This window comes from Shewanella inventionis (assembly GCF_014641855.1).
Lineage (GTDB): Bacteria > Pseudomonadota > Gammaproteobacteria > Enterobacterales > Shewanellaceae > Shewanella > Shewanella inventionis.
Genome location: NZ_BMII01000020.1, coordinates 57,672 through 107,741, shown reverse-complemented (window position 1 = coordinate 107,741; position 50,070 = coordinate 57,672). Strand labels below are relative to the sequence as shown.

Annotated in this window: 42 protein-coding genes, 3 tRNA genes and 1 pseudogene; 20 read left to right on the top strand and 26 right to left on the bottom strand. The window is 41.2% G+C overall.

Annotation, left to right across the window (positions count from 1 at the left end; all coding sequences use genetic code 11):
- Positions 1–44: 44 nt before the first annotated feature.
- Both IEW93_RS12990 and IEW93_RS12985 read right to left on the bottom strand, forming a co-directional pair.
- Positions 45–869 (bottom strand): DEAD/DEAH box helicase, encoded by an 825-nt coding sequence (locus IEW93_RS12990; RefSeq protein ID WP_188739750.1) that lies wholly within the window; start codon positions 867–869, stop codon positions 45–47.
- A gap of 3 nt (positions 870–872) precedes the next feature.
- On the bottom strand, positions 873–1,382 hold the full coding sequence (locus IEW93_RS12985; protein ID WP_487250667.1) for a VspR family transcription factor: 510 nt from the start codon (positions 1,380–1,382) through the stop codon (positions 873–875).
- 221 nt (positions 1,383–1,603) lie between these two features.
- On the opposite strand from IEW93_RS12985, the gene IEW93_RS12980 reads away from it, so the two are divergent.
- Complete coding sequence (locus IEW93_RS12980; protein WP_188739756.1) at positions 1,604–1,930, top strand: helix-turn-helix domain-containing protein; 327 nt, start codon at positions 1,604–1,606, stop codon at positions 1,928–1,930.
- Between the two features lie 40 nt (positions 1,931–1,970).
- Here the strand turns inward: IEW93_RS12980 and IEW93_RS12975 are convergent, their stop codons facing one another.
- Positions 1,971–2,315 carry a hypothetical protein gene (locus IEW93_RS12975; RefSeq protein WP_188739748.1) on the bottom strand — a complete coding sequence of 115 codons (345 nt, stop codon included), beginning with the start codon at positions 2,313–2,315 and terminating at the stop codon, positions 1,971–1,973.
- A gap of 187 nt (positions 2,316–2,502) precedes the next feature.
- Between IEW93_RS12975 and IEW93_RS12970 the strand changes: the two genes are divergently transcribed.
- Entirely contained in the window at positions 2,503–2,871 is a 369-nt protein-coding gene (locus tag IEW93_RS12970; protein WP_229706687.1) for a transposase, read from the top strand.
- Between the two features lie 279 nt (positions 2,872–3,150).
- Here the strand turns inward: IEW93_RS12970 and bcp (IEW93_RS12965) are convergent, their stop codons facing one another.
- The 7 genes and pseudogenes from bcp (IEW93_RS12965) to IEW93_RS12935 all read right to left on the bottom strand — a co-directional run bounded on the left by bcp (IEW93_RS12965) (position 3,151) and on the right by IEW93_RS12935 (position 11,254).
- Positions 3,151–3,615 (bottom strand): thioredoxin-dependent thiol peroxidase, encoded by a 465-nt coding sequence (gene bcp, locus IEW93_RS12965; RefSeq protein WP_188739747.1) that lies wholly within the window; start codon positions 3,613–3,615, stop codon positions 3,151–3,153.
- A 132-nt stretch (positions 3,616–3,747) separates the two neighbouring features.
- The gene (locus IEW93_RS12960) at positions 3,748–4,233 is read right to left on the bottom strand and encodes a bacterioferritin comigratory protein (protein ID WP_188739746.1); all 486 of its coding nucleotides are present in this window, start codon (positions 4,231–4,233) and stop codon (positions 3,748–3,750) included.
- Positions 4,230–6,434: a site-specific integrase gene (locus IEW93_RS12955; RefSeq protein ID WP_188739745.1), complete on the bottom strand. Its 2,205-nt coding sequence runs from the start codon at positions 6,432–6,434 to the stop codon at positions 4,230–4,232. Before IEW93_RS12955 ends, IEW93_RS12960 begins: the two co-directional genes overlap by 4 nt.
- A gap of 13 nt (positions 6,435–6,447) precedes the next feature.
- Positions 6,448–8,805: a hypothetical protein gene (locus IEW93_RS12950; protein ID WP_188739744.1), complete on the bottom strand. Its 2,358-nt coding sequence runs from the start codon at positions 8,803–8,805 to the stop codon at positions 6,448–6,450.
- Between the two features lies 1 nt (position 8,806).
- The gene (locus IEW93_RS12945) at positions 8,807–10,207 is read right to left on the bottom strand and encodes a tyrosine-type recombinase/integrase (protein WP_188739743.1); all 1,401 of its coding nucleotides are present in this window, start codon (positions 10,205–10,207) and stop codon (positions 8,807–8,809) included.
- A gap of 90 nt (positions 10,208–10,297) precedes the next feature.
- Positions 10,298–10,633, bottom strand: a pseudogene (gene bcp / locus IEW93_RS12940) (thioredoxin-dependent thiol peroxidase); the annotation flags it as partial.
- Between the two features lie 84 nt (positions 10,634–10,717).
- Positions 10,718–11,254 carry a glycine cleavage system transcriptional repressor gene (locus IEW93_RS12935; protein ID WP_188739741.1) on the bottom strand — a complete coding sequence of 179 codons (537 nt, stop codon included), beginning with the start codon at positions 11,252–11,254 and terminating at the stop codon, positions 10,718–10,720.
- A gap of 282 nt (positions 11,255–11,536) precedes the next feature.
- Between IEW93_RS12935 and dapA the strand changes: the two genes are divergently transcribed.
- The 4 genes from dapA to IEW93_RS12915 all read left to right on the top strand — a co-directional run bounded on the left by dapA (position 11,537) and on the right by IEW93_RS12915 (position 18,039).
- Positions 11,537–12,418 carry a 4-hydroxy-tetrahydrodipicolinate synthase gene (gene dapA / locus IEW93_RS12930; protein WP_188739740.1) on the top strand — a complete coding sequence of 294 codons (882 nt, stop codon included), beginning with the start codon at positions 11,537–11,539 and terminating at the stop codon, positions 12,416–12,418.
- A 7-nt stretch (positions 12,419–12,425) separates the two neighbouring features.
- A complete protein-coding gene (gene bamC / locus IEW93_RS12925) occupies positions 12,426–13,526 on the top strand; it encodes an NlpB/DapX family lipoprotein (RefSeq protein ID WP_188739739.1) in 1,101 nt (366 codons plus the stop codon).
- A 338-nt stretch (positions 13,527–13,864) separates the two neighbouring features.
- On the top strand, positions 13,865–14,947 hold the full coding sequence (locus IEW93_RS12920) for an efflux RND transporter periplasmic adaptor subunit (protein ID WP_188739738.1): 1,083 nt from the start codon (positions 13,865–13,867) through the stop codon (positions 14,945–14,947).
- On the top strand, positions 14,944–18,039 hold the full coding sequence (locus IEW93_RS12915) for an efflux RND transporter permease subunit (RefSeq protein ID WP_188739737.1): 3,096 nt from the start codon (positions 14,944–14,946) through the stop codon (positions 18,037–18,039). Before IEW93_RS12920 ends, IEW93_RS12915 begins: the two co-directional genes overlap by 4 nt.
- A gap of 65 nt (positions 18,040–18,104) precedes the next feature.
- Here the strand turns inward: IEW93_RS12915 and IEW93_RS12910 are convergent, their stop codons facing one another.
- Both IEW93_RS12910 and fadE read right to left on the bottom strand, forming a co-directional pair.
- A complete protein-coding gene (locus IEW93_RS12910; RefSeq protein ID WP_188739736.1) occupies positions 18,105–18,533 on the bottom strand; it encodes a PaaI family thioesterase in 429 nt (142 codons plus the stop codon).
- A gap of 89 nt (positions 18,534–18,622) precedes the next feature.
- Positions 18,623–21,070 carry an acyl-CoA dehydrogenase FadE gene (gene fadE, locus IEW93_RS12905; RefSeq protein ID WP_188739735.1) on the bottom strand — a complete coding sequence of 816 codons (2,448 nt, stop codon included), beginning with the start codon at positions 21,068–21,070 and terminating at the stop codon, positions 18,623–18,625.
- Between the two features lie 259 nt (positions 21,071–21,329).
- Here fadE and IEW93_RS12900 point away from each other — a divergent pair, with 259 nt between their 5' ends.
- Entirely contained in the window at positions 21,330–22,109 is a 780-nt protein-coding gene (locus tag IEW93_RS12900; protein WP_188739734.1) for a class II glutamine amidotransferase, read from the top strand.
- Here IEW93_RS12900 and IEW93_RS12895 read toward each other — a convergent pair.
- The 3 genes from IEW93_RS12895 to trhA form a co-directional block, all read right to left on the bottom strand.
- Positions 22,095–23,099, bottom strand: coding sequence for a DUF3108 domain-containing protein (locus IEW93_RS12895; RefSeq protein ID WP_229706686.1), 1,005 nt, complete (start codon positions 23,097–23,099; stop codon positions 22,095–22,097). The two genes, IEW93_RS12900 and IEW93_RS12895, sit on opposite strands and share 15 nt — an antisense overlap.
- A gap of 42 nt (positions 23,100–23,141) precedes the next feature.
- A complete protein-coding gene (locus IEW93_RS12890) occupies positions 23,142–23,486 on the bottom strand; it encodes an MGMT family protein (protein WP_188739733.1) in 345 nt (114 codons plus the stop codon).
- A gap of 112 nt (positions 23,487–23,598) precedes the next feature.
- Positions 23,599–24,282, bottom strand: coding sequence for a PAQR family membrane homeostasis protein TrhA (gene trhA / locus IEW93_RS12885; RefSeq protein WP_188739732.1), 684 nt, complete (start codon positions 24,280–24,282; stop codon positions 23,599–23,601).
- 317 nt (positions 24,283–24,599) lie between these two features.
- On the opposite strand from trhA, the gene IEW93_RS12880 reads away from it, so the two are divergent.
- Positions 24,600–25,142, top strand: coding sequence for a hypothetical protein (locus IEW93_RS12880; RefSeq protein WP_188739731.1), 543 nt, complete (start codon positions 24,600–24,602; stop codon positions 25,140–25,142).
- Positions 25,143–25,159: 17 nt separating this feature from the next.
- Here the strand turns inward: IEW93_RS12880 and rrtA are convergent, their stop codons facing one another.
- Both rrtA and queC read right to left on the bottom strand, forming a co-directional pair.
- Positions 25,160–25,786, bottom strand: a complete 627-nt coding sequence (gene rrtA, locus IEW93_RS12875) for a rhombosortase (protein ID WP_373284924.1) — start codon at positions 25,784–25,786, stop codon at positions 25,160–25,162.
- A 154-nt stretch (positions 25,787–25,940) separates the two neighbouring features.
- On the bottom strand, positions 25,941–26,648 hold the full coding sequence (gene queC / locus IEW93_RS12870; RefSeq protein WP_188739730.1) for a 7-cyano-7-deazaguanine synthase QueC: 708 nt from the start codon (positions 26,646–26,648) through the stop codon (positions 25,941–25,943).
- A gap of 198 nt (positions 26,649–26,846) precedes the next feature.
- Between queC and queE the strand changes: the two genes are divergently transcribed.
- Positions 26,847–27,515, top strand: a complete 669-nt coding sequence (gene queE / locus IEW93_RS12865) for a 7-carboxy-7-deazaguanine synthase QueE (RefSeq protein ID WP_188739753.1) — start codon at positions 26,847–26,849, stop codon at positions 27,513–27,515.
- 89 nt (positions 27,516–27,604) lie between these two features.
- On the opposite strand, the gene IEW93_RS12860 is transcribed toward queE, so the two are convergent.
- The 4 genes from IEW93_RS12860 to IEW93_RS12845 form a co-directional block, all read right to left on the bottom strand.
- Positions 27,605–28,663 carry a PLP-dependent cysteine synthase family protein gene (locus tag IEW93_RS12860; protein WP_188739729.1) on the bottom strand — a complete coding sequence of 353 codons (1,059 nt, stop codon included), beginning with the start codon at positions 28,661–28,663 and terminating at the stop codon, positions 27,605–27,607.
- Positions 28,664–28,841: 178 nt separating this feature from the next.
- A tRNA-Tyr gene (locus IEW93_RS12855) sits at positions 28,842–28,926 on the bottom strand.
- A 26-nt stretch (positions 28,927–28,952) separates the two neighbouring features.
- Positions 28,953–29,037: transfer RNA gene (locus tag IEW93_RS12850), tRNA-Tyr, on the bottom strand.
- A gap of 95 nt (positions 29,038–29,132) precedes the next feature.
- A tRNA-Tyr gene (locus IEW93_RS12845) sits at positions 29,133–29,217 on the bottom strand.
- 124 nt (positions 29,218–29,341) lie between these two features.
- On the opposite strand from IEW93_RS12845, the gene IEW93_RS12840 reads away from it, so the two are divergent.
- The 3 genes from IEW93_RS12840 (at position 29,342) to IEW93_RS12830 (ending at position 32,817) form a co-directional block, all read left to right on the top strand.
- The gene (locus tag IEW93_RS12840; RefSeq protein ID WP_188739728.1) at positions 29,342–29,827 is read left to right on the top strand and encodes a VC2046/SO_2500 family protein; all 486 of its coding nucleotides are present in this window, start codon (positions 29,342–29,344) and stop codon (positions 29,825–29,827) included.
- A gap of 100 nt (positions 29,828–29,927) precedes the next feature.
- Entirely contained in the window at positions 29,928–30,218 is a 291-nt protein-coding gene (locus tag IEW93_RS12835) for a DUF406 family protein (protein ID WP_188739727.1), read from the top strand.
- 370 nt (positions 30,219–30,588) lie between these two features.
- A complete protein-coding gene (locus tag IEW93_RS12830) occupies positions 30,589–32,817 on the top strand; it encodes a putative bifunctional diguanylate cyclase/phosphodiesterase (RefSeq protein ID WP_188739726.1) in 2,229 nt (742 codons plus the stop codon).
- Here the strand turns inward: IEW93_RS12830 and IEW93_RS12825 are convergent.
- A complete protein-coding gene (locus IEW93_RS12825; RefSeq protein ID WP_188739725.1) occupies positions 32,814–33,293 on the bottom strand; it encodes a YchJ family protein in 480 nt (159 codons plus the stop codon). The two genes, IEW93_RS12830 and IEW93_RS12825, sit on opposite strands and share 4 nt — an antisense overlap.
- The gene (locus IEW93_RS12820; RefSeq protein WP_229706685.1) at positions 33,293–33,895 is read right to left on the bottom strand and encodes a YybH family protein; all 603 of its coding nucleotides are present in this window, start codon (positions 33,893–33,895) and stop codon (positions 33,293–33,295) included. Before IEW93_RS12820 ends, IEW93_RS12825 begins: the two co-directional genes overlap by 1 nt.
- A 122-nt stretch (positions 33,896–34,017) precedes the next feature.
- Between IEW93_RS12820 and smrA the strand changes: the two genes are divergently transcribed.
- On the top strand, positions 34,018–34,620 hold the full coding sequence (gene smrA / locus IEW93_RS12815) for a DNA endonuclease SmrA (protein ID WP_188739724.1): 603 nt from the start codon (positions 34,018–34,020) through the stop codon (positions 34,618–34,620).
- Between the two features lie 56 nt (positions 34,621–34,676).
- On the opposite strand, the gene IEW93_RS12810 is transcribed toward smrA, so the two are convergent.
- Positions 34,677–36,527: a M2 family metallopeptidase gene (locus IEW93_RS12810; RefSeq protein WP_188739723.1), complete on the bottom strand. Its 1,851-nt coding sequence runs from the start codon at positions 36,525–36,527 to the stop codon at positions 34,677–34,679.
- Positions 36,528–36,723: 196 nt separating this feature from the next.
- On the opposite strand from IEW93_RS12810, the gene psrA reads away from it, so the two are divergent.
- Positions 36,724–37,365, top strand: coding sequence for a TetR family transcriptional repressor PsrA (psrA, locus tag IEW93_RS12805; RefSeq protein WP_188739722.1), 642 nt, complete (start codon positions 36,724–36,726; stop codon positions 37,363–37,365).
- An 11-nt stretch (positions 37,366–37,376) separates the two neighbouring features.
- On the top strand, positions 37,377–39,653 hold the full coding sequence (locus IEW93_RS12800; protein ID WP_188739721.1) for an acyl-CoA dehydrogenase: 2,277 nt from the start codon (positions 37,377–37,379) through the stop codon (positions 39,651–39,653).
- A 489-nt stretch (positions 39,654–40,142) separates the two neighbouring features.
- On the opposite strand, the gene pyk is transcribed toward IEW93_RS12800, so the two are convergent.
- Entirely contained in the window at positions 40,143–41,582 is a 1,440-nt protein-coding gene (gene pyk / locus IEW93_RS12795; RefSeq protein ID WP_188739720.1) for a pyruvate kinase, read from the bottom strand.
- Between the two features lie 317 nt (positions 41,583–41,899).
- Complete coding sequence (locus IEW93_RS12790) at positions 41,900–42,754, bottom strand: MurR/RpiR family transcriptional regulator (RefSeq protein WP_188739719.1); 855 nt, start codon at positions 42,752–42,754, stop codon at positions 41,900–41,902.
- A gap of 339 nt (positions 42,755–43,093) precedes the next feature.
- Here IEW93_RS12790 and zwf point away from each other — a divergent pair, with 339 nt between their 5' ends.
- The 5 genes from zwf (at position 43,094) to IEW93_RS12765 (ending at position 49,952) form a co-directional block, all read left to right on the top strand.
- Complete coding sequence (gene zwf, locus IEW93_RS12785; protein ID WP_188739718.1) at positions 43,094–44,563, top strand: glucose-6-phosphate dehydrogenase; 1,470 nt, start codon at positions 43,094–43,096, stop codon at positions 44,561–44,563.
- 9 nt (positions 44,564–44,572) lie between these two features.
- Positions 44,573–45,271: a 6-phosphogluconolactonase gene (gene pgl, locus IEW93_RS12780; protein ID WP_188739717.1), complete on the top strand. Its 699-nt coding sequence runs from the start codon at positions 44,573–44,575 to the stop codon at positions 45,269–45,271.
- 11 nt (positions 45,272–45,282) lie between these two features.
- Entirely contained in the window at positions 45,283–47,109 is a 1,827-nt protein-coding gene (gene edd / locus IEW93_RS12775; protein ID WP_188739716.1) for a phosphogluconate dehydratase, read from the top strand.
- 20 nt (positions 47,110–47,129) lie between these two features.
- Positions 47,130–47,774 carry a bifunctional 4-hydroxy-2-oxoglutarate aldolase/2-dehydro-3-deoxy-phosphogluconate aldolase gene (locus tag IEW93_RS12770; protein WP_188739715.1) on the top strand — a complete coding sequence of 215 codons (645 nt, stop codon included), beginning with the start codon at positions 47,130–47,132 and terminating at the stop codon, positions 47,772–47,774.
- Positions 47,775–49,604: 1,830 nt separating this feature from the next.
- Positions 49,605–49,952 (top strand): hypothetical protein, encoded by a 348-nt coding sequence (locus IEW93_RS12765; RefSeq protein ID WP_188739714.1) that lies wholly within the window; start codon positions 49,605–49,607, stop codon positions 49,950–49,952.
- The last annotated feature ends 118 nt before the right edge of the window (positions 49,953–50,070 follow it).

Genomic DNA, 50,070 nt, shown 5'->3' with positions numbered 1-50,070 from the left:
ATGCGAAAAAAACTAAATACCTTGACTGAAGCCGATCACTGAAGCTAGATTTTACGGAGGTCTACTGGCGAACAAAAAAGTGATCGGCTTGAATGGTATTGACCGATCGGCATCATGGTATTACGCAGCACGCATTGGTGCAAGATGTAATGAACTATCTGAGTGTTATTAATTAATGATTGGTAGCTAAACTTAGTTTGTGTCAACAGTTCAGCTATAGAGTTAAAAGCCTTCGAATCTTTTGTAGTGCCGAGTTCAATTTTGTCGTTATCAATCAATACAATGTTAGGTTTTTTGCAAACGCCATTGTCCACAGCTTCTTGCAGCCCATAAACGAAATCACAATGAATAGTATTATCTGGCCTTGTGAATCGAGATAGGACAATTGGTGCTTGATCTGAACGCCATGGAGTACCCGATAAAGCGAGGGTGTAGGCAGCTTGGTTTTGGATGTTGAGTAATACTTCCTCGCCCCAAGCATTTGCATTGCACAGATCTGTACCTTTCAAATGATGAACTTCATCCAAAATGACGAAAACTTTACTAGTTTTGAGAAGTTGCCAAAATTTTGAGCTAAATGAGGACATAGATTGATAAGTGTAAATTCCTCCCAGGGCACCTAGGAGTCCATCAAACCGGCGATTAAATATTTTTGTAAATGTAATTTCAATGCTCTCATTTACTTCAATCGACGGCGAGAAGCATAAAATAAAATCAACTTTTTTTAATTCCATTAACTTTGCAGCTAATGAAGCTGCCATTATGGTCTTCCCAGCCCCTGGCGTAGCTAAGCACATAAAGTGTTGCTGAAATTCGTAGCACCTGAGCGCTTCATTTACGCAACGTGTTTGCCAATTTCTTAGTTGCATCTCTTAACCTTTGACTACATTTAAACAAGCTTCTAGAGCTTTAATTTTGCCAATTATTGTAGAGCTTTGATTTCTAGCATCCATGTACTTAGTGTAAAGTTCCTGTTTGGCTTCTGGAAACTCACTAAAAATTCTTTTGAACTCCTCTGCTTCACCAATAAAACCCATTAAATCAACTTGATATTTATTCAGTGTTGCTTTTAATTGATGGATTTTATCTTTTGTTTCTTCGGTTTCAGCTTCAACAAGGTGAATTCTAGATTTACTTTTATAGAGTTTGCTGACATCAAAAAACGTCGTCTTTCGATATGATGCTTTTGTTACATTAATCGTTTTTTCTACAAAGCCGTGTTTACAGAGTTTGCTTAGAGTTCTGTTAATTAGTTGGCTTAGTTGTCGATTATCAACTCCCGGAACAACCGCGATGAACATTTTTTTTAGTTCATTAACAGAAAATGATTGCAGGTTTTTTTCCATTAAAATGTCCAAGAGAACTTCATTTATGCTAATCATATTTACACCAGAAAATAATTTAATAACAATTTCAATAGCTAACAATTTATCTATTTGTTTTTTTAAGTATGCTTAATGCTTTTTTTAAATTGTTCAGGTGACTTTTGAAAAATATGGTCATAGCTTGACAAAAAACAATAAAGCACTAAGGATTGCTTAGTATACCTGAAGAAAAAAAACTAAGACAATCTAAGTTACTTTGGAATAACAATAATGAACCAATGTCAGAAACAAAAATCAACCCACTTCCTCTTAGGCTCAAAATGGCAAGGTTGAAGAAAGGGATTAGCCAAATGAATCTTGGTATTCAGTTAGGTATGGAACCTGGAACTGCAAGTGCTAGAATGAACCATTATGAGAAAGGTAAGCACACCCCTGATTATTCAACTTTAAAAGCGATAGCTGATGAGTTAGGTGTGCCAGTTGCATACTTTTTTTGTGAATCTGAAAGCTCAGCCGAATTAATCTGCTTACTCGACAAAATGTCAGAGGAAAGCAAAGCCATGCTATTAAAGCAAATTAGAAGTGAAAACTTGGATTCAAAGTGAATGAATGCTGTCGAGGCTATTTCATTACAGAGTCAATCTGCTAGCTCAAGTTGTAGTGAAACTTGTAGGAGAATGTCCCAAAACCAAACTGTTTTATGAAATTTGCAGCGCTGGGTAAATGAGTTTGCAGTACATGTGCTGCTCTTAAGCTTTTATCATCAATGATCAGAGTTTCATTCATGCTCTCAAATTCAATCAATGCGCTTTTTATTTCTTCAAACGAGTAAAATCCTAACCCCGTAGAAAAATAAGGCCCAGCAAACTCGTTAATTTGAGCCTTTGTACCGGATGCTATTACGTACGTAACTCCTTCTCCTGTAGCAAAATACTCATTAATACCGACGTATTGAGCTTCCATAGCACCACCGTTTAAATCTGTCATCATGAAATTAAGCATCCTATCATTAATTGAAACATTGTTCGCTATCTCGAGTTGCTGAGTCATTAAATATTGAGCTAGATATGTGCTCATTTAACTTGGAAATGGACAGAAATCTTTTAGAGTTTAAAGACTAACTGCTAACCCCTCAGTTTGCATTACTATTAGTAATGTCGTGGCACTCGAATGCTCTATGTCTCCAGTTTCAGATACTTATCCAATGATTAAGTTAAGTGTATATTTAAGCAAAGCAAAGAGCGACAACTACCTTGAAAAACGCCGATATGAAGCATTCTCTCCGGCAGAAGCGAGAAGAATACTAAAAAAGATAGAGTTCCATTACACCCCTAAGCATGCCAGTTGGCTAAATATGGTAGAAATTGAGATTGGGACAATGAATAAGCAATGCTTAAAACGGCGTATACACAGCTTTGAATTATTGGAGGAAGAGCTTAGGGCTTGGGAAAAATCGAGAAACAACGCCAAGTCGACAATTAATTGGTTATTCAATGTCGACTTAGCGAGGGAAAAGCTAGAGAAGGCATACGGTGCCCTCAACTAGTCAAAACTTGTGTGAACGAGTACTAGATGATACAAATTGTATTTCGGCCCAATCTGGTGATGTCAGAAACGATGATGTTTTGCCTTGATGCAATTAGCCTTGATAGTTTTCGCTCACAGAATTCTGTAGTGGTGGTAGAGACATGTTCTTCAAATGACTAAGTGGTGCTCGAATCCATATGCATTGATTGCTTCACGCTGTGATTCAACATCAGTTTTTCGTGAGTCTGAAACATGAATATAGCGAATCATTGAATTCTGCCTCTACTTTGTTAATCGACTACTTACTATTCAAGTAATCTAAAACTACTTCATGGTGATCTTTAGTTTTGAACTTGTTGAATATATGCTCAATATTACCTTTTTCATCGACAAGGAAGGTTGTACGAACGACGCCCATACTCTCTTTGCCCATGAATTTCTTCAATTGCCATACATGGTATTTTTCACATACAGCTTTATCTTCATCAGCGAGTAGGGTGAAGTTCAATTCTTGTTTATTGATGAAGTTTGTAAGTTTCTTCGGAGTATCGGGACTCACACCCAAAACTACGACATTAAGTGCTGCCAGTTCTGCTTTAGAATCGCGTAATCCTTGAGCTTGAATTGTACACCCTGGAGTGCTTGCCCTAGGGTAAAAATAAACAAGTGTTTTTTTACCTTTAAATTCTGATAGGGTTATTGAGTTACTGTCCTGATCTAACAGTGTAAAATCAGGTGCAACCTGTCCAACTTCAATCGTCATATACCATATCCTTTATATGTTGTTAGCAGCGTAAATTATACAATGTCTATTTTGGCATTATATACACTAGAGTTTACAATGCTATGGGTGATAAGTGACAACTGCCTTGTGACTACTCTAAACAAGACTGTTTTATCTAAATTTTCCTTCGATAAGTTTATCTGGCCTTGCTTTTACTACTTTATCCATTGCCTTCTCTCGCTGACTTTCATGCAGCATTCCCATTAAGTCTTGAACTATTTTGATATGGATAGCTGCTTGTCTTGCTAGTGCTTTCTCATGGCTTCTGGAAAGGTCTAAGTATTCTTTTTTCTTATTATTTGCTTGAGTTTTTTCACTTTTAAGTTTTTTAACTTCAGCTTGTAAAACCTCAACTGGTGATTTACCAGAGCCATCCAGTGTTACACGAACTTCAAGTGACTTATTTTTCACCATTATTTGAACATCTTCATGCCTTCTTAGTGAACCCACAGAAAGCCCAGCTTCTTTTTCAACAGCACTATTGTTGATTTTCAGTTTTCCTTCTCGTGCTTTTTTTCTTAACTCACGATTCTCAGGCTCACCCTCTATTAATCGCTCTAGGGCTTTTACTAGTTTGTTTTTTGTTGATTGTGTCATTTTGAAGTCACTCCGAAAGGAAGAAGCAGGGCTTCTACTTCTTTTGGTATCACTACGGGCTCATAGCTGATACCTAAATCATTCATAATACGCTCTGCTGCTGTGATTTTTATGTACGCCTCTGACGCTGTTTGAGGAGTTAATTCATCATGCTCAATATCCCAAAGCATATGAATTTCGGCCTCTTTGCGCTTAGCTTCGGCAAAAACAGCATCGACAATATAGTCGTTCTTACAGTCCACACATTCTAATAGGTTGACTTGTGTACGTAGGCTACAACCAGTTGAAGTGCAGTAAACTCCAGGGGCGACGGCGTGAATGTGGCGTTTTTGATCTCGGATTTGCTTTTGCCAGTAGTTGAGCGTGAGCATGTCGTCATCGACCTTATCTCTAAACAGGTTACGCTCTGCCTTCATCATGTTTTTGGCAAACTCTTTCCCTTTACCGCCAGCAACACGCTCTTTATTGGCAAGTTTTTTGTAGATTTTTAGGTAGATTTGTGCTTTTTTATCAATCCTTTCTTCATCGATATCGTAGGCTAAGTTTTGTTTTTTTCGCCTTAATTTTTGGAATTTACTGGCGTTTTTAGCGTAGTGCCTAGACATTGCCATTGATACATGACTGAATTGTTGTTTTAGTTGTGGAAAATCACAAAGCTCATAACCAACAAGGTAGTAAGCAAACGAGCGTCGAAGTTGATGTCCTGAGAATCCATAATAATCACCAACATTAAACGAAAGGTTAGGGTCTGAAATTTTTAAATCGATGACATCGTCATCGGTTAGCGCTAGCTTCTCCCCCAGTACGCCTTCAAACCAAGCCTTTAGATGCTTTCCTATTTGGTTTGTATTAATTGCACCACAGTCCTCTATTATCTTATGGAAAAATGCTTGGCTATCGGGATGACGCTGTCTAAGTGGCGAATGCAGCGCTTGCAGGATCTCGTAAGCCTTTTTGCCGACTTCTGTGGTGACAAACTCATCCTGCTTTGACTGAGAGCCTTTAGCGGTTTTTGAGAGATCTGCATGAATAACATGAATGGTTTGCCCTGATATGGTTTCTGTTGTGCACCCATTTGCGGTATGTAGGTGAAAGGTTTCATCCGAGCGCATACCTGTGCGGGACATTAATGCCCAGAGGCAACCACCATTGAGATGTTTAAATAATGTTCGCGCCTCTTTAAGTCCGGTTACCTTCCAGTTGCCAACCGTCAATGTTCGTTCAGGGTGGAATTGGTCGATGTATTCTATCCTTAACTCAGGTTTGTGTTTGTTGAGTAGTTCAAGGGTCGATTCTTGTGTCGGGTTATTGAGCGCGAGAAAAGCCGATTGAAAGGCTATCTTCTTTTCCTTAGAACCATTATATGATGAAGGTAAATTCCACCGAAGCCCGCTATTTTTGAACTTTGCCTCATCGCTAACAATATAGTTTGCATATCCTATATAGGTTTTATCAGAGTAGGTGGCTATGTAATCAGATAGCTTGCTCAGTTCGTCACGAATGGGGTATAGCTCGTTCACTAATGCTTCTGATTGTTGAAGTCCCAAATAGTACAGCCGCTGTGGGATAACCCTGTGCTGCTCTTGCTCTTTAATGGCTAAACCAAAATCCGAGGCAGATAACGTTTTGTTAAGGCTAACATTAAACGGTAGTCGTGTTGCCTCTATGAACAGTTTGTTGAGTACTGTATAAATTGGTTCTCGTTCGAAGTCCAAATTGGTAACATCACCTAATACCCAAGCCTCTAACCGCTCAAAACTTAATAACTCAAAGCTATTGTGACCTTCATTCACTAGAGCAGTGGAGACTTTCTTTAACCCAACGATAGTTTGCACAATGCTCAAAAAAGAATAATCTTTGGGCGATAGCCACATCATACTCAATGCCAATGCCTTCAATTGGTTTGTCAGGTTGCGCTCCATCACCATTCCGTCTAGAAAGAAGTCTAGAGTATTCGTATCGGTAGCATTAGGTTCAAAGAACGGTTGGAGTTGACGCCAAGCGTTGTTGTCCCAAATTTTACCCAAGGACTCACCTGTGACGCTAAAACCAATATCTAGCGCTTCAAAATCATCCCACTCGCCCGATTTAATAGCAGGCTCTAACACATCCTTCAGGTAATTTGTGTAGCTTCCAACGTGATTTTGTACGCTTAACAGGGCATCTTGTTGGCCAATGTTGTACTTAGGTAGCTTTATCATGATTGGTTCCCAATTAACTGTGTAGGGTTAAAATAGCGTGATCAATAGTTACCCGAGGGTGACGCCCGTTTCGCTTAAATAAAGACATTGCATTGTCGTACACATCCTTGCTGGCACCATCGAGAGTAACCTCAAAAGCGGCGATTCTTTCATGGACTTCCTCTTGCGCGTTAGGGTACAGGTTTACGGCCTCCTTCAGCACATCAATAAAAGAGATAAGTTTATAGATAGATTGAGTCTCATTGACGGCTTTGGCTGATTGGCATTTATGGCACATGTCGTATTCAGCACAAGATAGTTGTAGCTTCATGGCGTTATTGGTTTCACGTTGGGTGTTTTTTCCACCTACAATGTTTTGTTGCCCATTGCAATGAATGCCATTGGGATTGGTTTTTGATCTCTCTTCCTCTTGCTTCTTTTTCCATTCATCATGCGTCAGCATTGTGATGCCAAGTTTGGCTGCAACTACCTCTTTTGCTTGCTCTAAACCCGTGTATTCATCCAATAGTTCCATCACTTGTAGAGCCTGTGAGATGATGATTCTGTTGAACCTTGGGTCGCCATTGGCATAGTGCTTATCAATGGTTTGAAGAAGGTTTTGCAGTAGGCTTTGAGCGCCGCCAGCACCACTCACGGAGTACACTTGGTTACTGGTCATTTCTCGCCAGCGGCTTGATTGAAGCGATATGAAGTATTCGTTGGTTGCAATTGACCATCTTGTCATTAGATTAGCGCTGATAGGGCTTATTCCGTCCCAGTCTTTAGGGGCTTCATTCTGACGACCTCGTTTGAGCAGCAACCGTTCATGGTTTTTAGAGCATTGTTTATCTGCTAAATCTGTGGCAAATTGTTCAATATCTTCGATTAACACCTTGTCAGCAGCAGGGACAGAGAAGTGGTGGCTCTCGCCATTGCGGTATTTGAACGACACGCTGATGTTGCCATCAGCGTCTTTATCCGAATAAGTCAGCGGCAGTAAGATGCCCTTTATGGATAAGTCTGTGTAACACGATAAAATGCAGTAGGCAGCATTCGTTGCGCCTCGGATAGCACTACTTTTTGAGCACGGGCGAGTGACTTTACTTACGACAGTTCGGCCAAGTGTATTAATCTCGTTTTTTAGCTCGATAACATGCTGGTTTCGATAGCTGTAAAACAGCTCTTTAAACCATGGCTGGCAGGATGCACGAGTGGGTGAGAGTAGGTTTAACTCGATCATCAGGTGCTTATTTAATTCAGTCAAATTGAGCGAGTTACTTTCCTCCCCTTGGTTATTCAACGTAAACAGTAACCCAGCGCCTTTTTCGCCACCGCCATATAATGCTGAAAGTGTTTCAAGGGTTTTGATAAACTTAACTCCATCACGTTTATCAACATCGAAACTCTGGTTGGTAAGTACAGCGTCTACCTCTTTGTTTGCGCGTGACTTAAAGCTCGATACCTTAGTCACTTGTAAGCTTTTATCCCGCTCATCAGTATGAATCGTGATTGGATGAGCGATGCTTTGTACGTCACTATCGTTTAATGAGGTGAAAAAGCACATTAGATGATAAGCCGCCCCCATCGCCATGTTAAACGCAGCGGAAGGCTTTACCGATGAGCCCGTTTTACTAAGCCCATGGGTTTGTGTTTTGAGAGACGTTTTAATTGAAATGATTTCTAGGTGGCCACCTAAGTCAATAACGACAGGCAGCTCGTCAGGCATGACAAGGTTTTCTTTTTTTTCCGAAATGAGCTGTGGGGCTAGGATGAAAAATAACTTACTCAACCGAGCAACAAGCACCTCTTCTTCAGCGTCAGAGTAACCCTTATATGGTGTTATTTCGCCAGAAAATCCTCGGTGATGGGTTGCCCATGTGTCAGCGGGTAATCCACTCCATAAAAGGGCGGTGCGAAGTGATGAAGCTATAATAACTGCTGAGGTTTCTTTAATACCAAGTTCATCACCGTGGTTCATTTCCCATAGTCTTTTGGATGGGCGGTACATTTTAATCCGGTGCCGAAGTTCGCCATCATTTCCGACATATTTTAAATAGCCCGCTTCGGAAAAGGGATCTACTCCGACGGCGTCACAAAAGGCAATGAAGGCTTTTAATACGTCGTATAACGTCGAGACGGTTTGTACCGACCTGCCATTATCAAAATACTGGCGGGCTTTTTTACAAAAGTTCCTTAAAAAAGGAATACGGCTGTCGATTTTGAGGTTATTTCTGTTCGTGGCCAGGTGTAACAGATGTGATATATCAAACTCGGTTGCCTTTTTGCTCATGGAGTACTTATAGGGGATGGTTAGGTGCAACGGAACCAAATTCTTACTGTTTCTAACGTGCTTAACCGTCTTTGAGTTCTTTGTGAGTGGACTTTTAGCCATTCTACCACCCCTTATTAATTTTGTTGTTTTTGCTCTGTGCAACCCGTAACTGCTCATCAAACTTATTCATGAACTGAATATATTTTTCAGTGGTCGAAGTGTCTTTGTGCCCCATAAGCTCAGCTAGTTCGTCCATCAAAAATTCATAACCCACATTTCGTGTTTGAGACTCATTCCAAAGCCAATAAGTGGCAAAGGTTGAACGTAAATCGTGTATTCGGTAATACCATGTCGGGTCTATGGTTCGGATGAGCCTTCTTAACACTCCGAAATGAACTTCCAAAGTGTTTTCTCTGTAAGGGGTACCTTTATTCGATAAAAAAAGGTAATCAGTGCAATCCAACTCACGTTTAGAATCTATCAACTCCTTGCGTATGATTAGGTTTTTATGCCTTTGCTTACTCTCTTTGTATTGCTCTAATTCTTCGTAAAGTGCTAGAGGGATCTCAACAGTACGAGGCTTATTACCTTTGGTGTGGGTAATGAAAATGGGTACAACTTCTAGTTCACCAAAATCGTTGTTACCGATATTATGTGCGGGGAGGTGAGTGACTTCATCGATTCTAAGTCCAGATTTTTCACACAATCGCAGCATGAGGGAAATAGGTTTTGGCAATGAATCTAAATGCTTATTGAACGCTTCTTTATGATCCAGCTCCATAGGCTTCAATTTTTTATAAATAGGTGTATTAGCATACCTTGGAAACATCTTCATGATGTTTGACATTTCATAAACACGTTTTGCATTAGATTTAGTATGAGCAAGCATATCGTGCTGATTAATGCCTTCATAAATCTCAACAGAAGTGAAATGAGTTAATACATGTTCATCATCATTTTTGAGATAACCATGTCTGTGCATCCATTTATACAAGCCAATAACGGCCCCCATATAGCTTCTTGCTGTGGCAAGTGAGTATGCTTCATCACCTTTTGAATTTTGTTTAGCACGACAGTTTGCTAAAAGATGTTCAGCAAAGCGCCATGGCGCACCTTCTTCTTCATATTTAGTTAGAGACTTATAAGTTAGATATTCAGGAGGAATCTCGTTACCATCGTCATCGAATTGTGGATAATGCGTAGAATCTAAGTAACGAGTATAAGCCAGTAACCCTTTTGCAATTGAGTCGGTGTCTTTAACGGCTCCCGCTCCACGTAATTTGGAGACTAGATAAAGTGATTGCGGGTAAACAACACTTCCATCAGGTGAAATGATAATGTTAGTTTTCTTCGAGCGTGATGTGAGGTTGGAAGGGGATAGGTCGGCTAAGAAAGTGACTTCTCCAGAGTTAGCATTAATGCTCTCTGAAATTTTAAGTTTCGCTAACGTATCTACTACTATTGATAGTAATCGGTAGTCATCATAAATATCAGATTGATTTTCTTCATGCGTTCTTGTCACAAAATATCCTCAGATATGTTAACCACACATCAAAGATAGCTTGTCATAAAAATTAATCAAGGTTTTTTGTCATGCAATTTTATCAAGGGTAAATTTCTTCTCTCCCCATACGCCAAACCCATCCGCCACAGCGTGGTCTTCATCACTTAATAGGTTGAAATTAAGGGCTTGCTTTTCAGCAAATTTGGCTAATTTAGCCACTGGATCTGGGCTGATCCCAAATACGGTAACGTTTAACCCGTCAAGCTGTGCTTTAATATCTCGCAGGCCTTGGGCTTGCACAGTGCAACCTGGTGTTGAAGCTTTTGGGTAAAAGTAAACTAAAACAGGCCCATGAGTGAGCGCTTGTTGTAACGATACGGTTTCGCCTGATTGATTTTGTAAACTAAAATTAGGTGCTGTATCACCAACGTTAAGTGTATTCATGATGGGTCCTTGTCAAAAGATGTGCGAGTAATACGAAAAATAGCCAACATAGGTTCAAACTCATACTCAATGTATATTTGGCTTTTAAGGGGTCGCAATGCCCTGCATACGCTTAATTGTGCATTCAAGAGACAAAGACTCTGCCAATTCATGAATACCTTGCTCAAGCTGTAATAAATCGACTTTATCAGGAATATTTATCGCTAATAAAATGGATTGCGTTTTAAGGTGGTCATTATCGTCTGCATGAGAGCGAACTGCGGCCAAATCTAACCCACGCTCTGCTAGAAACTGGGTAATACTTTTCATTGTTCCGCGTTGGTCTTCACCGTTAAATAGCACTTCAATACGCGAAATAAAGTTTTTAGGTGTGTGTTTTGACGTGCGTTTCATTACCGTCATTAATTCTAGCTCGACACTGAGACTGGGTAATAAACTTTCTATTTTGGTAATGGCTGCCCATGAGCCAGATATCATCATGATTAAGGTAAATTCATTACCAAATAGTGCCATACGACTGTCGACAATATCGCAATCACATTCACTTGCTAAACGCGCTAAACGACTGACTAAACCAGGGCGATCTGCGCCCATTGCCGTAACGACCAGGTAGTTGGCCATGGATTTTCCTCACTGTCGATATCTTTGAGCTAAAACGCTTATCATTGCATTGCGTTTTGTGCGGGTGCTAATGCTAACATTTATCAGCAAATTACCTCAAGATTCTATCCTATATCGGTCACATTAATGTGATTATTTTTTAGTTGCTCAAGGCGAAAAAATGCTAGCTTATGCCAATCACGCATGCCTAAATGACTTATTTCAACTAATGCTTGCCGTAGTGCTTGTCATTAGTGGTTGGCATCAGTAACATAGCGAATCCTGAAACCTTGGGGAAGATAGATGATAAACGGAAGCATCGTAGCCTTAATCACACCAATGAATAGTGATGGCACAATAGATTACGCAAGTTTAGAAAGGCTTGTCGAGTTTCATATCGAACAGGGCACAGATGCCATAGTTGCAGTGGGTACGACTGGTGAGTCGGCTACCTTACCAATGAAAGAGCATGCTGCTGTTGTGGCTCAAACCGTTAAGTTTGCCTCAGGTCGAATTCCTGTTATAGGTGGTAACGGTGCCAACGCGACCGCTGAAGCTGTCGAACTGACTCAATCACTGCAACATACTGGTGTTGCAGCAATGTTAGGTGTTACGCCTTACTATAATAAGCCTACGCCTAAGGGGTTAATCGCTCACTATAAAGCCGTGGCTGCCAGTACTGATATCCCACAAATTTTATATAACGTTCCTGGTAGAACGGCAGTAGACATGAAGCCAGAAACCGTTGCTGAGTTAGTTGGCGTAAGCAACATTATTGGGCTTAAAGAAGCGACGGGTGATGTTAGCCGTGTGGCACGTTTACGTGAATTGTGTGGTGAAGATTTTTTACTGTACAGTGGCGATGATGCTACCGCCCGTGAGTTTTTATTACTTGGTGGTAATGGCGTTATTTCGGTTGCCAACAATGTGGTGCCTCGCGCGTTTAAAGCCATGTGTGATGCTGCACTTGCAAAAGATGCACAATTAGCGCTATCGATAGATGAGCCATTAAAGGGCTTATACAGTTCTTTGTTTTGTGAAGCCAATCCTATCCCAGTGAAATGGGCTGTGCATAAGATGGGATTAATCAGCAATGGACATATTCGTCTGCCTTTAACTGAACTTTCTGAGCAGTTTCATGGTCTGTTAATAGAAACAATGAAACAAGCCCAGATAAAGGTGTAATAAATTCATGTTAAAGAAAGTCACTCCGTTACTTCTTGTTGCAGCTGTTTCAGCTTGCAGTACTCCTCTTGATCGTCGTCAAGCCAATGGCAATGACGACTTCATTAATGCTGAAACTACGCCGTTATTGACGATACCAGAAGGGCTAAACACCCCAACGTATAGTAAAGAATATGAAATTCCTGCTGTTGGCACTAAATCTGATAAATCGTTAATTGGTAAAAAACTTGATATTCGTGCACCGCTACAGGTTTTACCTATGGCTGAGGGAACCTATATTGAAGAAAGCACTGATAATATGCGCATTATTATCGACTCAATTGATAATTATGCAGATTTAAAACAAGAGATATTTGATGTTATTAAAGGCTATTTAGCTAAAAATGACATGAAGTTGATTGTTGAAGATTATGCTTCAGGCTTAATCGAAACCGATTGGATTGAGCACACCGAAGTGATCGAATCGAGTTGGTGGGGTGCCGATAAAGTGTATGTGTTGCGTCAGCGTTATGGTTATAACATCGACGTTAAACCTCACGGACGTTCTGGCAGTGTTGAAATAAAATTGCTCGATCACGAAGAGCTTTATAACGGCGAAGATCAACAAATTATTCTCAGTGGTGATGATAAACGTCGTTACACCACAGATATGCTCAACAATGCCATTGCTTATATGAGCGTTGAGCGGGACAGAGCTATTCGCGCAGCACAATTAGAAAAGAGCCTAGGTATTAGTGTTGGTTTAGTTAGCGCAAATGGCTCTGATGAGTCTTATTGGTTAGCTGAGGCAAAATACAGTTCAGTTTGGGACCGTTTACGAATAGTGCTACCTGAAATGGGCTTTGATGTTGTTGATATGGATACCAGTAAAGGTCTGTTTTATATTAACTTGGTTGAGAGTGGTGGTTTTTGGAGCTCGTTATGGGGCGAAGAAAAGTTATCGCTTAAAAAAGGCAACTACCGTTTACTGCTAGAAGAAACCGATAACGCAGATCAAACCAAGATTTTATTGCGTGATGTGGAAGATAATCCATTAGACAATGAATCGATTAATAAAGTGAATCAAATTTTGTCTGATTTGATGCAAGAAGACCGTAAATCACGTTAAAGATAAGCGGTAACATTATCTAATTTGAAAAGACGTTCAATTTGAACGTCTTTTTTTTGGGCTAATTGTCACAATTTGTGTCAAGTGTAAGCTGTTTTTAACAAATCAACTTGGTAATATTCGTTTTAAATCCATATTTACGCGCTTTTTATGCATTTAATTGCATTTATTTATGGTATTTGTGCATAACCGTGTGTTTTGAACCTTGGAATAAGTAAATTCGTAATCAATAGGGCAAAGTAAAACGCCTTGAAGCAGGCGAATTGCTGAGTACAATCACTTAATTAATTAGTCAGCTAAATAATGATTCATTTACCCTGGATGGTTACGGAAACACAATGAAAAAAATACTATTACTGATCGCTATAGTGTCAATTGCGCTGTTCGGTTACTTCTCTTTTGAGCCAGAAAAATCTCAATCTCAACGTCCACGAGCGATACCCAACGTGGTAGTGGCAAAAGTTGAAGTGATGCCTATTCGTGACGAAGTTGAAGCACTAGGTACAGGCCGAGCTTATGAGTCCATTATTGTGACCTCTAAAGTGTCTGAAATCGTCAGTGAAATTAATTTTGATGATGGTGATATCGTTGAAAAAGGGGCTGTACTTGTTCGCTTACGTAATGATGAACATAAAGCTAAAGTGGCTGTGGCGGAGGTTAAGCTAGCCGAAAACTTGCGTGAGCTTGAACGTATTCGCTCACTGATCAGCAGTAAAACCATTGCAGAATTGGAACGTGATCGCTTGCAAAGTCTAATAGACACGACTCGCGCAGAAGTGGAACAAGCTAAAGCGGCATTAAATGACCGTGTTATTTCAGCCCCATTTGCTGGGCGACTTGGCTTGCGACAAGTCAGTGTGGGGAGCTTAGTTACTCCGGGTGAACAGATCAGCACGCTCGATGATGTTAGTAAAATTAAATTAGATTTCTCTGTACCTGAGCGATTTATACAGGAGTTAATACCAGGAAAATTAGTTGAAGCACATGCCGTAGCCTATCCCGATAGGGTTTTTAAGGGCGTAGTAACGTCAATTGACAGCCGGGTTAATCCCGAAACTCGCGCAGTTGTTGTGCGCGCGGTAATGGCCAATGCTGATTTAAGCTTACTGCCAGGTATGCTGATGAAGGTCAAACTGATTAAACAAAGTCGCGAAGCGCTTTTATTACCAGAAGCTGCCATAATACCGATCCAAGATAAGCATTATGTATATCTGGTTGATCAAGATAACAAAGTGGTGCAACAACAAGTTACTTTAGGTATTCGTTCACGCGGATGGGCTGAAATTACAGATGGATTATCAGTTGGCCAGCAGGTCATGATCAGGGGGATATTAAAAGTTCGCCCAGGTGATGAAGTGAAAGTACAGCAGGCAGAAAACTTTAAGTTTGCTCAGGTCGAAGAGATAGAGAAATCGGCATGATATTAACAGACTTATCGGTTAAAAGACCGGTTTTCGCATCTGTTGTCAGTATTTTACTGATTGTATTAGGCTTAGTATCGTTTGGGAAATTACCGCTACGTGAATACCCCAATATTGATCCACCAATTGTGTCTGTTGAAACCAGTTATCGTGGTGCCAGTGCTTCTGTTGTAGAAAGCCGGATAACACAATTAGTTGAAGATCAAATTAGTGGTATTGAGGGAATACGTCACATTAGCTCATCGAGTAGTGACGGCCGCTCAAGTGTGACCATTGAATTTGATATTAACCGCGATATTGAAGCGGCAACAAACGATGTTCGTGATCGCATATCGGGTTTATTAGAACAATTACCAGAAGAAGCAGATTCACCTTCTATTTTTAAAGCTAACGGCAGTGATGAAGTGATAATGTGGTTAAATTTGGTTTCAGACCAAATGGACACGTTAGAGCTAACAGATTATGCCAATCGGTATTTAGTTGACAGATTCTCGGTGATAGACGGTGTGTCTACTTTGCGGCTAGGTGGCGGTAAAGTGTATGCACTGCGCATATGGATTGACCGCCAGGCATTAGCCTCTCGCAACTTGACTGTGTCTGATGTTGAAGACGCGCTTCGTTCTGAAAACGTTGAGTTACCGGCAGGTTCTATTGAATCTAAAGACCGCCATTTTACAGTCAGGCTAGATAGGGTCTTTAAAAACGCAGAAGACTTTTCTAACCTGGTGATTACTCAAGGTGATGATGGTTATTTAGTCAAGCTGTCTGATGTTGCCAAAGTTGAGATCGGCTCTGAAGAAGAGCGGATTATCTTCAGAGGCAATAAAGAGTCAATGATTGGTTTGGGGGTCAGTAAGCAGTCGACCGCCAACACATTGGAGGTGGCACGCGCTGCCAATGCCCTCGTTGATAAATTAAATCCAACCTTGCCAGCAGGTATGGAGATTAAACGCTCATACGACAGCTCTGTGTTTATTGAAGCCTCTATCGATGAAGTGTATCAAACCTTATTTATTGCCATGATATTGGTGATTGTGGTGATTTACTTGTTTTTAGGTTCAGTAAGGGCAATGTTAATCCCCGCGATTACCGTTCCGGTGTCCTTGTTAGCCACTTTTATTGTGCTATATGCCCTAGGCTATACCATCAATTTACTGACCTTACTGGCCATGATTTTGGCAATTGGTATGGTAGTTGATGATGCCATTGTGATGCTAGAAAACATTCATCGACGTATCGAAGAGGGTGACTCACCACTAAAAGCGGCATTTTTAGGTGCTCGTGAAGTCGCTTTTGCGGTTGTGGCAACCACGTTAGTGCTGGTAGCGGTATTTATGCCAATTACCTTTCTAGAAGGCGATTTAGGTAAGCTATTTAAAGAGTTTGCTGTGACGATGAGCGCTGCGGTGATTTTTTCAAGTATCGTAGCATTAACGTTAACGCCAATGATGTGTTCTAAATTACTTAAACCTGCTGATCAAGACCCATGGTTAGTTAAGCAGGTTGATAAAATGATGAATTCATTGTCTCAATGGTACTTAATCACCCTTCATGCGGGGATAAAACGTCCTGTTTTAGTCTCACTTGTTGTGCTCATTTCTTTTGCGCTAAGTGGATATTTACTTAACAAAGTGCCCCAAGAGTTTGCACCTCAAGAAGACCGTGGCGCCATGTTTTTAATGGTTAACGGGCCGCAAGGTGCCAGCTTTGAATACATTGAAAAATACATGGACGAAGTCGAAGGGCGCTTAATGCCATTGGTTGAAAGCGGCGATATCAAACGCTTACTTATTCGTGCTCCGCGTGGGTTTGGTAATGCGGCTGATTTTTCAAATGGTATGGCGATTATTGTTCTTGAGGATTGGGCTGAACGCAGAAGTGCCAATGAAATTATTGCAGATATCCGCAGCCGTTTAGATGATTTAGCGGGTATTAGAGCATTTCCGATAATGCGACAAGCATTTGGGCGGGGTGTTGGCAAACCTGTTCAGTTTGTGATTGGTGGTCCAAGCTATGAAGAGCTTGCTGATTGGCGTGACACCTTGCTTGAAAAAGCAAAAGAAAATCATAACATTATTGGTTTAGATCACGATTACCAAGAAACTAAACCGCAATTAAGAGTGATCATTGACCGTGAACGTGCGGCAGATCTTGGTGTGTCAATTTCTCATATTGGACGTACTCTCGAATCCATGTTGGGTTCACGTTTAGTGACAACTTTTATGAGAGATGGTGAAGAATACGATGTCATTGTCGAGGGTAATCGAGATAATCAAAGCACCGCAACCGATATGGAAAACATTTATGTACGCTCAGATCGTTCACAAGCGTTAATACCACTGTCAAATTTGGTGTCCATTGAAGAGTTTGCCGATGCTAGTTCGCTTAACCGTTACAATCGAATGCGTTCTATTACCCTTGAAGCTAACTTGGCACCCGATTATAGCCTAGGTGAAGCGCTAGATTATTTAAACAATCTTGCCGCCACCTATTTGCCTGCCGAAGTGGTCATAAGTTACAAAGGGCCATCTTTGGATTATCAAAGCTCTGGTAGTTCAATGAACTTTGTCTTTTTATTGGCGCTGGGGATCGTGTTTTTAGTACTGGCCGCTCAGTTTGAAAGTTATATTCATCCCATGGTCATTATGCTTACTGTGCCGTTGGCAACGCTAGGTGCGTTAGTAGGATTATGGTTAACGGGGCAGAGTATCAATATCTACAGTCAAATTGGCATTATTATGCTGGTCGGTTTGGCGGCAAAAAATGGGATTTTAATCGTTGAGTTTGCAAACCAGTTGCGAGATCGTGGCGTTGAGTTTCAACAGGCCATTTTACAAGCATCAACCCAACGTTTACGTCCTATTTTAATGACAGGTATTACCACTGCAGCAGGTTCAATCCCTTTAGTGATTGCCTCTGGCGCAGGCGCAGAAACGCGTTTTGTGATAGGTGTGGTGGTGTTGTCGGGGATTTTACTGGCAACGTTTTTCACCTTAATTGTCATTCCTGTTGCTTATAGCTTATTTGCGCGGAACAGCAGCTCACCAGAATCGGTCGCAAGACAATTAGAGATAGAGTTAAAACAAGACTAACTCAAATACAAAAAGCCAGTCACGTAAATGACTGGCTTTTTGTTATCCCACCTAAACGTTGTTCGTTACGGACGCAAAATAAGACAGCTGGCTGTGGCAGTGGCTAATAATTTTCCGTCTTCTGTTGTTAATCTCCCTTCAGAAATGCCTAATGACTTAGACAGGTTCATTAAGCTGCCGGTAGCAATCAACGTTTTATTTTGCGGCACAGGGCGTACCATTTTAATCGCTAAATCAATGGTTGAATAACTCACACCTGCGCCAAGTGCTGAGTGAACAGCACATGCGGTTACAGTGTCTAATACTGTTGCGGCAAATCCACCATGTACACCACCCATAGGATTAAGGTGACGCTCATTGGCCATGGCTTCGAATGTCACTTTACCGTCACTCACTTCAACGGCTTTCATCGGGATGGTTTCGCTAATAGAGGGAGGCGGAATATCGCCCTTTAGCATGGCTTGCATGAGCTCTAGGCCTGTAAGGTGTTTCATGATTGTCCTTAATGTTTTTGTTTTTGATTTTTTTTAGTGATAAAAAAAGGTAAAGCACAGGCTTTACCTTTTTTACATCAGCTTAATGGTTAAGCTGCTTTTTCTTGCTTAGCTTTAGGGGCAAGTTGAGCACGTAATTCATTAGTATCAAAATCATCAACGTTAATTGATTTTAGACGACCAATTTCAGCACGTTCAAGTAAAGCGATTTCGCTGTCGCTTAACACACCTAGCGCTTTACCTTCTGCTGCAACTTTATCTAACCACATAAATGGTAGACGTTTACCCGCAGCCTTACACACTTTGTCATACAAAGGTTCTGCGGCAAGAATATCCTTAAACGTTTGTTCTTGGATACCTACAGCGTTGAACTCAGATGGAGTCCAGAACTGACCTTTACCTAAACGATCACGGCTTGCACATGGTGTTTGCATGATTTTAGCCACTTTGTGATCTAATACATCACTAGGACGTTTAATTGGACGACCAAATGGGAAGATTACAGCACGTAATGCAATACCTAGCCCCATTGGGAAGTTATTCAATAAGTCATCTAATGAATCTTGTAGTTTGTACAATGAGTCTTCTACAGCCCATTGCACTAAAGGTAAATCTTCAGTTAAACGACCGTCATCTTCATAACGTTTTAGGGTTGCAGAGGTTAAATACAACTGACTTAATAAGTCACCTAAACGCGCAGAAATACGTTCTTTACGTTTTAAGTTTCCACCTAAGGTTGCCATAGCTAAATCAGATAACAATGCTAAGTTAGCACTGAAACGGTTCATTTGCTGATAGTAACGTTTGGTTTTATCTGAGTATGGGCTGTTGGTGAAGTAAGATGAGGTCACACCCATCCACAAGCTACGAATAAAGTTAGAAGTAGCAAAACCAATATGTCCAAAGATAGCCGCGTCAAAATTGTCTAAGCCACGATTTGCATCAGTGTCAAAAGCAGATTCCATCTCAGCTAATACATATGGATGACAACGAATAGCGCCTTGACCATAAATAATCATTGAGCGGGTTAAAATGTTTGCACCTTCTACCGTAATGGCAATTGGTGCCGCTTGATAACCGCGACCTAGATAGTTATTAGGCCCAAGACACACACCTTTACCACCGTGAATGTCCATTGCGTCGATGACACATTTTTGCATTCTGTCTGTTAAGTGGTATTTAACAATGGCTGAAATAACAGATGGTTTTTCACCTAAATCGATAGCAGTGGTCGTTAATGTAGCAACTGCATCCATAAGGTAAGCGTTACCACCAATACGTGCCATTGGCTCTTCGATACCTTCTAACTTACCGATAGGTAATTTAAATTGACGACGAATGCGAGCATATGCACCGGTTGCAACCGCTGCAGTTTTAACACCACCTGCTGAGTTTGAAGGTAGCGTAATACCACGACCTACAGATAAACACTCAACTAACATTCTCCAACCTTGGCCGGCCATTTCTGGGCCACCAATAATGAAGCTTAACGGTACAAACACTTCGTTGCCGCGTGTTGGACCATTTTGGAACATACAGTTTAACGGGAAGTGACGGCGGCCGGTTTCTACACCTGGAATGTCAGTAGGAATTAACGCGCAAGTGATGCCTAATTCTTCTTTATCGCCTAATAGGTGGTCAGGGTCGCGCAGTTTAAAGGCAAGGCCTAATACTGTTGCTACTGGTGCTAAGGTAATGTAACGCTTGTTCCACGTTAGTTTCATACCAAGCACTTCTTCGCCTTGGAATTCGCCTTTACACACTACACCAAAGTCAGGGATAGAACCTGCATCACTGCCTGCTTCTGGGCTGGTTAGTGCAAAACAAGGGACTTCTAATCCTTTTGCTAGGCGAGGTAAATAATGGTCTTGTTGATCTTTAGTACCATAATGTTGCAGTAATTCACCAGGACCAAGTGAGTTAGGTACACCCACAGTAGAAGCCAGTTCGCTGCTAACGCCAGCTAATTTTTGTAATACACAAGATTGAGCATAAGCAGAGTACTCTAAACCGCCATACTTTTTCTTAATGATCATGGCAAAGAAGCCGTTATCTTTTAAGTACTGCCACACATCTTGTGGTAAATCGCCAAGCTCATGCGAAACTTGGTGTTGATTGACCATTTTACACACTTCTTCAACAGGGCCATCTAAGAAAGCCTGTTCTTCAGCAGTTAAACGTGCTTTAGGGTAATTATGAAGTTTGCTCCAGTTAGGGTTACCGGCAAACAAATCAGCTTCCCACCATGTGGTACCCGCTTCAATGGCTTCTTTTTCAGTTGAAGACATCTCAGGCATAATACCGCGATAAACTTTTAGCAGTGGACGACTGATAAAGTTTTGTCTAAACGATTTGATGTTTAATGGCAGTGCAATAACAAGGAATACTATCCATGAAATAACACCAATAATGTCCATTGTGCTGCCAACAACGAGCACAACTGCCGCAGCAATTGTTGTCGATAATAGCGATACTCTTAAGTATGCCATTGCGCCGAGCACAAAGATCATCGCGATGATCCAAAGTAGGGTGGTCACTGTACTTCTCCTTAAAGCTATTTGTGTAGACAAAAATAGCTTATTTATTGTTGATCTCATTCACAGGAAAGATTGTGGTCAGACCTGTGTCACATAAAAGTTAACCTGATGTAGCCTCGAATACAAGTGTTTTTCAAACAATTGTTTAAATATTTGTGTGTTTGAAATATTCCACTCTATAAGCATAGTAGATACAATACGTTCGACTTATTAAAATCGCTCAATTTAGCGTAATTTAACAACTATAAAGGCAAGTTTAATGTGCGAATTACTGGCGATGAGTGCCAATGTACCCACAGATATTGTGTTTAGTTTTACCGGATTAGCTGAGCGTGGTGGGGTAACTGGCCCGCATGTTGATGGTTGGGGCATTACGTTTTACGAAGGTAAAGGTAATCGTACATTTAAAGATGCTTGCCCGAGCAGTAAATCACATATTGCGGAGCTGATTAAATCTTATCCCATCAAAAGTGAAATCGTTGTAAGCCACATACGCCAGGCCAATCGAGGTTGTGTGTCTTTAGTTAATACTCACCCATTTACTCGCGAGTTATGGGGCCGTTATTGGACCTATGCTCATAATGGCCAATTAACAGGTTACGCTGAAAAATTTGCTGGCGTTTCTCGTTTTCAACCTGTGGGCGATACCGACAGTGAATTGGCTTTTTGCTGGATTTTAGATGCTGTCGTTAACCAATTTGGTGAGCATGAACCTGACGATGTCGCGCCGGTATTTGATTATATTGCCCAGCTGGCAGATGAAATTCGTCAGTTAGGAGTATTTAATATGCTATTAAGCAACGGGATTGATTTAATGGCGTATTGCACAAACAATTTATGTCATATCACGCGCCGTGCCCCGTTTGGTAAAGCAACGTTAATTGATACTGATGTGGTGATTGATTTTAGTAAAGAAACCACGCCAAACGACGTGGTCACTGTCATTGCCACAAGACCATTAACCAATAATGAAAACTGGATTAAATTGGCTCCTGGCGAATGGAAAATATTTCGTCAAGGTGAATTAATCAGTCGCTAAACGTTTAATTTCATCTAATTCAGAATCACTGATGTCAGTATTGTTTTCAGCATCAGTGACTAAATCATCTATGGCGGTTGTGTCTGTCGACAAAGGGCCATCGATCATAATTGGTGTCATCGGTGGCAATGGTTTTTCAAAATGGTAGTCAGCTAACTGAATATCTAATTGTTTACTGCCTTTTGAAAAATGACTTAATCGTACTGGCAGGTAGGCAAGATTGGTGGCCATCCAGAAATAGGTTTGGCGTTTTTTAGCCTTTTTTGCCTCACGCACCACTTCGACTTTTACGGTATCGTAAGTGCCACTTTTTAGTACAAGCGTTTCTTTACCTAAGACACGAAATTGATAATCATCGACTTCCTTTTCTTTTACCATTTTATAGTCTAACGGCCTGATGTTAGCCGCTAAATCCATTCTAAATTGCAATTGAACGGCCAAAGGATCAAATATGTTGTCCTCATAGGGCAACTTGAGTGCTTCTTTTTTATAAATGGTATGAATAAATTGTTGTGCTTTAGCAAAAGCGGTTTGTTCCGCGTAGTCACTTCCGGTACCGCTTCGCTCGTGAACATATCGAAAAGGGACCAACTTACCGTTTTCTAAAGTGAACTCACTTTTAAGACTGCGTTGGTCAGACAACATCAATAAACTCACATCGCTGTTAAATTCGTAGCGATAAAAGCCGCTGTTAGTGGCAGGAAGTCGATAACGTGCAACGCCTAGTTCGATGTCGCCATAAAAGACGGTATAATTTGCTGTATGAGCAATTAAAGGGGATAAAATTGCCGCTTGCTCGTCAATGTTTGTCAGCCTTTGAGGCTGATGTTGTATTATTGTTTCAGCAATTGCGTTGACTTCAGATGCGTTCAACTGTTTAGTTGATTCTCCATCCGTAGCCGTTGATAAAGCATTATCTGCACCGTGAACAAACGCCACAGGGCTCATAAAGCACATTAATGTCAGTGAGCGAAAAAATATATTGATCAATGTGTTATTACCTTAACAGTTTATAACGTTAACAGCTTGACTTTAAAAGGGTAGCTCAAAAACTAACGTCGCGAGATCTGGTTTCCATTGATATTGAGACAACGAAATCTTGCCAGCGTTCACTGTAATACCTTCTGATCTGAGCAATTCTTTTTGTGTACGAAATGGTTCAGTGTCTTTTGCAAACGAAATTTTACCCAGACTATTGATTACTCTGTGCCATGGTAGAAAAAGTGGATCGGGTGCCAGCCTAAGAGCCCTTGAGACATACCTCGCTCGCCCAGGAAGCCCTGCTAAGTCAGCCACTACGCCGTAAGGTAACACAGAACCGTGGGGGATAAGATTAACAATAAACCATATTCGCTCCATAGGAGTCAGTTTATTCATGCTCTTGCAACCGAGAATGTATTAGCAATAGATGATAGAAAAATGGCAGTCAATGTACAACTGCATTTTATTTTTTGCTGATAAATGTTGATAACGAACTTTTAATCATTTTTTACAGTACGGTAAGATAAATACACAAAAAGTGATTAAACGCGCCGCCTAATACAAATAGATGCCAAATCGCATGGTTAAATGGGATGCGTTTGCCTACGTAAAATATCACACCAAGACTGTAAAATATCCCCCCAGCAAGTAACAGGCCTAAACCTAAATCACTCATTTGGCTTTTTAAATCGCCCATTACCGTGACGCATAACCAACCCATAATTAAATACAGTATCACGCTAAAGGCTTTAAATCGGCCAATAAAGAGGGTTTTAAACACAATGCCGCCTAATGCTAGCGTCCAAATAGACGCTAAGACTATTGTGGCTTGCGGGCTTTGAATGCTAATTAACATTAACGGAGTGTATGTACCCGCAATTAACGTATAAATAGCACAATGATCGGCCATTTTAAAACGTTTACGCCAGAGCTGGCTTTTACTGGAGTGATATAACGTTGAGGCCATAAAAAGCACAATGATGCTTATGCCATACACAGTAACGCCACTGATTTGCATAAAAGACAATTCTGGTGGTGCTTTTAATAACATTAAAATTAACCCCACTATACCCGCAAATACACCAAGCGCATGGGATATGGCATTGGCGAGTTCTTCTTTGTGCGAATAGTCAGATATTGAAACCGCTGCAGTGGATTGCTCGGTAATTAATGTATCGGTTAAAGAGTTCATACTATCCTGTTTGAAAACGTGGATTGATCTTAAGCTGTGCTGGCCTGTTAATCTTTTAGGGTTAAACGTAACAACCTTAAAACGACTATGAGCATTAGTCTATCAGCCCCAATTTCAAATAGCCACATTTAGGTGAACACGTGTAAGCTGAAAGTTGTGATTTTTGGTTTTTATCATTTTATTCAGTTGATTAAGTTCCCTTAAAATAGCTGGAGTTCACTTTTTTAATATGAATATAGATAAATACAATGCTAATAAAATGGTGATTCACGTTATACTTAAGCCAAATATCAAAGCATGTGATGTAGGTTGAGCATATGAACACAACAAGGTTGACACCTGAGGATGACGTTGAACACATTCAGTTTAACCTCGATGTGACCCCCTTCATTAGCGATGAAAATAACTTCGATGTTGACACTCTTGAGCAACATCAACAGCACATAGCCGATGATATTCAATTACAGTTTAAAGGTGTGATATCACCCATTAGTGAAACTAATGAGCCGTTATTGTCTGATGAATCCTTGCCACAAGAGGCTGGCTTAAGCGGAAAATTAACACGTTTAATGGCGAATAATAGTTGGTTTGTGGTGCTCATGATCCATGTCATTGTGATAGCCATTGCCCTTATATTCGGGCGAGTGGACATCAGTGGTTTGGCAGACATTCCATTGGAGCAAAAAGCTGCTAGCACTTTACCACCGCTAAAAAGCTATTTAATTACTGAATCTGAATACAATAAATTAGTTGAGCGAGCACAGGAGGCTGAAAAATTAACCTCTAAAGCACCGCTTGATAAACTTGGCAATGAAACTCAAAACAACGATACGGTAACTGAAAAATCTGACAAGCAATGACGAGTTTATTCTGCTGGTTAAGATAACTTATTATATTTAAATCGGTTAGCAACAAAAGACCAGCAAAGCGCACACAGTAAACCACAAATTAAGCCCACAAGATGAGACTCTGTTGCTACTCTTGCACCAATTAATGCCGTTACACTTTCTGTTGCACCAAAATATTGTTCATATGCCACTTTAGCGATAACACCAAGCAGTAGTAAGTACCCTGAATAATAACCTTTACGGATATCCATTAAGGCGCCAAAGGCAAATAAGCCATGCAAAATACCACTTAGGCCGACATAGGCTTTTAAGCTTGGGTAAAATAGGTATAACCCGATACCTTCAAGTAAGCATAAGCACACAAAGAGTAAAACCAGCTTCTCTGGGTGACGTTTATAGTGCACGTCATGTAAAAAAACAATCACCCAAAAGCCGGCTAAATTCATCAGCAGGTGCCATAGGTTTGTATGCAATAAGTTTCCAGTCACTAATCGCCACACCTGGCCATGTTGGATATCGTCGTAACGATAACTAAAATATTGATCTATTGGATAAAAAGGGGGGGAAGGGATGTCAGCAGCAAACAAGGCGATACAGAGTAAGCTGATCACGACTAAAAAATGATAGGGTCCAACTGAGCTTGATTGTTTAGCCACAATTACCTCTAATCGTTTTAGTTGAAGCTGTCAGGATAACAACCAATATGAAATCAAGTTATTACAATGGCAGGGGGCGTTGTTAGGCAACCCCCGGCAATCAATGATATTTTATTATTATAACATGTCGCAGTGTTAATGGCTGTGTTTGCTGTTATTGCATTTTACTGTTTAATGATGCCATAACTGCCTGTTGGTTTTGTAAATAATCATCAAGACCACGCTGGCGAAGCAAACAAGCAGGACAGTCGCCACAACCCGTGCCAATGATACCGTTATAACAGGTTAGGGTTTTATTTTGCACTAACGCTAATTGTTGATATTTATCAGCCAAAGCCCAGGTTTCAGCTTTATTGAGCCACATTAACGGCGTGACTATCTTCAATGGCTTGTCCATTCCTAAAGCTAACGATTGCTGCATTGACTGAATAAATTCATTTCGGCAATCTGGGTAGCCTGAAAAGTCTGTTTCGCACACGCCTGTGATAATGACATCACAGCCAAGTTGGTAGGCATAAATACCTGCCAATGTTAAAAATAATATATTACGCCCCGGCACAAATGTGTTAGGCAAGCCGTTATTCATAAGCTCGTGCGACACAGGAATTGCATCACGTGTTAATGCTGATATTGCTAGCTCGTTTAACAAGGTGGTGTCCATCACTTTATGGCTGGCTAAATTGAGCTCAAACGCTAATGATTTTGCCACTTCTATTTCTTGTCGGTGGCGCTGACCATAATCAAAAGTGATGCCATGGACTTCATCGTATTCTGACAATGCTTGAATCAGGCAAGTGGTTGAATCTTGTCCGCCGCTGAATACGACTAATGCTTTTGTTGAGTGTGATGCAGTGTTTGACATAAATACTCTTAACGCACCGATAAACAGTTGGCGCTATTACTCTTGTTGTTCAAAAATATCGAACAGATAGTTTACCTAAGGTCAGCACAAGTGCAAAGCACGTCGCGTAAATACTTGCAGCTGGCGGTAAAATCCTCTATAAATGCCGCCCTGTTATTTGTCTGGTGCTATTGCTAGGCGTTAAAAGTAAGGTAAATGATGAAATATCCAGTTAACGAAGTATTTCAAACAATACAAGGTGAGGGCTCTTTGACCGGAGTCGCGGCACTTTTCGTTCGCTTACAGGGTTGTCCTGTGGGGTGTGCTTGGTGTGATACTAAACAAACCTGGGATGTGTTGCCTGAAAATAAAGTCAGCGCAGAGCAAGTTATCCAAGTTGATGGCACTATTGGCCGTTGGGCCGATCATACCGGCAGCAGTTTAATCCAAGCTTTTAAAGATAAAGGCTTTACGGCAAAGCACATCGTGTTAACTGGTGGTGAGCCATGTTTATATGATTTAACTGAACTGACAAATGACTTTATTGCAGCAGGGTATCAGGTTCAAATTGAGACCAGTGGCACTTTTGAAGTTAAATGTCATGACTCGGTTTGGGTGACGGTGTCGCCTAAAGTGAATATGAAAGGCGGTTATAAAGTACTTGAGCAAGCGTTAGTGCGCGCCAATGAAATTAAACACCCCATCGCCACAGAAAAACATATTGATGAATTAGATGCACTACTGAATGACATCGACGTCACAGGCAAAACCATTTGTTTACAACCTATTAGTCAAAAGCCCCGCGCAACACAGCTTGCAATGCAAGTTTGTATTGCTCGTAACTGGCGCTTGTCTATTCAGACCCACAAATATTTAAATATCGATTAATAGAATGATCTTGGTATAAGTCCATATATTCAAATGATAAAATAATGCCGCAAATAATCTGCGGCATTGTTGTATTGAGGTGAGGTGACTTAAAGCAAACCACTATCATTAAAATTTTCAAGCTTTTGGCGATAATGTTCAAAGCAGCCAATATGGGTGTCGATCCATTGTGGATTGTAATAAGTGTCGAGGTAACGCTCACCCGCATCACAAATTAACGTCACGATTGAACCGCTTTCACCAGCTTGTCGCATTTTAGTCGCCAATAAGAGTGCGCCATATAAATTAGTACCTGTCGATGCCCCTGTTTTACGGCCAATCAATTGTTCTAACCATTGTATTGTTGCAATTGAGGCTGCATCGGGTATTTGCAACATACTGTCAACGACCCCAGCAATAAATGATGGCTCAACTCTAGGCCTGCCAATGCCTTCAATTTTACTGCTTTTATTACTCATTATTGAGGCATCACCACGTTGAAAATAATCATAAAAAACGGAGTTTTCAGGATCAACGACACATAACTGGGTTGCACGTTGTTGATATCGAATATAACGGCCTATGGTGGCACTTGTGCCGCCAGTACCTGGGCTCATCACAATCCAACTTGGAATGGGGTGAGGCTCTTTTTCCATTTGACTAAAAATAGAATCAGCGATGTTGTTATTACCACGCCAATCAGTTGCCCGCTCTGCATAAGTAAATTGATCCATGTAGTGGCCATTGAGTTCACGAGCTAACCGTTCTGACTCTGCATACATTAGGCTACCATTATCGACAAAGTGGCACTGACCACCGTAAAACTCAATTTGTTGAATTTTCTTTTTGGCCGTTGTTTTTGGCATAACAGCAATAAACGGCAAGCCCAGTAAGCGAGCAAAATAGGCCTCAGAGACGGCGGTGCTGCCTGATGATGATTCTATGATGGGCGTGCCTTGCTTTACCCAACCATTACATAATGCATATAAAAATAACGAGCGGGCTAAACGATGTTTTAAACTGCCGGTTGGGTGAGTGCTCTCGTCTTTTAAATAGATATCAACGCCGACTAATTGCGGTAAATCTAATTTGATTAAATGCGTGTCTGCAGAACGTTGGTAATCTGCTTCAATTTTTGCGATGGCCTGATTGACCCAAGTAGTTGGCATGACAAAACTCGTTATTACAAATGGAAATAAATCATAACCAAAATAAAAAATGAAAAGAAGAAATAAATGTTAACGGGATAAAAAATGAGATTTATAGAAGTAAATCAATAGATTATTGATGAGTGTACAGTGAGGATAACAACAAGCTGGAAATGTTAAGGCTTAACGAGATGTAAAATGGTGGAGGGAGAAGGATTCGAACCTTCGAAGGCGGAGCCGTCAGATTTACAGTCTGATCCCTTTGGCCACTCGGGAACCCCTCCACAGCGAAAGAAGATAATAAAGAAAATGGTGGAGGGAGAAGGATTCGAACCTTCGAAGGCGGAGCCGTCAGATTTACAGTCTGATCCCTTTGGCCACTCGGGAACCCCTCCAGATTTTTCTTTATTGCTTACTTTCTATTTACACTTTAACGCTTTTGTTTTAATCATATACATGACTAAAACGGGTACAAGATACAACAGGCAAATGGTGGAGGGAGAAGGATTCGAACCTTCGAAGGCGGAGCCGTCAGATTTACAGTCTGATCCCTTTGGCCACTCGGGAACCCCTCCTCAATTGCGGCCGCCATAGTATTCACAAACCCTTTGTATGTAAAGCCTAAAAATGAAAATTTTTTAAAGTTTTGATTTATTTGGTCGATAAAATATCACTGAGCAGTTGTAGTGATGTTTTTATATGCAAATTGAGTCAACATTAGTCAATGAGTTACAAATAGGCAGCCGATTAAACGGGGCGGTTGAACACAATCGTCGTGGAGAATTTGGTTTACTATTGGCTATGTTGTCAGCCGATGCACGCGACATGGCGCAATTTCAGTTTGACAAGGACCTGAGCGTTGAACAAAAACTTCGCAAAACATTTTCGCTCCCACCCGCGCAAGCGTTAATTGCTGATGTCTCCACTGACATTACCCTAACCGATAACGCAGCGACTTTTCAACGCGAGGGTGCTCGCCAATTTCAATTACAACAAGCATTAACGCCAGAAGCTTTAGTTATCAGAGGCTCACAACCTGACGCCATGGTTGAAGTCTTAAGCAACTGCGACGTGCTGACAAAACGTAAAGCCCTCAATTTATATCAACAACACAATATTATTGAAGAGATGCATTTTGTTGATCAAATCGCGACGCAGAGAAAAATAAGCCAAATCCTGGCGTAATAAAACGAAGTTGACTATTTGTGAGCTTGGCAAATATAAATTTCTGCTGTTTAGGTTAGCATGCTTGTCACACATTGACGTAGGCAGTTGAGGACACGATATGATCAAGCAAATTAAACAGCAGCAAGCCGATAATGTTAACGACAGTTGTGCCGATTGCGGAAGCTTCGTTGATATTGGCGCAGTAGTAGAAGCACAAGACACATTACTGGAGTTGAGTTTTATCGGTGATGATGCCTTAGCAAGAGCTAGCGCACTAAAATTAGCGGCAGAACAACGATTTCCGGGCACAAAAGCAAGCATTCATCACACAGCAGATCAATGCGCGTTAACCTTAGATTTTGCCTTTAGTGTTGAAAAAATGATTTTTCAGCTCGAAAACGCATTGTAAAGAAACAATTACAAAGCAAAGCAATATTGGAGCAGAGATGGATTTCGGTTCATTTTTGTTCCATTAAATGAATAACTTAAACTCGGTTCAGCGTATTGTCTCGCTTGTTTAAAAACCTAACTAAATGTTTGCTGTTAATAGGTAAAAAGTGTAATCTTCGCCATTATTAGTCAGTATAGTAGCTAACTCTTGTTTACTGAAAAGCCTTTGTATACATTAGCCTTGTATACATGAGTAAAGCGGACAATGTTCCCAAATTGCACTCAAATTTTTTGTAGCTGCCTTGTCATTAAATAAAAAATATAAAAAATCACATTGAAGTGATGCAAGTCAGAACAGTTGAGTCGTTCGATCACGTTTCGGAATTTAAATGAATCGAAAAGAGCAACAGCACTTATTGGAATTAATTGTAAATTCCAGTGCTAAACAACAAGGTGATTTTACCGCAACCTCTGAGTTGGTATGCCAACTTTTAAGAGAGCACTTTGACGCGTCTTTTGTGTCGGTGTGGTTGTTAAGCCAGGATGACTCTACTCCCAGTAAACTTGATGTATTTCATGTTTGCCAGCATAATTTAGTTGCTAGCCATGTTGCTAATATGCTTGAACATAATGCATCTTTACGCCAAACGTCGGCAATTGACCCGCTCTATTTCACTGAACTTCGATCCCATCGTTACCTTCTTTCTTCTGATGATCCGCAAAGCGCGCAAATTCCACAATTCATCGCTTATTATCAGCACCACAATATAAACACCCGCCTTGATGTCGCCATTCGTATCAATGGACATATAGAAGGGGTGCTTTCAATTGAGTTTGTTGAACAACATAAATGGCTAAAAGCAGACATTCAATTTGCTGTTCAATGTGCCGATCAATTAGCGCTCACTCTTGCCACTCGCTACACTTACGACAGCAATGAACAAATTTACTTACTGCGTAATGCTACTGAGCAATCAGAACATGTGGTGATGTTGGTTAATACTGAGACTAAAATTGTCGAGTATGTGAACGGCGCGCATGAAAAAATGACTGGTCTTGCCAGGACTTCTATCGAGCACCATAGTGCAATGAACTTGGATATTTTTAGATCTAATCCTAATCTATTGGATGTGATTGTAAAAAAACTTCATGATAATGAGATAGTTAAAGGTAATATAAAATTAACCCGTGTTGATGGAAGCCAATATTGGCTTAATTATCATATTACCCCTTTTGTTACTGAGCTCGGTAAACACTACGCGTTAGTGTCTAGCTATGATAATTCCAGTGAGTATTTACATAAAGCCGAATTAGAGTATTTGGCTTGGCATTGCAGCTTAACCGGTTTGCACAACCGCAGTTATTTTACTCAGCAATTGGATCGTGCCGTTGACGGCACCTTAATTCTGATTGATTTAATGAGTTTTAAACGGTTTAACGATACGCATGGTCATGAACAAGGTGACGCATTGCTGATCGAAGTCGCTCGCCGTTTAAAGCACTTTTCCTTTTCGGTAAAGGCCATTGATGTTGCAAGAGTCGGCAGTGATGAGTTTGCCGTCTTGCTGCCGCCTCAAATGCATGAACAGGGTGCAAATTCGGGTGAGCACGAGCAAATGATTAAGCGACTTTATTTGAGTTTAGCTGCGCCAGCGGTGATTTCTCGAGAAAAAGTCGATCCAAAGCCTGCCATTGCCGTTGTCGATATTCAATCAGTTGCTGGCATGTTTTCTCCTTTATCCTGTGCCGACATAACTTTGCAATACGCCAAGGGTAAGTCTGAAATGCATTATCAGTTCTTTAATGCTGATTTATTAGATTCGTTTACCAGTAATGCAGAAATCGAACGAGATTTACAACAAGCGATTAAAGGGCGAGAGTTTGAGCTTTATTACCAGCCCTTAATGGATTTACAAACCAATCAATATATTGGTGCTGAAGCGTTAATACGTTGGCATCACCCTAAAAAAGGGGTGTTGTATCCAGGTTCGTTTATTGATATTGCTGAACAAACAGGATTAATCAATCCCATTGGTGAATGGGTACTTGAAACTGCCTGCAAGCAACTTAATTTATGGCAGCATAAAAATGTAAATATCGCCATGCACGTTAACGTTGCAGCAAGGCAGTTTTTTAGCGGCAATTTATATGAACAAGTTTGGCGCTTAGTCACACGCTATCGCCTCAAACCTAAAACGTTAATTTTAGAAATCACCGAAACTGAGTTAATGGGCGATGTTCGTTATGCCATTAACTTATGTCACGAACTGGCCGAGTTAGGTGTGGGGTTAGCAATTGATGATTTTGGAACCGGTTACAGCTCAATGAAATATCTGAAACAGTTCCCCATTTCAAAGTTAAAAATAGACCGCTCATTTATTATGGATATTTCGTCGAGCCGTGAAAGCCGTGAAATTGTTAGCGCGATAATTGCCATGGCCAAAGCGTTAAATATTTCATTAACCGCTGAAGGGGTTGAAACCAAAGAACAAGAAGCATTTTTAACCTTAAGCGCCTGTCATCACGCCCAAGGTTATCTTTATAGCCCAGCGATAAGAGTAAGTGACTTTGTTCAGTTTATCGACCAACAACCCACCTCATTGCCATTATTGGATTAATGACATAATTTTGCACAGCACTGTTTAAATTTTTTACCACTGTGGCAAATACACGGATCATTTCTACCAGGAAGGCGGGTGTGCATTTGCTGACCATGAGTATATAACCAGCAACCGTCAACCAATACGAACGATGATGTTTCGTATATTGCATCTATCTGTTTATCTTCAAGATACCAGGCTTTAAATGTAACCTCACCCCTAGTGTCAAACAAGGGTGTGTTAATGATTTGCAGGCCTAACCAATGCGTCTTGTTACTGGCTAATTGTGATGCGGTTAATCCTTGCCGATAATCAAGATGATGAGTAGATATCAAATAATCAAATTGCCCGATGACGAAGGCACAATAACGCGAGCGCATGAGTTCAACAGGCGACGTTGCGAGTCGTTGTTGATTGTGCAAAGGCTGGCAGCATTGTTGATATGTTGTTTTACTTCCACAAGGGCATAGAGCTGTTGTTATATTGGCATTCATTAGGGTGCTGAACTCGGTTCAATATTTTTAGATGTAATGAATTGGCGTCCATAATAAAGGTTGGGGACGGGTTTAGCGTCATAATAAAATTTAGGTAACGCATGGGTGTTCGAATCCACGCTAATTTGCCATTTGCCTTTATTATCTTTGGCAAAGACAGTAACAAATTTACCCGCAAATTCACTTATTGGTTCGCCAGAGTCCTCCCCAGGATGAAAACGCACTAGGTAATAACCAATATCAGTTGCACTATTTGCGTCGCTGTGACGTATTAATACTCTAAAATCGACTTCTAATTTGGCGTTTTTGCGTTTAATTTTATCGAAAAAACGAGTGTACAAGCTCAGGATATTGTCTTTACCAGAAAAAATGCCTTTTTCTTGTGTTTCTGAAATGTACGCTGCATCGTCGGTATATATTTGCTCAATGCTAGACAGATCTAATTGTTCAAATGCTTGCGTTAATTTAGCAAAATTAGCATTAAGCGCTTTATGAGGAACCGATTCTGACGCAGACGATTTAAGCGTGAAAATACACAAACACAAGGTAAGGATAAAGTAAGCTAAGATGTTTGTGTTAAAACGAAACAATAATTTTTTCAATGCGTTTTCTCTATTTTATAGGTGAAAAGGGTACCTTAAACACGATACCGTAAGCGTAACTATAAATTATTCAATGATTTTGCCAAGCGCATAATCTTTACAAAGTATGTAGGAGGTAAACCATGGCTTTTAGTGATAATGATTTATTTTTACAAGAAATGGCTGATGTCACCCCCTTAAAACCTGATAACCAGAGTTTATCATCACAAACGTGGCTTAATCCATTAAGTATCACAGAAGCTCAGTTAGCCAAAAGGGCAGCAGCACAGCAACATGAATTGTTACAGTTATTACCACTTGATCCGCATTTAATTCATCCACTACAACCCGATGACATCGTCAGTTATAAAGTTGAGGGTATCCAAGAAGCCGTATTTAAACTGCTAAGGTTGGGTAAATACCCCATTAAAACGGTTTTAGACTTGCATGAATATCGCCTCAAGCAGGCGCGTGATAGCTTGGTTAATTGTGTCTTGAGTGCTTATGAACGTGGCGAACGTAATGTGTTGGTTATTCATGGTAAAGGGTACAAAAGTAAACCTTATCCTGGGTTAATGAAGTCTGCCGTATGTCATTGGTTGCAACAACTTGAACCCGTTGTGGCCTATCATTCAGCCACCCGTAACCAAGGCGGGGTTGGAGCCGTATTTGTGATGCTAAAAAAATCACATCAAAAGAAAATAGAAACCAGCGAGTTGAATCGAAAAGGCAGCGGTTTTAGATAAAAACAGGGCGCTTACTCAGCGCCCTGTTTTGTTACTTATGTGCTATTGGTAACGCGTTACCAACCACATTGGCGGTTAGCTTCAGTGTTTTGCTCATCTAACCATACTTGTAATGGCGCAAAGTAATCGAGTACTGCCTTGGCATCCATTTGCTTGGTTCCAGTGACAACATTGAGCGCTTCTGGCCAAGGTTGGCTCGCTCCCATTTCAAGCATCTCATTTAACTTAGCACCAGCTTCTTTGTTGCCATAAATACTGCAACGATGAACTGGGCCGGTATCTCCAGCAATATCACACAAAGCTTTGTGAAATTGGAACTGTAATACATGTGCTAAAAAGTAACGGGTATACGGAACATTACCAGGTACATGGTATTTTGCTCCTGGGTCAAAATCTGCTTCAGTGCGTGCTATAGGGGCTTTTACGCCTTGATATTTTTCACGTAAATCCCACCAGGCCTGGTTATATTGATCTGGCTTAATTGTGCCGTTAAACACCTGCCAGCGCCATTGATCAATCATTAAACCAAACGGCATAAAGGCAATTTTATCTAAGGCTTGACGCAAAAGTAGGCCAATGTCTTTAGAGGCGTCTGGTACTGTGTCTAGCAAGCCAATTTGTTGCAAATATTTAGGTGTTATCGATAACGCGATAGTGTCACCAATGGCTTCGTGGAACCCGTCATTTGCTGAATTTTTAAAAATAAATGGCTGATTTTTGTATGCGCGTTGATAAAAATTATGGCCTAACTCATGGTGGATAACCGTAAAGTCTTCAGCATTTTTTTGAATGCACATTTTAATTCGGATATCGTCAAGATTATCCAAATCCCATGCTGATGCGTGACAGACTACGTCTCGGTCTTGCGGTTGCACAAAAAGCGACCGAGTCCAGAAACTCTCTGGTAGCGCGTCAAAACCTAAAGAGGTAAAAAAGCCTTCAGCTTGCTTTACCATTTTGATTTCGTCGTAACCATTTTTTGCTAAGAGTTCGGTAACGTTGTAACCAGGGTCTGCATTTTCTGGCGCAACGCTGTTATAAATGGTGCCCCATTGTTGTGCCCACATATTACCTAATAGATGGGCCGGAATAGGGCCGGTTTTAGGCGCGACATCATCACCGTATTGTTCGTTTAATTCCCCACGTACATAACAATGCAAAGAGTCGTATAGTGGTTTTATTTGTGTCCACAGACGGTCAAGTTCGGCAGAAAATGCGTCAGGATCCATGTCATATTGGCTACGCCATAATTCAGATAAATCAGCATAACCTAAATCTTTTGCTCCTTGGTTGGCGAGTTCAACTTCACGCTCAAACAGAGGCCGCATAGGTTTAGCTATTTCACGCCACCCTTGCCATGCTTCTAGCAATACAGCTGGGTCTTTCGACTCTGCCATTAAATTAGACAATTCTGGCTGAGTTAAACAGCGCCCGTCAGCGAAGCAGTATTTACCTTTACCGTATAAACCATTGAGCTCAGATACGATACCGGCCAGTTCTGCGTTTTTAGCAGGATCTAATGGCGCAGGCAACACAAGACTACTGCGTAAACTATTTAATTTTCTTGCGTTAACAGCATCAAGCTCAACATTGGCGTATTTAGCCGCTTCGGTTGCATATCGTACCGATGTTGAAGTGATTTTTTCACCCATTGCAGCCGACAAGGCGGCGGTATCGTCGGTGATAAAGTTTGAATAAATCCATTCTGCACGATTGGCTTCAACATTTAAATTGGCTAAATCCGCTTCAGCCTTATTGATAAATTCTATGGCAGCAGCACTGTCAATTTGCGGTGTGTTGTTTGCTGGAACGCTGGTCGTTTCTTGGGGGGCATCACAGGCGCTAAGTCCTAAAGCGAGTGACACAATAAGGGCAATTTGAGACGGTTGTTTTAAAGGGAAGTTCATTATATTGGCATCCTTGTTTTTCTTATCGGCGTCAGTGTACCTAAAAAATGCCTTCATTGCATATAAGTTAACAATCTAGTGCAGTTGTTACGCTTTTGGTGTTTTGATTTTAGATACAAAGCAAATAATTTCGATTGACATCTGTTCGCTCAATGATTAATTTAAACGGGTGTTTAAATTAACTTTGGGTCATGGAATGGCAAGCCGTACTGATACAAAAACAAGAATACTCGATGCAGCTGAAAAGTTGTTTGCTGAAAGAGGTTTTTCTGAAACTTCGTTAAGACTGATCACCAGTAAAGCCGAAGTCAATTTGGCGTCGGTCAATTACCATTTTGGTTCTAAAAAAGAATTAATTCGTGCTGTATTAGCAAGATACCTTGATGTTTTTATGCCAAGTGCATCAATTGAAATTAATCGCTTACACCTTGCACCTGAGCATGCCTCACTCAATGAGATTTTTTCTGCTTTAATTAAACCGTTACTTGAATTAAATAAAGTACGTAATGGTGGAACGATCATCTTTTTACAGTTGCTAGGCAGAGGCTACATTGAAAGCCAAGGGCATTTACGCTGGTTTATTACTACGCATTATGCAGAACATTTGGCTACATTTGTTAAAGCGGTTTCTGCAAGCGCACCGCACATTCCACCTGCAGAAATGTTTTGGCGTTTACATTTCACCCTGGGGACCATAGTGTTCACCATGGCATCAGCAGACGCATTAAATGAGATTGCAGCAGCAGATTATGGAGAACATAACAACACTGAAGCAATTATTCGTAAAGTCATTCCCTACATGGCAGCGGGTGTTGCTGTCCCTGTGTTAACAAACTAAGAAGGTATAAAATGAGTATCGTCATATTGCTATTGATTGCGATCATTGTCCTCTTTGGTGTACGTAATATCCGCATGCAATTTATCACGCGTCCGGTATTTTCGTTCTTCAAAAAGGTGTTGCCACCGCTGTCTAGCACCGAAAAAGAAGCCATGGAAGCGGGCGATGTGTGGTGGGAAGGGGAGTTATTCCGCGGAAAACCAAACTGGAATACCTTGCACGGTTTCGGTAAACCAACATTAACCGCAGAAGAACAAGATTTTATCGACAATCAGGTACAAACTGCCCTCACCATGATTGACGATTTTGATATCGTACATAATCGTAAAGATTTACCTCCAGAGCTTTGGCAATATTTTAAAGAAGAAGGCTTCTTTGCGTTAATCATCCCTAAAAAATACGGTGGTCGTGAATTTTCAGCTTATGCGAATTCAACGATTGTGGCTAAAATTGCCACTCGCAGTGTAAGCGCTGCGGTAACTGTCATGGTGCCTAACTCTTTAGGTCCTGGTGAATTATTAACTCACTATGGTACTCAAGAGCAAAAAGAGCGCTGGTTACCGTCGCTTGCAGTAGGTAAAGACATCCCTTGCTTTGCATTAACAGGTCCTGAAGCGGGCAGTGATGCAGGCGCAATCCCTGATGTGGGCATTGTGTGTCGTCGTGAGTTTAACGGCGAAGACACTCTTGGCTTAAGTCTAACCTGGAACAAACGCTATATTACCCTTGCACCAGTGGCGACGGTATTAGGTTTAGCCTTCCAAATGCGCGACCCTGATGGTTTATTGGGGGATGTTAAAAATCTAGGTATTACCTGTGCTTTAATCCCAACCGATCACGAAGGCGTAGAAATTGGTCGTCGTCATAATCCATTAATGATGGCCTTTATGAACGGTACCACAAGCGGCAAAGATGTGTTTATCCCTTTAGACTGGATTATTGGTGGTCCTCAATTTGCAGGTAAAGGCTGGCGCATGCTAGTTGAATGTTTGTCAGCGGGGCGCGGTATTTCGTTACCAGCACTGGCAACTGCATCGGGGCATGTGGCAACTAAAACCACCACTGCATACAGCTACGTACGTCAACAGTTTGGTATGCCAATTGGTAATTTTGAGGGCGTGCAAGAAGCCATGGCTCGCATTATTGCCAACACTTACCAGCTTGAGGCTGCTCGCCGCTTAACTACACAAGGTATCGATTTAAAGGTAAAACCTTCAGTTGTAACAGCTATTGCTAAGTATCACATGACTGAGTTAGGTCGTGATGTACTCGAAGATGCCATGGATATTCAATCAGGTAAGGGGATTCAGTTAGGACCTAAAAACTATTTAGGTCATGCATTTATGGCTAATCCAATCTCAATTACCGTAGAAGGTGCAAACATTCTTACGCGTTCATTGATGATTTTTGGTCAAGGTGCAACACGCTGTCACCCATACGTACTGGCTGAAATGGAAGCCGCTGGTATGGAAGATGAAACCTCGGCATTAGATCGTTTCGATTCATTACTGCTTGGTCATATGGGTTATGCCATTGGTAATGCATTACGTTCATTTGGTAGTGCGTTAACGGGCAGTCGTTTTGCCAGTGCACCAGTGAGTGGTCCAACTCAGCAATATTATCGCGACATGACACGTATTTCGTCATCACTTGCTATCATGACTGACTTGTCTATGTTGATTATGGGTGGCGATCTTAAACGTAAAGAAATGATTTCTGCACGTATGGGTGATGTATTGAGCCAATTGTATCTTGCATCAGCAACGTTAAAATTGTTTGAAGACAATGGTCGCCAACAAGATGATTTACCTGCTGTGCATTATGCAATGACAGAACGATTGCACTTGGCCGCAAAAGCACTAGAGGATGCCATTCGTAATTTTCCAAGTAAAATTGCTGGGGTATTATTACGTGTGCTTATATTCCCATTGGGTAACCATTTTAATGCGCCTAGCGATAAAAATGCAGTTGAAGTGTGTAAAGGCATGCTGAAACCTGGACCAGCTCGAAACCGCATTACCTTCTTATGTGGTGAGTTTGACGGTGACACCAGCGGTATTGCTGAAGTAGAAAATGCATTTTTAGCGAAATACGCCGCAAAAGATGTGTATAAAAAGCTGAAAAAAGCGCAACGCAGCGGTCATTTAAAGTCTAAATTACCAATGCTTGAACTATTTGATGTTGCACTTGATAAAGACATTATTACAGAAGCTGAACATAAACAGCTTGTTGAAGCCAATAAGCTGCGTTTGGCAGCCATCAATGTGAATGATTTCGATAAGCTATAATGACTGTAAAATAGTGAAGTAAAAATTAGTGCAGTAAAAATTAGCGCAGTAAAAATTAAGCCCTGACTCAGTTGGGGCTTTTTTATTGTCGATATCCGCTGGTTTGTGACACATTGTCGGTTAGATTGGGAGTTAACTGCGGCAATTTATTTGATCATCAGGTGAGGGCGATGAGACTTACAGGTATGATGGGATCAGATACTTACACCGCGCATAAAAACAGTCTCTAACATACAAATAACCAATCAGCACAAGAATGTGATCATTCTTACTGGTTAACATCGTTAGAATTTTTAAGGTAGAAGGAGCTCGCTGCAATTTCAGCCTTATTTTAAGCCGTTTTTCTAAGCAATCTCTGATCACTTATTTATCCTGGTTGCTATTACCATTTATGAATGATAATAAAAAAGCCAACCGCAAGGTTGGCTTAGTTTGGTATCAACCCACAGGTTCGCGATTCACCGCTTTGAGTGGGTCGTGATTAGCTACTTAAGCTACAACAAGTACTTTACAAGTGTTAGTGCCACCGATGGTTTCCATCGCATCACCTTTGGTCATTAATACCATGTCACCACTTGATAAGAAACCGGCTTTAACCATGCAATTTAATGCTTCTTGAGCTAGTAAATCAGCTGGATAAGCTGTTGAGTCAAACTCAATTGGCTGAACACCACGGTATAACGCCATGCTTGCCAAGGTTTTTTGATGACGAGATAGTGCAAAAATCGGTAAGCCTGAGCTAATACGTGACATTAACTTAGCTGTTGCGCCAGATTCAGTTAACGAGATAATCGCTTTCACGCCAGCTAAGTGGTTAGCCGCATACATAGTAGAAAGTGCGATGGTTTCTTCAACAGACGTGAAGCTTTGATCCATACGGTGTTTTGACACTTTCACACTTGGGTGTGATTCTGCGCCTAGACACACGTTAGCCATTGCTTTAACGGTTTCTTCAGGGAAGTCACCTGCAGCGGTTTCAGCAGACAACATCACCGCGTCGGTGCCGTCTAATACTGCGTTTGCTACGTCCATCACTTCTGCACGTGTTGGCATTGGGCTGGTGATCATTGACTCCATCATTTGGGTCGCAGTGATCACTGCTTTGTTTAACTGGCGTGAACGTTGAATTAAACGCTTTTGTACTGCAACTAATGCAGCATCGCCAATTTCAACACCTAAATCACCACGAGCAACCATCACAACGTCTGATGCTTTAATCACATCATCCATTGCTTCGTCAGTTTCAACGGCTTCAGCACGTTCAACTTTAGCAACGATTAATGCTTTGCTGCCTGCTTCTAAAGCAAGTTTACGTGCGAGATCTAAATCAGCACCTGTACGTGGAAATGATACCGCTAAATAATCAACATCAATCATGGCTGCTGTTTTAATGTCAGCCATGTCTTTTTCAGTTAATGCAGGAGCTGTTAATCCGCCGCCTTTTTTGTTGATGCCTTTGTTGTTAGACAAAGGACCCGCAACAGTCACAGTGGTAAACACTTTACGGCCTTCAACACGATCTACTCGTAGTTGAACACGACCATCATCAAGCATCAAAATATCACCAATTACCACATCATCAGGTAATTGTTTGTAATCGATACCCACTTGGTTTTCGTCACCTTCGCCTTTTGCTAATTCAGCGTCAAGGATGAATGTGTCACCTAGGTTAAGCTTAATTTTTTTGTTGTCTTTGAAGGTTGAAACACGAATTTTAGGGCCTTGCAAGTCACCTAGAATAGCAACATGCTTACCTAATTCTTTAGCGATATTACGTGCATCAGTTGCACGTTTTAAATGATCTTCTGGTGAACCGTGTGAAAAGTTAAGTCTAACCACGTTAGCGCCTGCTGCGATAATTTTACGTAAATTGTCATCGCGATCAGTTGCTGGTCCAAGTGTAGTAACGATTTTAGTTCTGCGGAACATGAGATACTCCGTTAAATGAAAAGAAAGATTTTGTGTTAAATAGAATTCGGTTATTAAAAGTACATTAACAGTCTGAGTACTTAAATGATGTAACTATATTAACAGACATTCTCAAATAATGTAGTAAAGTTACAAACAAAAAGACGAATTTTGCTGTGTAATTTATGTGACAGATAAGTGATTTTTACAATAAAAAGGCCAAGGGGAAGATCCCCTTGGCCTTTATTAGCTGTTCAACTGCTCATTTAGCGATGAATTTACACACACCTCGTTGAGTATTGTGTAATTATTTAACAGCTCTGACAGTCGTTATAGCGTTAAATCGTCAGGTCTTTGTTGACGCGAGATTCTTTTAAAACTTCTTTAACACGCTTTAAATTGTCACGGAATCGAGGTCCACGACGCAAGGTAAAGCCTGTTGCTAACACATCGATTGTCACTAACTGTGCTAAACGTGACGCCATAGGTAAGTACATGTCGGTATCTTCTGGTACTTCCATCGTGACAGGTAACGTACACTCTAATGATAAGGGCGAGTTACGGGCGGTTATACCGATAACTGCGGCGCCATTTTCACGAGCTATTCGCGCAATTTCGATTAATGATTTAGTACGACCAGTGTGCGAGATAAGCACAACAACGTCACCTTCATTACAGTTAATGCAACTCATGCGCTGCATTAAAACATCGTCAAAACAAATCACAGGCACGTTAAAACGGAAGAATTTGTTTTGTGCATCGTGGGCAACAGCAGAAGAAGCCCCAAGACCAAAAAACGAAATGGTTTTGGCTTGGGTCAGCACATCTACCGCTTTATTGATTGCGGCGGTATCAAGGCTTTGGCGTGCAGTATCTAGCGATGCCATTGAAGATTCAAAGATTTTTGTTGTATAGGAGTCTGGTGAGTCGTCTTCTTCTACATGTCGACTAACATAAGGTGTACCGTTAGCAAGACTTTGAGCCAAATGTAACTTAAAATCAGGGAAGCCTTTGGTATCGAGTCGACGACAAAAACGGTTAACGGTTGGCTCACTCACATCGGCCATTTTGGCCAGAGTTGCGATACTTGAATGTATAGCTGTTTGCGGTGAGGCTAATATGACTTCGGCAACTTTACGTTCCGATTTACTAAATTGGGTAAGGCTTTTTTGAACCTTTTCTAGGGTATTCATAAGCAAGCATCCGCTAAAATAGTAGCTAAAAAGTAGGTGATGTAGTTTTATACCATAACTTACAGGAATTTCGTGATTTAAGTTATTTTTTTACCTTTGACACGATCCTGTTGTTATTTTTCAAGACCTAGATCACGTAAAAATGGTTCTTAAGCCTTGTTATAGGTGGAAAATCATACCAGATATTTACTATATATGACTAGTTCAACAACAGTGCAATATTTGTAAATTAAAGATGCAATATTTAAATTCTGTTGTTATATTACAACAAAAGTGTGTTTTTATTCATCGACAGAATTCGAACATGGCGCACACATACCATCAGGAGAGCTTTCAGCAATGGGCAAATCAACTGGAGCCAAGGCTTGTGACTTTGTACTTTTTGGTACCAAAGGTGACTTAGCTAGGCGTAAACTACTACCTTCACTATATCAGCTAGACAAAGCAGAGTTACTTGATAAAGAAACCAAGGTTATTGGTGTAGCAAAAGATGCATTCACACATGAAGAATTCATTGCGCTGGTAACCAAAGCATTAAATACCTTTGTTAAAGATGAAATTTGCCCAACCACGTTAGAACGCTTTTTGAGTCGTTGTCATTACATCGGCACCAACTTTACTGAGCCAGAAGGCTATAAAGCTTTCCATGATTTACTTGAGCCAAGTAAACGTGTCATGGTGAATTACTTCGCAACTCCTCCTTCTATTTTTGGTGCTATCTGTCGTTGTTTGCATGAACAAGATTTAATTAAATCAGATACTCGTGTCGTATTAGAAAAACCTATTGGTACCGATTTAGCTTCATCGCATGTAATTAACGATCAAGTTGCTGAGTTCTTTAACGAAAACCAGGTTTACCGTATTGACCATTATTTAGGTAAAGAAACAGTACAAAACTTGATTGCACTGCGTTTTGCTAACTCGTTGTTTGCTTCTAAGTGGGATAACCGCACAATTGATCATGTCCAAATTACCGTTGCTGAAGAAGTCGGTATTGAAGGCCGCTGGGGTTACTTTGATGGCGCAGGGCAAATGCGCGATATGATCCAAAACCATTTACTACAAGTGTTAACGCTTGTTGCAATGGACCCGCCAGTTAACCTGGACGCTGACAGTATTCGTGATGAAAAAGTTAAAGTGCTTAAATCGTTGCGTCCAATCAATCAAGACAACGTGTATGAAAACACTGTACGTGGTCAATATAGCGCTGGCTTCTTAAAAGGCTCACCTGTGCCAGGTTATTTAGAAGAAGATGACGCGAACACCAACTCAAACACAGAAACCTTTGTGGCGCTTCGAGTTGATATTGACAACTGGCGTTGGGCTGGCGTGCCATTCTATTTACGCAGTGGTAAGCGTATGCCGTTTAAGAGCAGTGAAATTGTGGTGTACTTTAAAAACCCACCACACAATTTGTATCGCGCAAGCTACCGTAATCTGCCACCGAACAAATTAACCATTCGTTTACAGCCTCACGAAGGGGTTGAAATCCAGATGATGAACAAGGTGCCAGGTCTTGAGCAAAAGCAACGCCTACAAACCACCAAACTGGATTTAAGTTTTACCGACACCTTTAAGAGTGAACGCATTGCCGATGCCTATGAACGTTTATTATTAGAAGCCATGTTAGGCAACCAGGCCTTATTCGTGCGTCGTGACGAAGTAGAACAGGCATGGAAGTGGGTTGACGGGATCATTCAGTCTTGGGAACAAAGCGGTGAAAAGCCAAAACCTTACCCTGCTGGTACATGGGGTCCTGTAGCGTCTGTTGCGTTAATCACTAAAGACGGCCGTTCTTGGGACGAGTAGGGAGCAAACATGATTAAAGAAACTGTATTTAAATCATTTGATTCACCAGCGGATCTTGAAGCTAAGCTTGCCGACAAAATTGCTAAGCAGTTACAAGATGCTGTTGATACTCGTGGTAAAGCCAGTCTTGTTGTTTCAGGCGGGTCAACACCACTCAAACTGTTTCAACTGTTAAGCCAAAAGTTAGTTGATTGGAGTGATGTCTACGTCACATTAGCTGACGAGCGTTGGGTTAATGCCGATGAGCAAGACTCAAATGAACGATTAGTTCGCGAACATTTATTGCAAAATCGTGCTGCCAGCGCCAAATTTCGTGGCCTTAAAAACATGTTTGCCACGCCAGAAGCGGGTTGTGACATGACCAGCGAATCTTTAGCCAATTTCCCTCGTCCATTTGACGTTGTGGTATTAGGCATGGGCACTGATGGACATACCTGTTCATGGTTTCCGTGCAGTAAAGAATTAGATAATGCACTGACCACCAAAGCCTTGTGTGCTGCCGTTAATCCCACAACAGCACCTCACGCTCGCATTACGCTGTCTAAAGATGCCATTTTAAATAGTCGTCAGATTTATTTGCATCTTGTCGGTGCGCCAAAATTAACTGTATATCATCAAGCTCTTGAAAGTGATGATGTTACCCAAATGCCCATTAGAGCCGTATTAGCGCAGCGTAAAACGCCCGTTGATGTGTTCTATAGCGCGTAAGGAGTTTTACCATGCATTTAGTAGTACAAAGCGTAACTGATAGAATTATTGCTCGCAGCAAACCATCGCGTGATAAATATCTATCAGCCCTAAACGATGCTAAAGCTAAAGGTGTTCATCGTAGCGCATTAAGCTGTGGCAACCTCGCTCATGGTTTTGCAGCATGTCAGCCAGCTGAAAAAGATTCTCTGCGCCAACTGACTAAAGCGAACATTGGTATTGTTACTGCATTTAACGACATGTTATCGGCTCACCAACCATACGAAACCTATCCAAATATGCTTAAACAGGCGTGTATGGATGTGGGCAGTGTGGCACAAGTTGCCGCGGGTGTTCCGGCGATGTGTGACGGCGTGACTCAAGGTCAACCAGGCATGGAGCTGAGCCTACTGAGCCGCGAAGTGATTGCAATGTCTACTGCAGTTGGCTTATCGCACAACATGTTTGACGGTGCATTACTGCTTGGGATTTGTGACAAAATTGTACCGGGTTTATTGATTGGTGCGTTAAGTTTTGGCCATTTACCCATGCTATTTGTGCCAGCTGGCCCAATGAAGTCTGGTATTCCAAACAAAGAAAAAGCCCGTGTTCGTCAGCAGTTTGCTCAAGGGCAGGTTGATCGTGCTGCATTACTTGAGGCTGAATCAAAGTCATACCACAGTGCCGGTACTTGTACTTTTTATGGCACGGCTAACTCTAACCAGTTAATGCTTGAAGTGATGGGATTACAGTTACCAGGTTCTTCATTTGTAAACCCTGATGATCCATTGCGTGACGAATTGAGCAAAATAGCGGCTAAGCAAGTGTGCCGTTTAACTGCAATGGGCACGCAATACACACCAATTGGTGAAGTGGTTAACGAAAAATCAGTGGTTAACGGTATTGTTGCGTTACTTGCAACAGGCGGTTCAACTAACTTAACCATGCACATCGTGGCGATTGCACGTGCAGCTGGCATTATTGTCAACTGGGATGATTTTTCAGATTTATCTGCATCAGTGCCATTATTGGCTCGCGTGTATCCTAATGGTCATGCTGATATTAACCATTTCCATGCTGCTGGCGGTATGGCCTTATTGGTTAAAGAATTGCTTGATGGCGGCTTAATTCACGAAGATGTCAACACCGTCGCTGGCTATGGCTTACGTCGTTACACCCAAGAACCTCGTTTTGTTGATGGCGAGCTAAAGTGGGTTGACGGTGTAACTGAGTCGTTAGACAAAGAAGTATTAACGCATCTTGATACGCCTTTCCAAAGCAACGGCGGTTTAACCCTACTTAAAGGTAACCTTGGCCGCGCTGTGATCAAAGTATCTGCAGTACCTGCCGGTAACCGCGTTATTGAAGCGCCTGCTGTTGTAATTAACGATCAAAATGAAATTGATGCCTTGTTTAAATCTGGCTCACTAGACCGAGATTGCGTGGTTGTAGTTAAAGGTCAGGGCCCTAAAGCCAATGGTATGCCTGAGCTACACAAACTCACGCCGTTTTTAGGTACCTTACAAGATAAAGGCTTTAGAGTGGCGCTTGTTACTGACGGACGTATGTCTGGTGCATCAGGTAAAGTACCTGCTGCCATTCACTTAACGCCAGAAGCATTAGACGGCGGATTAATTGCCAAAGTTGAAGATGGTGATTTAATTCGCATTGATGCAACTACAGGTGAGTTAACGCTATTAGTTGATGAAAACATTCTTGCAAACCGCACCGCAGGGACAGTGGACTTACACCATTCAGCGTATGGCATGGGCCGTGAATTGTTTGGTGCGTTACGTAGTAGCTTAAGCAGCCCAGAAACGGGTGCGCGAAGCACTAGCGCGATTGATGAATTATATTAAAAATAAAGGAAGTCGGTAACATGATTGAGCCTAATAACTGGTTACTTCAACCACAAGAAGTGTTTAAACGTAGCCCAGTAGTTCCGGTTATGGTGATAAATAAACTAGAACATGCTGTGCCTTTAGCTAAAGCATTAGTTGCTGGCGGGATCAGTGTATTAGAAGTGACGTTACGTACTCCTTGTGCACTTGAAGCCATTGCCAAAATTGCTAAAGAAGTGCCAGAAGCCCTTGTGGGTGCAGGTACTATTTTAAATGAAACTCAGCTAAACCAGGCGGTTGCAGCTGGTTCGCAATTTATCATTACCCCTGGCGCCACGGTTGATTTATTAAAAGCGGCTAAAAAAGGCACTGTGCCATTAATCCCAGGTATTGCCAGTATTTCTGAAATCATGGTAGGCATGGAGTTAGGTTACACTCACTTCAAGTTTTTCCCAGCAGAAGCTTCTGGTGGCGTCAATGCACTTAAGTCATTCTCTGGCCCTTTAGCTGACATTCGTTTTTGCCCAACTGGCGGCATTAGCCCTGCTACTTACAAAGATTATTTGGCATTGCCAAATGTTGATTGTATCGGCGGCAGCTGGATTGCACCAACAGATGCAGTAGACAATGAAGAATGGGATCGTATTACACAGTTATGTAAAGACGCGCTAGCCGCCCTTTAATTAACCGTTTAATCACATCACTCTAAAAACCAGCTAATCAGCTGGTTTTTTATGGCTTTTTCATATAGTCGCAAGTATGTTGCCTAGGGCCACTAACATCTTGGGGCTTCGCCACACCATAGCAAAGGCCGCAAGTTTTTAACTTACGCAGGGTAGTGTAATCGTCGTCCCGGTAATGCTTTTGAGCCGGGATCCAGGTGTTTGTTTTCTACTTTTGTACTTATGGCCTGCGACCACTTACGTCGTGGCGCTTCACCCACACCAGAGTATGAGTGTCCAATGAAAGTAAGCCGCTACTTCAGATGCTATCTAACGCATTTTTGGATGCAAAATTTATAAAAATTCAAATATGACTAAATTGAGGTTTTAGGCAACGATACTCAAATGAAATCACTTCTATGACACGCGGTAAACCCATCCATGGGCGCTCTGCGAAAACATCCATGTTTTCGAAGGTCATAGCCGCGATTACATCCGCCGTATACTTATCTTCGATTCAACCTTATTTGTAATTGGAAGATCTAACGTATTTTGGATAGTAGCTCGTTAGCTACTTTGTCGTCGTCCCAGAAACGCTTTTGAGCCGAGATCCGGTGTTTGTATGTTGCTTTATGGCCTGCGGCCACTAGCGACGTGGCGCTTCGCCCACACCAGAGTAAGAGTGTCCAATGAAAGTAAGCCGCTACTTTAGATGCTATCTAACGCATTTTTTGATAGAAAATTTATAAAAATTCAAATCAGGCTAAATTGAGGTGATAGGCAACGATACTCAAATGAAATCACTTCTATGACACGCGGTAAACCCATCCATGGGCGCTCTGCGAAAACATCCATGTTTTCGAAGGTCATAGCCGCGATTACATCCGCCGTATGAGTATCTTCGATTCAACCTTATTTGAAATTGGAAGAACTAACGCATTTCTGAATAGAAGCTCGTTAGCTACTTTGTCGTCGTCCCGGCAACGCTTTTAAGCCGGGATCCAGGTGTTTGCTTCTGCTTTGTACTGCTTTGTTCTTTTTTGTATTTTAGGCCTGCGACCGCTAACGTCGTGGCGCTTCGCCCACACCGGAGTTAGATTAAATATTACTCTGATTCAGTTAAGTTTCATTAGTCGTCGTCCCGGCAATGCTTTTAAGCCGGGATCCAGGTGTTTGCTTCTACTTTTGTACTTATGGCCTGCGACCACTAACGTCGTGGCGCTTCGCCCATTGCAAAGCATGTAACTGTAAGGTTTTATTTGGCTTCAACATGGCATTCACTTACCGACACGCGCTAGTACATCCATGTAGCTCGACCGACCCGTCCATGGGTCGGACGGTCGGCTCGCAAACCACCATGATGAAGCTGTCAATGTTTGTCTTATCAGCAAGTTTTAAAGAATAGTTTAGTAGGTGCATGCGTTGGTCAACTCACGTATTCTTTTGTAAAAAGTCTTCAACAGCCTCAAGTTCAGAGTTGAATTTAGGCTGTTTCATTGAAACCTATTTACGAAAATTCTTGGTTTACCTAAAGGATAATAAGGGGGGCAAGCTTTAAAGGTGTTGTAATGGTGTTTAGTAACTCCCCAAGCTAAATCGGCTAATAATCAAGCTAAAGTTGTACTAAAAATAAATAGAGGTTTTCTTAATGCATTGAAATTAATAAATTATAATTTTCTAGCGAATATAGAGCCCACTTTTAACGCGCAAGCCCGCTTTTATTTGTAAGTGACGTCACAGAAAACTGCTTTACAACAATAAGATAGTAAATGTAGGATGTTATTAATCAATAACTTAAAGGGCGGCTTTAAATTTATTTTGCCCTTCAATAAGCTGTTATATGTACCGTGTATGAATCGCAATTTTGTTAAATCTGCAACAATCGGAGTATTTATGGGATTAACACTCTCATTTATTGACGTCCGAAACACAGAATATGGGCTATTAATTGCTTTTTGTATCTGTGTCGTTGCCGGAATCCTATCCGCTCAAATAGATGAATATCCTCGACTTTATGCAGTTTTTACTGGCGTTGTTAGTCTACCGTTCTTTATTTTTTCAAACGGTGTTGATGAAGGTTTTGTGTATTTCGCTGGTGCATTTTTCGTATATGGTATTTTGAGTTTTTCAATTACGCTTGGCCTTCAGAATTCTTTTCACAATGGTAAAGTTATCTGGCGATATTGGTTTAAAAAGTGATAAGTACATATAACTAATAAGGATAGGCCGCGCGAAGCCGCGTCCTTATCCCAAGTGTTGAACAAGCCCGAACACGTGAGATGTGACTCTTTATTATGTAATTAACAGTTCGAAAAAA

Excerpts from the sequence above, each read along its gene's own strand:
- IEW93_RS12990 (WP_188739750.1), bottom strand. The coding sequence starts at position 869 with ATGCAACTAAGAAATTGGCAAACACGTTGCGTAAATGAAGCGCTCAGG.
- IEW93_RS12985 (WP_487250667.1), bottom strand. The coding sequence starts at position 1,382 with ATGATTAGCATAAATGAAGTTCTCTTGGACATTTTAATGGAAAAAAAC.
- IEW93_RS12980 (WP_188739756.1), top strand. The coding sequence starts at position 1,604 with ATGTCAGAAACAAAAATCAACCCACTTCCTCTTAGGCTCAAAATGGCA.
- IEW93_RS12975 (WP_188739748.1), bottom strand. The coding sequence starts at position 2,315 with ATGATGACAGATTTAAACGGTGGTGCTATGGAAGCTCAATACGTCGGT.
- IEW93_RS12970 (WP_229706687.1), top strand. The coding sequence starts at position 2,503 with ATGTCTCCAGTTTCAGATACTTATCCAATGATTAAGTTAAGTGTATAT.
- bcp (WP_188739747.1), bottom strand. The coding sequence starts at position 3,615 with ATGACGATTGAAGTTGGACAGGTTGCACCTGATTTTACACTGTTAGAT.
- IEW93_RS12960 (WP_188739746.1), bottom strand. The coding sequence starts at position 4,233 with ATGACACAATCAACAAAAAACAAACTAGTAAAAGCCCTAGAGCGATTA.
- IEW93_RS12955 (WP_188739745.1), bottom strand. The coding sequence starts at position 6,434 with ATGATAAAGCTACCTAAGTACAACATTGGCCAACAAGATGCCCTGTTA.
- IEW93_RS12950 (WP_188739744.1), bottom strand. The coding sequence starts at position 8,805 with ATGGCTAAAAGTCCACTCACAAAGAACTCAAAGACGGTTAAGCACGTT.
- IEW93_RS12935 (WP_188739741.1), bottom strand. The coding sequence starts at position 11,254 with ATGGCCAACTACCTGGTCGTTACGGCAATGGGCGCAGATCGCCCTGGT.
- dapA (WP_188739740.1), top strand. The coding sequence starts at position 11,537 with ATGATAAACGGAAGCATCGTAGCCTTAATCACACCAATGAATAGTGAT.
- bamC (WP_188739739.1), top strand. The coding sequence starts at position 12,426 with ATGTTAAAGAAAGTCACTCCGTTACTTCTTGTTGCAGCTGTTTCAGCT.
- IEW93_RS12920 (WP_188739738.1), top strand. The coding sequence starts at position 13,865 with ATGAAAAAAATACTATTACTGATCGCTATAGTGTCAATTGCGCTGTTC.
- IEW93_RS12915 (WP_188739737.1), top strand. The coding sequence starts at position 14,944 with ATGATATTAACAGACTTATCGGTTAAAAGACCGGTTTTCGCATCTGTT.
- IEW93_RS12910 (WP_188739736.1), bottom strand. The coding sequence starts at position 18,533 with ATGAAACACCTTACAGGCCTAGAGCTCATGCAAGCCATGCTAAAGGGC.
- IEW93_RS12900 (WP_188739734.1), top strand. The coding sequence starts at position 21,330 with ATGTGCGAATTACTGGCGATGAGTGCCAATGTACCCACAGATATTGTG.
- IEW93_RS12890 (WP_188739733.1), bottom strand. The coding sequence starts at position 23,486 with ATGAATAAACTGACTCCTATGGAGCGAATATGGTTTATTGTTAATCTT.
- trhA (WP_188739732.1), bottom strand. The coding sequence starts at position 24,282 with ATGAACTCTTTAACCGATACATTAATTACCGAGCAATCCACTGCAGCG.
- IEW93_RS12880 (WP_188739731.1), top strand. The coding sequence starts at position 24,600 with ATGAACACAACAAGGTTGACACCTGAGGATGACGTTGAACACATTCAG.
- queC (WP_188739730.1), bottom strand. The coding sequence starts at position 26,648 with ATGTCAAACACTGCATCACACTCAACAAAAGCATTAGTCGTATTCAGC.
- queE (WP_188739753.1), top strand. The coding sequence starts at position 26,847 with ATGAAATATCCAGTTAACGAAGTATTTCAAACAATACAAGGTGAGGGC.
- IEW93_RS12860 (WP_188739729.1), bottom strand. The coding sequence starts at position 28,663 with ATGCCAACTACTTGGGTCAATCAGGCCATCGCAAAAATTGAAGCAGAT.
- IEW93_RS12840 (WP_188739728.1), top strand. The coding sequence starts at position 29,342 with ATGCAAATTGAGTCAACATTAGTCAATGAGTTACAAATAGGCAGCCGA.
- IEW93_RS12835 (WP_188739727.1), top strand. The coding sequence starts at position 29,928 with ATGATCAAGCAAATTAAACAGCAGCAAGCCGATAATGTTAACGACAGT.
- IEW93_RS12830 (WP_188739726.1), top strand. The coding sequence starts at position 30,589 with ATGAATCGAAAAGAGCAACAGCACTTATTGGAATTAATTGTAAATTCC.
- IEW93_RS12825 (WP_188739725.1), bottom strand. The coding sequence starts at position 33,293 with ATGAATGCCAATATAACAACAGCTCTATGCCCTTGTGGAAGTAAAACA.
- smrA (WP_188739724.1), top strand. The coding sequence starts at position 34,018 with ATGGCTTTTAGTGATAATGATTTATTTTTACAAGAAATGGCTGATGTC.
- IEW93_RS12810 (WP_188739723.1), bottom strand. The coding sequence starts at position 36,527 with ATGAACTTCCCTTTAAAACAACCGTCTCAAATTGCCCTTATTGTGTCA.
- psrA (WP_188739722.1), top strand. The coding sequence starts at position 36,724 with ATGGCAAGCCGTACTGATACAAAAACAAGAATACTCGATGCAGCTGAA.
- IEW93_RS12800 (WP_188739721.1), top strand. The coding sequence starts at position 37,377 with ATGAGTATCGTCATATTGCTATTGATTGCGATCATTGTCCTCTTTGGT.
- pyk (WP_188739720.1), bottom strand. The coding sequence starts at position 41,582 with ATGTTCCGCAGAACTAAAATCGTTACTACACTTGGACCAGCAACTGAT.
- IEW93_RS12790 (WP_188739719.1), bottom strand. The coding sequence starts at position 42,754 with ATGAATACCCTAGAAAAGGTTCAAAAAAGCCTTACCCAATTTAGTAAA.
- zwf (WP_188739718.1), top strand. The coding sequence starts at position 43,094 with ATGGGCAAATCAACTGGAGCCAAGGCTTGTGACTTTGTACTTTTTGGT.
- pgl (WP_188739717.1), top strand. The coding sequence starts at position 44,573 with ATGATTAAAGAAACTGTATTTAAATCATTTGATTCACCAGCGGATCTT.
- edd (WP_188739716.1), top strand. The coding sequence starts at position 45,283 with ATGCATTTAGTAGTACAAAGCGTAACTGATAGAATTATTGCTCGCAGC.
- IEW93_RS12770 (WP_188739715.1), top strand. The coding sequence starts at position 47,130 with ATGATTGAGCCTAATAACTGGTTACTTCAACCACAAGAAGTGTTTAAA.
- IEW93_RS12765 (WP_188739714.1), top strand. The coding sequence starts at position 49,605 with ATGAATCGCAATTTTGTTAAATCTGCAACAATCGGAGTATTTATGGGA.